General features: G+C 66.3%; 43 protein-coding genes and 1 pseudogene (1 of these 44 running past the window's edge). 23 read left to right on the top strand and 21 right to left on the bottom strand.

Annotated features, from left to right (window positions below):
• The 3 genes in view from NJ1_RS40840 to NJ1_RS18335 are tightly spaced (at most 39 nt apart) and all read right to left on the bottom strand, a layout consistent with a single transcriptional unit that may run on beyond the window.
• On the bottom strand, window positions 1-1,104 hold the 5' portion of the coding sequence (locus tag NJ1_RS40840; protein ID WP_067695665.1) for a WXG100-like domain-containing protein. Its footprint begins 7,314 nt before the window's first position; 1,104 of the gene's 8,418 nt are visible here — the first part of the coding sequence; the start codon lies at window positions 1,102-1,104; the stop codon falls past the left edge of the window.
• Window positions 1,105-1,143: 39 nt separating this feature from the next.
• Window positions 1,144-1,647, bottom strand: a complete 504-nt coding sequence (locus tag NJ1_RS18340; protein ID WP_157574075.1) for a YbaB/EbfC family nucleoid-associated protein — start codon at window positions 1,645-1,647, stop codon at window positions 1,144-1,146.
• 8 nt (window positions 1,648-1,655) lie between these two features.
• Window positions 1,656-1,970, bottom strand: a complete 315-nt coding sequence (locus NJ1_RS18335; protein WP_067695662.1) for a hypothetical protein — start codon at window positions 1,968-1,970, stop codon at window positions 1,656-1,658.
• Window positions 1,971-2,138: 168 nt separating this feature from the next.
• Here NJ1_RS18335 and NJ1_RS39225 point away from each other — a divergent pair, with 168 nt between their 5' ends.
• The 16 genes from NJ1_RS39225 (at window position 2,139) to NJ1_RS18255 (ending at window position 17,601) form a co-directional block, all read left to right on the top strand.
• Window positions 2,139-2,534 (top strand): hypothetical protein, encoded by a 396-nt coding sequence (locus NJ1_RS39225; protein WP_157574074.1) that lies wholly within the window; start codon window positions 2,139-2,141, stop codon window positions 2,532-2,534.
• Between the two features lie 49 nt (window positions 2,535-2,583).
• Window positions 2,584-4,512 carry a hypothetical protein gene (locus NJ1_RS18325; RefSeq protein ID WP_157574073.1) on the top strand — a complete coding sequence of 643 codons (1,929 nt, stop codon included), beginning with the start codon at window positions 2,584-2,586 and terminating at the stop codon, window positions 4,510-4,512.
• Window positions 4,509-5,282, top strand: a complete 774-nt coding sequence (locus NJ1_RS18320; RefSeq protein WP_067695654.1) for an ESX secretion-associated protein EspG — start codon at window positions 4,509-4,511, stop codon at window positions 5,280-5,282. The genes NJ1_RS18325 and NJ1_RS18320 overlap by 4 nt, the downstream gene beginning before the upstream one ends.
• A gap of 124 nt (window positions 5,283-5,406) precedes the next feature.
• Window positions 5,407-5,772 carry a hypothetical protein gene (locus tag NJ1_RS18315; RefSeq protein ID WP_067695652.1) on the top strand — a complete coding sequence of 122 codons (366 nt, stop codon included), beginning with the start codon at window positions 5,407-5,409 and terminating at the stop codon, window positions 5,770-5,772.
• Window positions 5,773-5,795: 23 nt separating this feature from the next.
• The gene (locus NJ1_RS18310; protein ID WP_067696061.1) at window positions 5,796-6,083 is read left to right on the top strand and encodes a YbaB/EbfC family nucleoid-associated protein; all 288 of its coding nucleotides are present in this window, start codon (window positions 5,796-5,798) and stop codon (window positions 6,081-6,083) included.
• Between the two features lie 110 nt (window positions 6,084-6,193).
• Window positions 6,194-6,505, top strand: coding sequence for a type VII secretion target (locus NJ1_RS18305; RefSeq protein ID WP_067695649.1), 312 nt, complete (start codon window positions 6,194-6,196; stop codon window positions 6,503-6,505).
• The gene (locus NJ1_RS18300; protein ID WP_067695646.1) at window positions 6,502-7,887 is read left to right on the top strand and encodes a hypothetical protein; all 1,386 of its coding nucleotides are present in this window, start codon (window positions 6,502-6,504) and stop codon (window positions 7,885-7,887) included. Before NJ1_RS18305 ends, NJ1_RS18300 begins: the two co-directional genes overlap by 4 nt.
• A 41-nt stretch (window positions 7,888-7,928) precedes the next feature.
• The gene (locus tag NJ1_RS18295) at window positions 7,929-8,252 is read left to right on the top strand and encodes a PE family protein (RefSeq protein WP_067695643.1); all 324 of its coding nucleotides are present in this window, start codon (window positions 7,929-7,931) and stop codon (window positions 8,250-8,252) included.
• A 16-nt stretch (window positions 8,253-8,268) separates the two neighbouring features.
• Window positions 8,269-9,300, top strand: coding sequence for a PPE domain-containing protein (locus NJ1_RS18290; RefSeq protein ID WP_067695640.1), 1,032 nt, complete (start codon window positions 8,269-8,271; stop codon window positions 9,298-9,300).
• A complete protein-coding gene (locus tag NJ1_RS18285) occupies window positions 9,297-10,085 on the top strand; it encodes an ESX secretion-associated protein EspG (RefSeq protein WP_067695637.1) in 789 nt (262 codons plus the stop codon). The genes NJ1_RS18290 and NJ1_RS18285 overlap by 4 nt, the downstream gene beginning before the upstream one ends.
• Before the next feature lie 96 nt (window positions 10,086-10,181).
• The gene (locus tag NJ1_RS18280; protein WP_084478470.1) at window positions 10,182-10,472 is read left to right on the top strand and encodes a WXG100 family type VII secretion target; all 291 of its coding nucleotides are present in this window, start codon (window positions 10,182-10,184) and stop codon (window positions 10,470-10,472) included.
• Between the two features lie 47 nt (window positions 10,473-10,519).
• Window positions 10,520-10,822, top strand: coding sequence for a WXG100 family type VII secretion target (locus NJ1_RS18275; RefSeq protein WP_157574071.1), 303 nt, complete (start codon window positions 10,520-10,522; stop codon window positions 10,820-10,822).
• A 108-nt stretch (window positions 10,823-10,930) separates the two neighbouring features.
• Complete coding sequence (gene eccB, locus NJ1_RS18270; RefSeq protein WP_067695629.1) at window positions 10,931-12,439, top strand: type VII secretion protein EccB; 1,509 nt, start codon at window positions 10,931-10,933, stop codon at window positions 12,437-12,439.
• Window positions 12,440-12,561: 122 nt separating this feature from the next.
• Window positions 12,562-13,758, top strand: a complete 1,197-nt coding sequence (locus NJ1_RS18265) for a DUF7373 family lipoprotein (RefSeq protein WP_169813167.1) — start codon at window positions 12,562-12,564, stop codon at window positions 13,756-13,758.
• Between the two features lie 49 nt (window positions 13,759-13,807).
• The gene (locus NJ1_RS18260) at window positions 13,808-15,691 is read left to right on the top strand and encodes a serine/threonine-protein kinase (protein WP_084478469.1); all 1,884 of its coding nucleotides are present in this window, start codon (window positions 13,808-13,810) and stop codon (window positions 15,689-15,691) included.
• A complete protein-coding gene (locus NJ1_RS18255; RefSeq protein ID WP_067695619.1) occupies window positions 15,688-17,601 on the top strand; it encodes a serine/threonine-protein kinase in 1,914 nt (637 codons plus the stop codon). Before NJ1_RS18260 ends, NJ1_RS18255 begins: the two co-directional genes overlap by 4 nt.
• A 49-nt stretch (window positions 17,602-17,650) precedes the next feature.
• Here NJ1_RS18255 and NJ1_RS39730 read toward each other — a convergent pair whose 3' ends face one another.
• Both NJ1_RS39730 and NJ1_RS18250 read right to left on the bottom strand, forming a co-directional pair.
• Window positions 17,651-18,208 (bottom strand): DUF397 domain-containing protein, encoded by a 558-nt coding sequence (locus NJ1_RS39730; RefSeq protein WP_084478468.1) that lies wholly within the window; start codon window positions 18,206-18,208, stop codon window positions 17,651-17,653.
• Window positions 18,205-19,104 (bottom strand): helix-turn-helix domain-containing protein, encoded by a 900-nt coding sequence (locus NJ1_RS18250; protein ID WP_067695616.1) that lies wholly within the window; start codon window positions 19,102-19,104, stop codon window positions 18,205-18,207. Before NJ1_RS18250 ends, NJ1_RS39730 begins: the two co-directional genes overlap by 4 nt.
• 205 nt (window positions 19,105-19,309) lie before the next feature.
• Here NJ1_RS18250 and NJ1_RS18245 point away from each other — a divergent pair, with 205 nt between their 5' ends.
• Window positions 19,310-19,759 (top strand): DUF4254 domain-containing protein, encoded by a 450-nt coding sequence (locus NJ1_RS18245; RefSeq protein ID WP_067695613.1) that lies wholly within the window; start codon window positions 19,310-19,312, stop codon window positions 19,757-19,759.
• A 263-nt stretch (window positions 19,760-20,022) separates the two neighbouring features.
• Here the strand turns inward: NJ1_RS18245 and eccE are convergent, their stop codons facing one another.
• Both eccE and eccA read right to left on the bottom strand, forming a co-directional pair.
• Entirely contained in the window at window positions 20,023-21,879 is a 1,857-nt protein-coding gene (eccE, locus tag NJ1_RS18240) for a type VII secretion protein EccE (protein WP_245717448.1), read from the bottom strand.
• Between the two features lie 14 nt (window positions 21,880-21,893).
• A complete protein-coding gene (gene eccA, locus NJ1_RS18235) occupies window positions 21,894-23,729 on the bottom strand; it encodes a type VII secretion AAA-ATPase EccA (RefSeq protein WP_067695611.1) in 1,836 nt (611 codons plus the stop codon).
• A 155-nt stretch (window positions 23,730-23,884) separates the two neighbouring features.
• Between eccA and eccD the strand changes: the two genes are divergently transcribed.
• Genes eccD through NJ1_RS18215 form a run of 4 tightly spaced genes read left to right on the top strand, consistent with a single transcriptional unit; the run spans window position 23,885 to window position 32,242 of the window.
• On the top strand, window positions 23,885-25,360 hold the full coding sequence (gene eccD, locus NJ1_RS18230; RefSeq protein WP_067695607.1) for a type VII secretion integral membrane protein EccD: 1,476 nt from the start codon (window positions 23,885-23,887) through the stop codon (window positions 25,358-25,360).
• Window positions 25,357-26,781, top strand: a complete 1,425-nt coding sequence (mycP, locus tag NJ1_RS18225; RefSeq protein WP_067695604.1) for a type VII secretion-associated serine protease mycosin — start codon at window positions 25,357-25,359, stop codon at window positions 26,779-26,781. Before eccD ends, mycP begins: the two co-directional genes overlap by 4 nt.
• Window positions 26,782-26,798: 17 nt before the next feature.
• Window positions 26,799-30,815, top strand: a complete 4,017-nt coding sequence (gene eccCa, locus NJ1_RS18220; RefSeq protein ID WP_067695601.1) for a type VII secretion protein EccCa — start codon at window positions 26,799-26,801, stop codon at window positions 30,813-30,815.
• Window positions 30,816-30,817: 2 nt separating this feature from the next.
• Complete coding sequence (locus NJ1_RS18215) at window positions 30,818-32,242, top strand: FtsK/SpoIIIE domain-containing protein (RefSeq protein ID WP_067695598.1); 1,425 nt, start codon at window positions 30,818-30,820, stop codon at window positions 32,240-32,242.
• A 39-nt stretch (window positions 32,243-32,281) separates the two neighbouring features.
• On the opposite strand, the gene NJ1_RS18210 is transcribed toward NJ1_RS18215, so the two are convergent.
• Together NJ1_RS18210 and NJ1_RS18205 are read right to left on the bottom strand one after the other, a co-directional pair.
• The gene (locus NJ1_RS18210) at window positions 32,282-32,710 is read right to left on the bottom strand and encodes a GNAT family N-acetyltransferase (protein ID WP_245717447.1); all 429 of its coding nucleotides are present in this window, start codon (window positions 32,708-32,710) and stop codon (window positions 32,282-32,284) included.
• Window positions 32,711-32,856: 146 nt separating this feature from the next.
• Window positions 32,857-33,696, bottom strand: coding sequence for a GntR family transcriptional regulator (locus NJ1_RS18205; protein WP_067695593.1), 840 nt, complete (start codon window positions 33,694-33,696; stop codon window positions 32,857-32,859).
• A gap of 177 nt (window positions 33,697-33,873) precedes the next feature.
• Between NJ1_RS18205 and NJ1_RS18200 the strand changes: the two genes are divergently transcribed.
• Window positions 33,874-34,383: a DUF4254 domain-containing protein gene (locus tag NJ1_RS18200; RefSeq protein WP_067695589.1), complete on the top strand. Its 510-nt coding sequence runs from the start codon at window positions 33,874-33,876 to the stop codon at window positions 34,381-34,383.
• A gap of 53 nt (window positions 34,384-34,436) precedes the next feature.
• On the opposite strand, the gene NJ1_RS18195 is transcribed toward NJ1_RS18200, so the two are convergent.
• The 10 genes from NJ1_RS18195 to NJ1_RS18150 form a co-directional block, all read right to left on the bottom strand.
• Window positions 34,437-36,341 carry a serine/threonine-protein kinase gene (locus NJ1_RS18195; RefSeq protein ID WP_067695586.1) on the bottom strand — a complete coding sequence of 635 codons (1,905 nt, stop codon included), beginning with the start codon at window positions 36,339-36,341 and terminating at the stop codon, window positions 34,437-34,439.
• Entirely contained in the window at window positions 36,338-38,224 is a 1,887-nt protein-coding gene (locus tag NJ1_RS18190; protein ID WP_067695583.1) for a serine/threonine-protein kinase, read from the bottom strand. The genes NJ1_RS18195 and NJ1_RS18190 overlap by 4 nt, the downstream gene beginning before the upstream one ends.
• Before the next feature lie 43 nt (window positions 38,225-38,267).
• The gene (locus tag NJ1_RS18185) at window positions 38,268-39,452 is read right to left on the bottom strand and encodes a DUF7373 family lipoprotein (RefSeq protein ID WP_067695580.1); all 1,185 of its coding nucleotides are present in this window, start codon (window positions 39,450-39,452) and stop codon (window positions 38,268-38,270) included.
• A gap of 138 nt (window positions 39,453-39,590) precedes the next feature.
• Window positions 39,591-40,955 (bottom strand): flavin monoamine oxidase family protein, encoded by a 1,365-nt coding sequence (locus tag NJ1_RS18180; protein ID WP_067696055.1) that lies wholly within the window; start codon window positions 40,953-40,955, stop codon window positions 39,591-39,593.
• Between the two features lie 173 nt (window positions 40,956-41,128).
• A complete protein-coding gene (locus NJ1_RS18175; RefSeq protein WP_067695576.1) occupies window positions 41,129-42,160 on the bottom strand; it encodes an agmatine deiminase family protein in 1,032 nt (343 codons plus the stop codon).
• Window positions 42,160-43,125, bottom strand: coding sequence for a nitrilase-related carbon-nitrogen hydrolase (locus NJ1_RS18170; RefSeq protein WP_067695573.1), 966 nt, complete (start codon window positions 43,123-43,125; stop codon window positions 42,160-42,162). The genes NJ1_RS18175 and NJ1_RS18170 overlap by 1 nt, the downstream gene beginning before the upstream one ends.
• Window positions 43,126-43,212: 87 nt before the next feature.
• Window positions 43,213-44,778, bottom strand: a complete 1,566-nt coding sequence (locus NJ1_RS18165; protein ID WP_067695570.1) for an APC family permease — start codon at window positions 44,776-44,778, stop codon at window positions 43,213-43,215.
• Between the two features lie 139 nt (window positions 44,779-44,917).
• Window positions 44,918-46,375, bottom strand: coding sequence for an NAD-dependent succinate-semialdehyde dehydrogenase (locus tag NJ1_RS18160; RefSeq protein ID WP_067695568.1), 1,458 nt, complete (start codon window positions 46,373-46,375; stop codon window positions 44,918-44,920).
• A gap of 19 nt (window positions 46,376-46,394) precedes the next feature.
• On the bottom strand, window positions 46,395-47,735 hold the full coding sequence (gabT, locus tag NJ1_RS18155) for a 4-aminobutyrate--2-oxoglutarate transaminase (protein ID WP_067695566.1): 1,341 nt from the start codon (window positions 47,733-47,735) through the stop codon (window positions 46,395-46,397).
• Window positions 47,736-47,781: 46 nt separating this feature from the next.
• Window positions 47,782-49,212 (bottom strand): aminobutyraldehyde dehydrogenase, encoded by a 1,431-nt coding sequence (locus tag NJ1_RS18150; protein WP_067695563.1) that lies wholly within the window; start codon window positions 49,210-49,212, stop codon window positions 47,782-47,784.
• A 161-nt stretch (window positions 49,213-49,373) separates the two neighbouring features.
• Between NJ1_RS18150 and NJ1_RS18145 the strand changes: the two genes are divergently transcribed.
• Complete coding sequence (locus tag NJ1_RS18145) at window positions 49,374-50,894, top strand: PucR family transcriptional regulator (protein ID WP_245717446.1); 1,521 nt, start codon at window positions 49,374-49,376, stop codon at window positions 50,892-50,894.
• A 4-nt stretch (window positions 50,895-50,898) separates the two neighbouring features.
• Here the strand turns inward: NJ1_RS18145 and NJ1_RS18140 are convergent, their stop codons facing one another.
• Complete coding sequence (locus NJ1_RS18140; RefSeq protein WP_245717445.1) at window positions 50,899-54,039, bottom strand: NAD-glutamate dehydrogenase domain-containing protein; 3,141 nt, start codon at window positions 54,037-54,039, stop codon at window positions 50,899-50,901.
• 319 nt (window positions 54,040-54,358) lie between these two features.
• Window positions 54,359-55,309, bottom strand: a pseudogene (locus tag NJ1_RS41180) (MinD/ParA family ATP-binding protein); the annotation flags it as partial.
• Window positions 55,310-57,671: the final 2,362 nt, after the last annotated feature.

The following is a 57,671-nucleotide window of genomic DNA, read 5'->3' as shown; positions in this document are numbered from 1 at the left end:
CGCGGACTCGGAGGGTGAACCGTTGGGCTGGCTGCTCTGTGCGGGATCCGCTGTGTGGCCGGGGTTCTCGGTGGCGCCGGGCGCGTTCTGGGTTGATCCGGGCGTGCCACGGGTCTCAGGCCCGCCGCCCGCGCTCGGGTTCTGCGGCCCACCCGCGAAGTCGCTCGACCCGCGGTAACCGTGGATCGCGCTCGGACCGACTCCGGACAGTGCGCCGCCGGTCAGGGAACGGGGATCGAATTCCCAGCTGTTGTTGATCAGGCCATTGGACAGCCAGGCCGCGCCGGCGCCCGCGGACCCCGCGGTCAAACCGGTCATCGCGCCGCGCGAAAGTCCTTGCAGGCCGCCCATATTGGTGGGTAGCGCTCGGCCCATTCCGAATCCGGTAGCGCCGCCCGCACCGCCGGCGATCGTGGAGATCGCCGCGTTGTTCCAGAGTGCCTTGGAGTCGTAACCGTCTTTGTGGCCGCTGTTGACCTGAATGGCCTGAACCAGCGCTTCTTGTGAGGTTCCCTGCAGCAGCTCCTCGCCGGCCTCCTGCGCGATTTCGCGGACGAGTTTCGGCAGTAGTTCCTTCAGCACCTCACGAGTGACGAGCCTTCTGAGGTTCGACACGATTCGCCTGATGAACTGCTTCGACAGCATGCGGAACAGGGTGCGACCCGACGCGAGAGCCGCCGCTTCCGCTGCGGGGGCAGCGGGTCCGGTGGCCGCGGCCCACGTCAACTCCGCGATGAGCCAGGCGCCGGCGATGTAGAAGTTGAGCTTGGCGGCTTGCAGCTCGTCGCCGAGGTTGTCGGCGGCCTTGGCCAGCGACCGGTAGTTGGTCGCCAGTTCCGAGAGCGAGCCGTTCTTTTCCGGCCCCTCGCCGTCGCGCAGCGGTGTGAGCCAGGCCAGGATCTCTTCCCCGCCGGTGCCGTCCGGGTACGCGTCACGGACGTTGCCCATCAACGTATCGAGCTCGTCGACGACCTTGTCGACATCCTTGGCTACATCTTCGAAGTCGTAGCCCATCTGCCACATGAGGTCTTCGTTGCCGTGTGGCCAGTCAGAGCCGACAACCCATTCCAGCCACTCCAGCCAGGATGGAAACTCCAGTGCCACATCAAACCTCGGGCTTCGCCGACGGAATGCTGTGTCGCATCAGCGGTCAGCGATCCTCGAACCGTGGCGTGAATCCCATTCTTCGTAGTCGACGGCTTCGGTGTATTCGGGTGCCGGCTCGGCTTCCAACTCGCGCCGTTCCCGCGAACCCGGCGCGGCCATCGAGGCCGCCGGCGGTGCGGTCGTTTCGAGGTCCGGCATTCCCTCGAAGAGCTCGGACAACTTCGGCATCTTCCCGCGTTTGTCACTGAGCGGCCGCATCAACTCCTGGGCCTTGCGGGTGACTTCCGCGATGGCCTTCTGCGCCGCTTCGGTTACGGCCTGGGCGATCTCGTCATAGCCCAGGTCGTCGATGTCGTCGGAGAACCGTGTCGCGATCACCGCGCTGTCGGAGTTCACGGTGACGGTTACTCGCCCATCCGCCGCGATGCCCTGACCTGTCAGCAGGGCCCGCTTGCGCGTCGTCTCGGCGATAGCACGCATCTGCCCGGCAAACTCATCGATGATCGAGGCCGCCTCGGCGTCCCCGTGCTCCCTGACCACGCCGAGTCCTACTTGAACTTGGCGGTGTTGGCCTGTTCGATGGCCTCGAGCCGCTGTGCGGTCGTCTCCATACCTGTGGCGAGGTTCGCGAACGATGCGGCAAGGCTGTCGGTGCCCTTGGCCATATTGCTGTAGCCCTTGGCGAAACCCTGTGAGCCGTCCGCGAACTGGCTGCCGAACGAGTCGTCACCCCAAGCGGACTCGCCCGCCGAGCCGGCACGACGACCGGCATTGGCGATCGACGTCAGAAGATCGGCGATATCTGTTGCGCTTTTCGCGGCAGTCCGAACTCCCTCCGGACCCACCTCGACTTTCTTGGTCATGAGAACCCCTCCCGAGTTCGCCTATCAAACCTCCACATGACACACAGTGGGATCGACTGTGCCACAGCTACACACTGATCTCAACATGGGGTTGCCGCGGGTCTCGGGTGAGACTCGGCTCACCGACCGGAGGTGAATTCACGCCCGCGTTGCTGGCAGGATCGAGTGATGTCGGGGGTGGATCCGCGGCGTGATCGAAAATCGATAAGGGAGTACCACACTGTGAAAAGTCCTGCTCTGGCGGTCTTCGGAAGCGTTCTGGCGGTTCTTGCGCTCAGCGGATGCGGATCCTCCACATCGGGCCAGGCTGTATCGAGCTCGGAGAGCGGCAATGCCGGCACCACGGCGGCAACTCCCGGGGGTGGTTCGGGTGGCGTCTCCCGCATGAGCTGCCGCGAGTTCCTCACGAAGGACACCGACAACGATGCAGGGATCGCGATCGTGGTGCAGTTGGTCGATGAGAACCCGGATATCGGCGGTGGCTATCCCCGTCTGATGTTGCTTCGATCCGCTTGCAAGGAGCCGGGGGCCGCGGACAAGACACTCGTGGCAGTGTCCAAATAGACTGCAGCGATTACGCTGCGACCACATCCACTAGGGAGGGGAACCCCGGATGGCGGACAACACTTTCACTGACCTCAAGACCAATGGCGGCGTCAGTTCCAGCGGAGGAGTGGTCTTCGACCCCGCTGCTGCCACCACGATGGCGCAACAGTGCGCAAACATGGCGAGGGCTATGAAGGCGGCGACCGATGCTGTCGGGCAGGCGCTGAATCTGAAGGCACTGAATCAACGAGACTCGGGATTTCAGTTGGCTTCCAAATTCAACGCTGCCGCGAAGAAGGTCCACGAAACAGTCCTGACGAGCCATTCCACCATCCTTGGCGACATGGGTGAGACGTTCATTTCTGCGGGCTCCCTCTTCTCGGAAGTGGATATTTCTGCGGCCGATAAGTTCTCCGCGCTCTGCTCCACCGAAGGGCGGCCCGGTGGGCAGCCCGGACTGGCGATCCCCGGGCAAAGCGGTCAACCAGGCTTGGCCGTACCAGGAAAAGTCAGCGTTCCATCAGGTGACGGTTGGGACCGGTCAAGCTGGAATCCCCATCCAACGCATCTGCCATGGTTGGATCAGCACATCGCCACCAAGGGCTATGACTGGTCCGGGACCGCTATCCAGGACTACGACGACACAATGCCCGAGGCATCGGATCTGACCTCGGCCCAGAGTCGTCTCAAAGGTGATGGGACACAGCTCGACAACACTCCTGTCGGTGAGGACCGGGGAGCCCAGTACGAGTGGGATGACTTCTACAATCATTGGCGCTACGTCCATGACAGCGGTGTTGTGGATGATCTGCAAAATTTCGCTCAGCACTGGTTCGATGCCAAGACGTTTCTGGCAACGGAATCGACGCGGTTCCGTAACGCCACCAACGGACTTCTCTACGGTTATCAGGGGGATACCGCCAAGACCGAGGGTATCTGGGCCTCGGACGGCGCGAAGAAAGCCAAGACGGCCGTCATCAGCTATCTGGACAGCGTGACGAAGCTGATCAACTGCATGGACTTGATGAGCGCTAATCTCGCGACCGCGCACTCCTGGCTCAAGCGGGTTCAGAACTTCATGCCGGACAAGCCGATATCGAGCTATCCCGGCTTGAGTGAAAAAGATGTCAAAGACGCAATGAAGAATTTGCGGCAGGCGTGGGACAACTGGTACGTCGAGGGTGTCAAGGAATCCAGTGCCGGGATCCCGATGATGCCGGACCCGAACGCGGCGGTCGCTGTGAAGCCGGTGGTCACGCAGCCTGCAGACAATAACCAGCCTCGAGGTAACGGAAATCCGTCGAACGGAAGTCCGAATACTCAGTCACCGAGCCTGAATACGGATCCGACCGATCCAGCGAAGGTGGATCAGCCCAAGGTTGACCCGGCCAAGACGGATCCGTCCCAAACCGATCCGTCCAAGACGACCACCACGGATCAGACGCAGCAGACTCTTCAATCCTTGATCACTCAGGCCAGCACCGTTCTTCAGGCAGGCATCACTGCCGCGGAATCGGCTGTGGAGAAGATCTCCACGGCCGTCGAGTCCGCGCTGAAGGACTCCACGACAACGGCCGAGCAGGCACAGGAGCAGGTGAGCCAGGAGTTGCAGCAACTCGGATTGATCCCGAACAGCGGCAGTCCGACCGGTGGTGGCGCTTCGGGTGGCGGTGGCGGTGGCGCCGGAATCAGCGCGGGGCTGGGCGGTAGCGGTGCCGGCACGCAGACGGCGAAATCGCAGCTGTTCCCTCGCGCCGCCACGACGGCGACGGTGACAGAGGAGGTCGCGGCCACCACGACCTCTCGTGCGGGGTTGGCATCGACATCAGCGTCGACCTCGTCGAGCCCGATGATGGGTTCGCCGATGTCTGGTGCATCTCAGGGGCAAGGTCAGGGCAAAGAGTACAAGCGCGCCCAATATCTCACGGACCGCGCGAATCTGGATGAGGTGCTCGGAGATGTGCCGGTCGCGGTCACACCGGTGGCCGAGAAGTGACAACGAGCTGGCAGTTCACCGAAGCCGAGTTCTATGTCCTGTGGATGGATCGGACAGGAGAGGAACCACCTGACCCCTTCATGTTCACGTCGCCGACTCGTACCGGTGAAGATTTCGATACTGAAATGCGCGAAGCGCGCGAAAGCCTGGATCGCAAGTCGGATGGGAATTTCTCGTTCGCTCTCGACGCCATGATCAATCCGGATCTGTTCCTGATCGGGTATGCCTGGAACGAACAGGACCGCTGGGACCTGGGGTCGCTGGTTCGCGTCCTTGCCACCCGCAAGGGCCCGAAAGGCTATGTGATCAAGCAATTGCCCGGTCCAACCTATTGGCGTGGAGGCGGGTACACCGTGGTCGAATGCGACCCTCTCCGGCTTTCCGGCGAAATCGTTCGTGCGCTACCGGCCACCCAGCGTGGAAGTCGTGGTGATATCGCATTGGCGTCGAGTGAACAGGACCTGGACCATAATTTCGGTCGCTCGGTGATCGCCGCGGCGCCGGACACCGCCATATCGCGAACGACGGAATTCCTCAAGTCCCCGGCCACGACCGTGGGCGAGATCTATGTCGTCCAGGGGCGATCGGAGTTCGGGCCTCGTGGTCTCACACGGCATTTGGTGACGTTTCGTGATGTCGAGGAGGATGGTCGCTACGTTGTAACCGAGAATCCGGCGCAGGCTCTCGCTGTGGACGAGGGCAGGTTCGTCTCGGTGCTCAACAGCTACGTCGCCGCCGTGATTCAGATCATCCGGGACGAGCGGGGTTGATCGGACAACGCGCCGATCGTGAGCGTTTCGTGGCGGGTGCCCAGAATCCGGACGGATCCAATCCGCTGGCGTATCGATGCGCTCATGTGATAGTTCTACGCATAGCAATTGGGAGGGAGTTGTCATGACCGAGGCGGGGGCGTCGAGTCCTGATTCCGGCGAGGGTGGGTGGCCCTCGGTGACGTCAGCGAACCCGAGTGGGTCTATTCGGGTGCGGACCACTGAGCAGGGGCTTCCCCTGGCGGTGAAGGTGGAATCGGCCGAGCTGCATCGGGATCCCACGCAGTTGGCTGGGGAGTTGCTGCGGGTTTGTCAGCGGGCTGCTGCTCGGGCGGGGCTGGCCAAGCGTAAGCAACTGGAAGAGGCGGGGATGAGTGCCGCCGGATTGGCGCGGACGGGGTTGCCGACCGAGGCCGACGTGGCTCGGCAGGAGATTGTCGAGGAGCAGGACTACGATACGGAGCCACAGAGCTGGCTTCGGACTGTGTGAAGGGGGAGCACGTGGTCGGGTCGATGGATGAACTCGAGGAGCGGGTTCGGCGGCAGCTGTATCGGTTTCAGGATCTGGCTGATCAGATGAAGGCCGTGCGGGGGCGCGAGACGTCCGAGGACGGTGCCGTCATGGCGGAGGTCGACGGGAACGGGGCGCTGCAGGATCTGCAGTTCAGCCATGCTGTTTCTCGGATGACGCCGGCGGAATTCGAGCGAGTCGTGGTCACCACGGCGGCCGCGGCTGCGCGGAATGCTTTCGAGCGGCGGGCCGAGATAGTCAACCGGTTCAATGAGGAGATGGCCGGCTGAAGTCCGGTTTGTTAACGCAACCTTGAGCTGGCGTTTGTGCTTTGCTATCTGGCACAACCCATTTCGTGCTTGTACTGTTATTCGAGATCTTGTACTTGGGAGGGAACCCGATGTCTAACCTCGTGAAGGCTGATTTTCAGCAGATTGCGGCTTACGGCACCGAACACGCGGGCATCGCGACTCAGATCGCGGGGGCTGCGGCAGCTGACACCGTCAGTGCGCTCGCTCAGGCCGTTCCGGTGTTCGGCCTGATCGGTCAGGACTTCCTGCTCGCGTTCGCTGTTGCACAGGGGAACTACCTGGCCTCCTCGGCTGAGGTCGCGGCGGTGCACGGGCAGACCGCGGTCAGCGCCATGTCGGCTGTCGGTGTGTATGAAGGCACCGATTTGACCTCGGCCGCAAGCTTCCTCAAGAACCTGTGACCGAAGCAGTCGGCGGTGTGACCGCCTCGCCGAACACGACGGTGCTGGATGTCCTGCAGACGACCCCCGTCGGGTCGATGCTGGACACTCCGGTTGCCGACGTGCTCAGCACGCTCAATCTGCCGCAACTGCCTGATATTTCGTCGATATCGCTGCCTGATCTATCGGGTATTCAGATGCCGACGTTGCCGAGCATCGATCTGACTTCGCTGATTCAGCCTGCGATCAGCATGCTTTCCTCGTTCGGCACCGGTGTGTTGAGTACCGGACTCACCTCGCTGATGTCGGCGGTGTCCAGCGCGTTGTCCTCGGGGGCGAGTGCCAGTCAGGCTGCGACTGCGGCGGTGTCGTCCGGCTGGCAGGGGGATGCGGCCGAAGCGGCGAAGACCAAGAGCAACGCGGTCGAGTCCGTCGTTCCGTCGCTGGTCGCCCAGAGCAACGAGCAGAAGGCGATTCTGCTTGCCGCCCAAGCGATTGTCGCGCAGGGATCCGCTGAGGTCTCGGCGGTCATCGCGAAGTTCATCGCCGAGGTCACCGCGAGTGCGGCGCTGCTGGTGACGCCGGCCGGATTACCGTTCCTGATCGCGTCGGCGACGGACACGATCACCGAAGTCGGTGTCATCGCGGCGAAAACTCGTGGAGAGCTGAGCGTTTCCACCGCTCAGATCTCCGCCGCCGGTATCAAGATCCCCGTTCCGGGCGCACCCAGCGTCAGCGACGCGATCTCGTTGGCCAACCAGGTCTCCCAGGCGGTGCAGCCGTTCACGAGCGTCGGCACCCAGGCCGTGGAGAAGGTCGTCGAAAAGGGCAGCAGCGTAGCGTCTTCGGCCGCCACGTCGATCAGTGACGCCGCGAAGTCGGTGTCGAGCAGCCTGACCGGTGGCGGCTCCGCGAACAGCTCGGACAAGTCCGCCGCGACCGCGAAGACCGTGGAGGAGAAGAAGACCGACGAGAGCGCACTCACTCCGGGCGACTCGGCCGGTGGCGGTGGCGGCCTCGATTCCGCTCTCGGCGGTGGTGGCGCTCTGCTCAGCGGCGCAGGCGGCGGCGGTGGTGGTGCAGGAAGCGGCTCACCGTCGAACCCGCTCACCTCGCGATTGAGCGCGGGTGAGGCCACCAGCGGCTCAGGCACTCCCAGCGGTCGCTCGCTGAGCCAGAACCAGAAATCCAACACGACAGTGCCCAGCATGATGTCGCCGGGCTCCGCCGCTGGTGCGGCGCGCGCGGGCGATGCCGGCGAGTCCGCGGTCGACAAGATCGCGAACCTGGTCACCGGCGCACACGGCGACGAGGTCGTCGGACTTATCGAAGGCGTGTCGATCCCGGTGGTCGGTGCGATCGAAGCTGTCGACGAGCCACCGGACAAAGCGCTCACTCTTTGATGCGCTGACTTACTGAACTGCAGGGGTAACAGGAGGATGGCATGAGCACCAACGAATTCGATGGCGTGCGTTTCGATTCCGCGACCGCGCTCGCCGCGGCATCACAGCTGGACGCGCTCGCGGATCGTCTCGAGAACGGGATGACGATCGAGCAGGCGAAGCTCAGCATCGCTCCGGCCGGCTCCGACGAGGTGTCGGCGCGGGCCGCGCAGACGCTGAACACCGTTGCCGCGTCGTTCCAGCAGTCCGGCGGCAGCGGCGTGGACGAGGTGCGCAAGCTGGCGGCGACGCTGCGCGCGCAGTTCGCGACCTACGGCCAGGTCGAGGAGCAGAGCTCGCTCGGCTTCGCGGCACCCGCGGTCTGAGCGAGGATCGCCGCCGATGTTGGAACCGACGACACCTGGCTTCACCGATGTGGTCTGGGATGCCAGGCAGCCGGAGCAGCTGGCCCGTGACCTGGTGACGGGGGCCGGTGCCATACCTGCCGCCGAAGCCGGGGTCGCGTGGGGGCGTCTGAGCGCCGGTTTCGCGGCGGCGGCGATCGAGTACGAACGCATTCTCGAAAACCTCGGCACCGCATGGGAATCGAAGAACAGCTCGGCGTTCATCGAGCGCATCCGGGCGCTGCGGGACTGGTTCACCAGTTCCGCGGCGGCGGCCGCGAGCAACGCCCTGCAGGCCGAATCACATGCCGCCGCATACGAACTCGCTCGGTTGGCGATGCCGGATGCCGGTGACGTGGAGAAGATTCGGGATCTGCAGCGCACGCTGGAGCAGTTGGGCACCGCGCTCGGTGCGCCTATTCTCTCCAAGGCTGCCGGAGTCGATGCCGACGCCGATGCGGCGAAAGCTGTTGCGGCACGGGTGATGCGGACCTATGAGGCGGCGACCGAACCGCTCTCGACGCCGTGGGAGGCCCAGGCGCCGCCGCCGATCACCGAGGGTATGGCGACCTCGGTCGTGGAAACGGCGGCACCCGCAACCGAGGAAGCGGTTCCGGCACCGGGATCTCTCGGTGGCATGTCCGGCTTCCCGATCGGGCCGATCAGCATCGCGCCGATCAAAACCGAGTTCCGGGTCAGTGGCAATCCGCAGGTCACCACGACCACGGAAAAGGTTGTGGCGCAGCCGGTTACAGTTCAGACCAGTGGTTCGGTGCCGATGGCTCCCGCCGCGATGGCGGGTAGCAATCAGTCCGAGGAGGAGCACGTCCCGGCCGCCGGCCTGGCCGGTGCGTCTCCGAGCGACGAGGAACTCGGCCTCAATTCGGGCATGCAGGTCGCTCCCGCTGTGCTCGGCGGCATCGACGCGAGTGCTCAGCGCGCGCCCGTCGATATCGCGTTCAACGCCGGGAGCACCGGGGCGGAAGTCGCGGCTCCCGCGACCGCAACACGAGAGGAGGTCAGCACATGACGACGCTCACGAACGACGGCGTGATCGCGCTGGCCGCACAACTCGGTGTGCAGACAATGCCGCTGGTGCTCTCGATCTCTCCGCAGCAGCAGTCGCACCATGATTGGGCGGCCGCGCAGCAGCAGGCGCGCGCGGACCTGATCTCGCGCCGCATCATGGACGCGCATGGTGATGTCGAACCTGACACCGCCGCAGCGCTTTTCGCGTTGGCGCTGCCGGATCGTGAACTCGCCGCGCGGATCTTCACCGACGAGGGCGCGATGCGCGTGTGTATCGCTCGCCGCGGTGAGGAGCATGTGCTGGCGATCCGCAGGGGGGACCAGCTCGACATTCGTTCCATCTGGGCCGACGGCTCCGGCGAATCACTCGCCCGGCCGATTCTCGAGGCTCTCGGGTCCTGCCCGCCCGCGGAGGTCGCGAACTTCAGCGCACTGTCCGCCGATCTGGGCGAACGATTCGACACCGCAATAACTTCGGAGGATTACACCAGCGCCGTCTACAGTCTCGGAGTCGCAGACAATGATGCGACCGTCTACGGACTGGCGCTGTCCTCCTGCCATACCTACGCCGAAGTGGTGGCTTACGCCTACACCGACGGCGTCACAGACCGATCGCTCGGAGCCGTCGTGGTCTACGACACCGCACGTGGCCGCATCGTGGCAGCTCCAGGGGTCGCCCCGGACCAGCAACTCTGGTCCACATTGACACCGGGCAGTGATCACCGTGTCGCGCAGGCGATCTCGGCATTGATCGACTCGCTGCCTGGGGGGAGGTGGCTGTCTTGATCCGCCGTGAGCTTGCCAGCTGATCCACTCCAACGGGTGATGACGAGCCGCATCATCCGCTAAACCCGCAAATAGGCAGAGACGAAGGTAAATACGATGGTTGCATCCGAACATCAGATTGCTCAAGCGGCGCAGACTCACATGGCTGACGTGGTTGGCAATGTCAAGTCTGTCCTCGCGAAGATCACCGATGCTGTCGACGCTGCGAAGAAGGGCTGGCAGGGCGACGCGAGCGACTCCTTCTCGGTCGCGACCACCAACTGGGACAGTGAGGCTCAGCGGCTGAACAAGATCCTTGATGAGATGGAGAAGCAGGTCGGCGTTGGTACCTCCACCTTCACGAGCATGGACTCCGAGAACCAGTCCGGATTCACCAATCTCGTCTGAGTCGTACAGACCAGCGGCGACACAACAACACTTGATAAGGAACTGACATGCTTTACGACAAAGCGACTATGACGGAACTTGCCAACACCCTGAAGACCCATTACGGGCAGTTGGTTTCCGCGGGCAGCGACATGAACGACGCCTCCACGAAGCTGCAAACTGCCTGGACGAACGAAAACACCGGCGAGTCAAACGGTTCGTGGAATAGCTTCCAGGGTGTGAAGACCCGTTGGGACAACGAATACGGCGACACTCTGGAGACTCTGAGCAAGGTCGCGACCGAGGTTGATAACGCTCTGAACCGCGCGCTCAGCGCCGACCAGAAGATCGGCGACGGCTTCTCCTTCTGAGCGGCATGAACCGTCCGGAGCAGCGCACCCCCTTAGGGAGGGGTGCGCTGCTGTCGGTAGAACACCCGTTACTGTCGTGTCCATAATTTCGCTCCGACGGAGGATTAGTTGCCAGCCCAATTGACCACTCGTGCCCAGGTCAATGGGTACCGATTCCTCTTGCGACGTCTGGACCACGCGTTGATCCGCCGAGATGTGCGCATGCTGCACGACCCGATGCGTGCGCAGTTCCGTTCTCTGGTCTCGGGCGCGATACTGGCGGTGCTGTTCGTAGCCGGTTGCGCGATATTGGCCTTCATTCGTCCGCAAGGGTCGATTGGGAACGCGAACATCGTGATGGGCAAGGATAGCGGCGCGCTTTACGTCGTCGTCAAGGACAAGAACGACGAGAGCAAGATGACCTTGCATCCGGCGTTGAATCTCGCATCGGCGCGATTGATCACGGGCACCAGCGAGACTCCGAAATCGGTGAAGGATTCCAAGCTGAATTCGGTGCCTCGCGGAGTGATGCTGGGTATTCCCGGTGCCCCTGCGGCGCTGCCTGGATCAGGCCAGGGCGATAAGTCGCAGTGGACACTATGCGAAACAGTGCAGTTGTCCGCCTCCGGCGGCTCGGCTTCGTCATCCGGCGCGACGACGACGGTGATCGCGGGCGATCTCACGCTCAACGAGCGGGTCAAGCAGGCGGATCCCAATGCGGCCCTTCTGGTTCGCAGATCGAACAAGGACTACCTGATCTACGACGGCAAGCGCGCCGAGGTCGATCTGCAGAACACTGTCGTGGCTCGGTCGCTGAATATCGGATCGCAGCGTGCTCGTCCGGTCACCACTGGGCTGCTGGGAGCGGCGGTCGAGGTGCCGGCGCTGGTTCCTCCGACCATTCCGCAAGCCGGTGAACCCGGGCCGGGGCGGCTCAGCGGTATCCCCATCGGAGGTGTCATCCGTGTCGCCTCGCCTGGAGCATCGGATCAGTCCGAACTGTACGTTGTTCTCTCCGATGGGACACAACGGATTTCGGCGTTCACCGCGCAGATGATCCGCAATGCCAACTCCCGAGGCATGAGCGAGATCAAGTCGGTTACTCCCGACATGCTCGACGGAATCGAATCGAGGCACACCCTGCCCGTCGATGATTTTCCGAGTGAGGCACCGAGAATTGTTACTGCGGAGGATAATCCGGTCTCTTGCATCAAGTGGACGAGGGCAAGCGGCGCAGGCCGCGCGGATGCCGATGCCGCGGAAGGGCCCGCCGACCGTGCTTCGGTCAGCATGCTTGTCGGTACGCGCTTGCCGATTTCCGAGTCGGCCGTACCTGTTGCACTCGCCTCCGGCGACAAGACCGGTGACCGCATCGACAACGTATACATTCCCCCGACGACCGGCGAATTCGTCCGTGTCACTGGAATCGAGCCGGGTAGCCAGCGGCGCGACAGCTTGTTCTACATCGCGGACAATGGGATTCGCTACGGTGTGCCGGATAGCAAGACTGCGCAGATACTCGGCCTGGGCACGAAGCCCCGGCTGGCTCCGTGGGCGATCGTGGGCCAATTGGTGGGCGGGCCCACATTGAGTGCGAGTGATGCTCTGACAAGCCACGATGTGTTGCCGACCAGCTGACAACGATGTGGTCCGGCCTCTGAGCCGATGTTAGATTGACTTCCGACCGCGCGGTCTATCCCGCCGGTTCGGTGTTTCAGATGTATACAGTCCGCTGCTGGATCGCGGACCTAGGGGGGCAAATGCGGTTCCGGTACAACCGGCTCGCCGCAGTGGCATTGGCTGCTGCGTTGGCGGGTACGACGGCCGCATGCGGCGGAAACGGAAGTTCGGCGCCTGAATCCGCCTCGGCGCAGGATTTCGGGCCCTACTCGGCACAGCGACCCGATGGCAAGTACGACCAGGGCGCCAATCGGGCCCGGGGAATGATCACCGAGTCGCTTCGCTTGGGGGAGCGTGTGGTGTTCGGTAGTGAGATCGCACCCGAGGTGTCGGCGGAGCGCTACGCAGATGTAATCGTCGGTGAGCGCGGCCTCCCTGGAATTCAGCTCCATCAGGCAGCCGCCGCGCAGCCGTTCAATCCGTACGGTGGTTTCACTGCGGAAGCAGCGGACATTCCCTATCTCGGCGAGCATCTGAAGCAGCCGCTGGTGAAGGTCACGCTCATCGCCTTCCCCGATGAACCGTCCGCCGCCGCTGCGGCCGCCGCTATGGAGAGCGCCGATTTCGCGTTGAACGGTTCGAACACGCCGGTGTCTGTGCCGGAGTTCCCTGCGGCACTGAGTCATTGGATTCCCAGCTACGCCGATATCGGCAGCTGGATGGCCTACAAGTCCGTCGTGATCTCGGTCATCGCCGAAACGCGCGAACCAAAACTCGATCAGCTGACGGCGCTGTTGACCAAGACCTATCAACAGCAGGTTCGGAAGTTGGCGGATTACAACCCGGTGGCCCTCGGTGACCTGGAGAGCTTGCCGTTCGACCGCGACAAATTGCTCACCAGGTTGGTCAGCACCGGCGACAATCTGCCCGATGCTCGCAAGTTCGCGGTGTACGGGCCCAGAATGTACGCGGCAATGACGAGCAGCAACCCCGCCGACGTGGCTCGCGAGTACGCGGATCAGGGCGTTGAGGCAGTCGCGGTGTCGGACAACAAGTATCTGTTCAAGCTTCGCGATGCGGATACCGCCAAGAGCTTTACCAGCTACCTGACCGACACCCCCACGGTGTCGAGGTACGTCCGGATGGATGGATTGTCGGGCGCCGGGGAAGTCGCCTGCTTTCGAGCGGCAGCGCCGAATCCGACTGAGCCGCAGGCCCGTCGCTTCCGCTGCCTCGTTCCGCACTCGAGTTTCGTCGCGGAAGTCTTCAGTGATCAGGAAGCCGATGTCCGTCAACTCGCCGCGGCGCAGTACGCCCTCATGAAGGACGGCGAATGAGCACGGCCGAATTGCTGAAAGAACGCGACGGGCATATGGGGGAAATCGTATGAAGGGCTTGGGTTCACACGATCCTCGCCAGCTCGGGCGCCACCGCATGGTGGCCGTCATCGGCCAGGGCGGAATGGGCCGGGTATTGCTCGGACACTCGCCCACCGGACGTCTGGTAGCGGTCAAACAGGTTCACCGTCATCTGGCGAAGGATCCGGAATTTCGCGAGAGGTTCCGCCAAGAGGTCGCGGCGAGTAGCCAGGTGACGGGCGCCTACACCGCGGGAGTTGTCGACAGCGATACCGAGTCCGACAGTCCGTGGCTGGCAACCGAATACATCGCCGGCCCATCGTTGAAGACGGTCATCGAGGAGACCGGTCCGATGTCACTGGGCGGATTGCGGCTGCTTGCAGCGGGATTGGCATCGGCACTTGTCGAGATTCACCGGGCCGGATTGGTTCATCGGGATCTCAAGCCCGCCAATATTCTGCTTTCCGGTGACGGTCCGCGCGTCATCGATTTCGGCATCGCCCGGGCGTTGGAGGGCGGTGCGCAGCTGACCGCGACAGGGTCTGTCATCGGCTCTCCGGCGTTCATGTCACCCGAGCAGGCGGAGGGCCGGCCGCTGACCCCGGCGGCCGACGTGTTTTCGATCGGCGCGATCCTGGCGATGGCTGCGACCGGCGAGAGCCCCTTCGCCGGTACCGCGACTCCCCAAGTGCTCTACAACGTCCTTCACTCTGCGCCGGATACCGCGCGGGTGCCTGGGCCGATGCGCGACATCGTCGAGCGTTGCCTGGCCAAGGATCCCGCCGACCGGCCGACGCCGGAAGAACTGTCGGAGGCCGCTGGTCGGATCGAAGCGGAGCCCGTATGGCCTGGTGCGGTGCGCGATGTGATCGCGGGGCACCGGTCCGATTCTGATTGGTGGGTGGAGACCACCGCGAAACACGCTCGGTACGAGGCCCAGGTCGAGGGACTGAAAAAGCGACGACAACGCAATATGCGGTCGGTCGCAGCGGCTTTCGCGGTGATGGTGTTGTTGGGCGGGGCGGCTTTCGGCGCGCACGAGTGGGCAGTGCAGTCGGGGTACGCAACGCCCGCGACCGACCTCGCGGTGTCTTTGACCGGTGAACAATGGCGAACACTTGATCCCTGTGCGCTGCTGGAGAATTCGTTGACCAAGGACTTCGGAAGTCGGTCCGGTGACTTCTCGGACAGTACCGCTGGAGCTTGTAGCGCGAACTTCACCGACTCCTCGAATGCCAAGCGCTCCTTCGAGGTCACGATCGGCGGCACCGGAGACTCCTTGACCGGAGCCCTCCCTCGACTGTCGGGTGCCGTTGCCGGTTGGATGCCGATGTACGGCCTGTTCAAGGACGGGTCGTCGTGCGACCGCTGGGTTATTACGCAGGGTCGTCCGGCGGTCTCGGTCAAGTTGTCCGCCAAGATGTCTGGTAAAGGCGATGTCTGTCCGGCGGCCGAGCAAGGATTGCGTGCCGTGGTCGATCGGTTGGCGGTCAATCCGCCGCGACTGCCGCTCCCCAAGGACTCGGTCCGTTCACTCGACCCCTGTGCACTGGTGGAGCGAAAGCTGGCCTCTGAGCTGTCAGGGGCATCTATGCATCAGACGATCAGCCCGACGAGTTGCTATTGGTCAGGTGACGACTCGTACTTCAGCCTCACATTGACGGAGAGCTCACGTCCGGATCAGTCGCATCAGGGTGAGCCGACACAAATCGACGGTGCCACCGCTTACGTAGAAGACTCCTACGCCAAGTACCACTCTGCCCAGTGCGAGTTGACGTACATGGTTCGTCCGACTCGTAAGGACAAGGCAGAGGTGGTGAAGATCAGTTTCGGAAGCTGGAGAGATTCGCCGGATTCGTGCGACCGGGGTAAGCGAGTGTTCTCCACTGTGCTGGCGCAGCTTCCGAAATGACCATTCGAGCGCTCACTCCGGACGATCCACCGCAGATCGGCCGGTACCGGATCCTCGGTGAGCTGGGCTCCGGCGGTATGGGACGGGTCCTATTGGGTACCGGACCGGATGGCCGCCTGGTCGCGGTGAAGCAGGTCCATCCACATCTGCTCGACGAGTCCGACTATCGGGCTCGCTTCCATCGGGAAGTTGCCGCCACCACGCGTGTTTCAGGCGCCTTCACCGCACCGGTCATCGATTTCGACATCAACTCGTCGTCACCGTGGCTGGCATCCGTTTTCGTGGTGGGGTTGCCGTTGGACAAGGCGGTGACCGAGTACGGGCCGTTGCCACCGGCTGCGGTGAAGCGTTTGGCCGCAGGTCTGGCCTCCGCGCTGCACGCCATTCACCATGCCGGGCTTATTCACCGAGATCTGAAGCCCGCCAATGTCTTGCTCGCCGTAGATGGCCCTCGTGTAATCGACTTCGGTATCGCGTCCATGACCGAGAATCCGAGTGGGCTCACCGTAACCGGTTCGGTGCTGGGGTCTCCCGCGTACATGTCGCCGGAACAGGCGCTGGCGGAGCGGGTCACCGCAGCGAGTGATGTGTTTTCCCTGGGTTCCGTGCTGATGATGGCGGCGACCGGTTCGGGGCCGTTCACAGCCCCGTCGCTGGCGTACACGCTGTTCAATATTGCGCACACTCAACCGCACCTCGAGGCGTTGCCGCCTGAGCTGCGGGCTTTGATCGAGCCGTGCCTCGACAAAGATCCCGCTGCGCGACCGACGCCTGCACAGATACTCGATTTCCTTGGTGATCCGTTCGAACACGATCTGCCCTGGCCGGGACCCGTGCACCATGAAATCGACCGGCAGCACGCTGAATTGGCGGCTTTGACCGCTGATCCGAATGCGACGTCGGTGCTTCCTGGGGCTCGTCGTTCCGCTCTCGCGGGTGCTCGGTCCAGTGCCGATATCGGCGGGAATCAGCGACCGCGGAGCCGTCGTGTGATCGTATTGAGTGCAACGATCGCGTTTCTGGTGGTCGCTCTGGCGGTATCGGCCGCAGTGGTGTGGGTGCGCGGAAACGGAACTTCCCAGGCTGCTCCTCGAGAGCTGACCCTGAGTCAGGTGCGAAGTGCCGATGCGTGTGCTTGGTTGAAAAAGGCGCTGCAAGAGCCGATTCCGGCAAGTATTGCGCAGGATTTTCCCGCTGACGTCTCCGCATGGCAACTGACGTCCGCGGACTCGTGGAATTGCTATTCGGGGGTTCGTTTGGGTGGCCAGCAATTGACCTTCCGCCCCGGGGCGTATTTGTACGGAACGAATTCTACCGGTGGAAAGATCCCAGAAGGATCCTACGGAGCCGATCAGCCGATTCTTGGTTCTTCTGACAGCTCCACCTGTGACCGTTCGTTCAGGACCGTCGACGACAACCAGTGGGGAGTGTCCGTCTCGGCCGGCGCGAACTTCTGCACTCAGCTGGAGTACATCCTGTCGCGGCTTGCAGCTGTTTCGGAAATCCCTGTCCTGCCCGATGCAGCCACTTCATTGGTCTCTGTCGACCCGTGCTCGCTCGCAGATGGCACCACGCTCCGTCCACTTGTCGGGGCTCTTCCGGCGGTGCCCTCGGAGGTCGCAGCACATTCCTGCAAGTGGCAGGGGTCGGCTTCGGTGGAGATCACCACTCAGCATGGTGTCAGCGGCGTCGACAAATCCGATCCGGTGATCGACTTGGGCAACGCTGAGCAGTTGATCGCATCCACGTCGACGGTGGCTTCGATTTGCGACCGTGAATTCATTCCTAGGAACGGGACTGCGAACGAAGTCCTGACCGTCAGGGTGCAAACCGCCAACGATTCGAACGAAAACATCTGCGCCATAGCGGAATCCGTCGCTCGCACCGCTGTCGACCGGCTCCCGAAGTGAGATTGAACTTCGCCAGAAAGGGCTCGGACCTTCCTCGACGCATGATCTCCTAAACAAGCGTGTGTGCGAACTCTCCCGCACACACGCCTGCGATGAAGGCTGTCCACTCCTTCGATGTGTATCTGAGCGTTGTTCCCTGAGCATCGCGCAGCACGATCTCGTTTGATGTTCGCTCGATGGATGGAACGCCCTCTGCCCCAGGAAACTCGAGAGTATCCGCTGCTCGGCTGAGGAACTCGGGCCACGCTGACAACGGCACCGCGACCGTCGGATGGGCTTTCGGATCGTTGGACGGATCTCGCAAATACTTGCTGTCGCGAAGTAGCGCTGACGTACCGTCGAATCGCACCTCGACGCACGCTGCCCCATGGTCGGAGTGGGTCGATTTGAACCACTCGGAAGTCTTGGGAATGCGGTCGAGGAACTCTGGCCACGCTGCGTTCGGGACTGCGATGGTTGGTTGTTCGGCGGGATCATTTGTCGCGTCGCGCAGGTACTTGCTGTCGCGGATCAGGACTGATTCGCCCTCGAATCGCACTTCGACGCATGCGCCGCCGTTATTGCTTGCGGTGGCTTTGCGCCAGGTCGGGGCGTCGTGGTCGGTCATCGAGGTAGTCCCTCCAGTATCGAGTTGATGAGCTGGATCGAATCGGCGGGGCTGAGGGCACGCTTTCGAAGATCGCGCCACACTAGTTCGTAGGCCGCGAACTCGTCAGGTTTGTTCAAGTACATTGCGCCGGTGAGGGTTTCGACGTATGCGAGAGACGGCTCCAAGGGTGCGCCGTGTGGGCCTGCTGGGAAATCCATCATGATGAACGAACTGGCTGCCATGCCGCCGTGCATACCTGCTGACCAGGGCAGGATTCGGATCGAGATGGTCCTGCGTTGTGCGGCGGTCGATAGTTGGCGGAGTTGGCGGGCGAACATTTCGGGGCTGCCGACCTGCCTGCGGATCACCGCCTCGTTGAGGACGACATCGAGTTTCGGTGGGTTCGGTTTGGACAGTAGAGATTGGCGTTCCATGCGGACTTGGACGCGTCGCGCTATGTCGTCGGAGGCGACATACCCGGCGGGGATGCGCGCGAGGTGCTCGGCGTACTCCGCGGTTTGCAGCAGGCCCGGCACCAGTTCTGATTCGTACTGCCTGATCGCGGTCGCGGAGTCTTCCAGAATGACGTAGAGCGTGAACCATTCGGGCAGAGCGGTATCGGTGTAGTCGTGCCACCAGCCCTTCTTACGACCATTGCGGGTTTCGGCTGTCAGCGCGAGGAGGATGTCGCGCTCTTCGGTGGCCGCGCCGTAGACCTCGAGCATTGCTTTGACGTCGATCTCGCGGAATCGGACTCCATCCGCGCCATCCTCCATGCGAACGATCGTGGAACGACCCTTGTCGAGCGCGGCGGCTGCCTGTTCCTGTGTCAGGCCGGAACGTTCGCGCAGTGCGGTGAGGCGGCGGCCGATATGTCGTCGAACCAAGGCGGTGCCGATCGTATCGAGCGCCATGTCTGGGCCCTCCCGTCGGCGACGATGTGTCATCCAAATTAACACCGCCAACGAGCTTGCGGCCAAGGATCTTTCGAACTGGATCTACTTCACTTCAGCTCAATTGATACAAGCTCATTTGAGCTATTGCCAAGCGGCCTCGCATCGGCGCAAACTGTCAATGTGACTGGAGTCACAGTACGTTCGAGAGTTGGAGGGGGAGACCATGGCGATGCAGCTGCCGTCGAAAGACTTGCTGTTGGAGGCTTGTGCGGGGTGTGTTTCGCTATCCCATCCGGTGCTCGAGGCGGCGTACGAGTTGACCGGGTTGCACGAGGCTCGGCGGGTGGCGGAGGGGCCGGTGCTGGTCGACATCGACTGTGCGCGGGATCAGTTGGTGCGGGACATCGATCGGTGGGTGGCACGGGAGATGCCTCGGCCGTATGCGGCGGCCAGTCTGCACACCGAGACGCTCGGGATGGTGGTCGATCGGATGGCGCGGTTCTCGGTGGACGCGTATGCGGCGCTGTTGACCGCTGAGGCCGAGTGTCGACTGCACACCGCCTGGAAGTGCCTGGCGGAACTCGCACTGGCGTACGCGGATCTCTCGCACGATCTCACCATGCGGACCCGGCGGTTCCCCGACTATCCCGCACCGCGTCCGAGCGATTCCTGACCATCCCGCCGCGCTCGAGCGGTACTGACCACCCCGCGCCCCACCGGTGTCCGGCTACCTGCGTCACGCCCGAGTGATGTCCGATCGCCCGTGCAGTGCCCGGTCGATGCCTCGCTACCTGTGCCGAGTCCGAGGGACGTCGGACACGGCGACTGTCGAGAGCTCGAGCGCGGCGCGGATCGTGTAAACCCCCCGTCGAATGGACTGAGCGCGAAGCTGATTGCTTCGCGCTCGGTCTCGTGCGGCACCGACCGCGCGGGTTGTCAGACCCCCGCGGGCGCGGGTGCGCCGATGTACCGCTGTTCCGCGGGTGTGGTGACCAATTGGGCGGTGGTCTTGGTTGCCGGGGTGTGCACGGTGACGGTGTGGGGGGCGTCGGGGTGCTGCACGATCGTCACGTCGGCATCGGGCTGGTAGTGGCGGGGGAGGGTTTCGTGCAGGGTGATGACGGTGGCGGAGCCGGGAGGGGCCGTGGCGGGGACACCGTCGAAGACGATGATCGTGGCGGCGGGGTGGGGTGCTCGGGCGGTCATGGTGTTGTGGCGGGCGCTCTGGGTGACCGAGGAGGCCAGGGAAAGAGCGTGTGGGGCCGCGACATTCGCGATCATGCCCTGCCAGGCCCAGGGGCGGTTGGTGTGCACGACCGCGCCCGCGCCCAAGGCGATGGCGCGGATGATGACCTGCTGGGCCAGCGGGAGGCCCGCGATGATGTCGATGCGGCGGGAGCCGTCGCCGATCAGGGGGACCGCAACACCGCTGCCGGTGGCGTCGGCGCCGATGAGCTGGCCGCAACCGGCTGTGGGAACCGCGATTTCGGCTAGTGCCGCCATCGGTCCTTTGTAGCCGGACGCCTGCACCTCCTGCGCGCCGAACGAGAGCGTGTCAGTCAGAGCCCAGAGTTGGCGGCCGGGCATCACTTTCAGGCCCGTCACCGGCGGCGTCTCGAACTCGGTCTGCGTGTCGTAGCGGACGCGGGCGTCGACCTGGATGTTGTCGCGCGGCTTGTCGCTCTGGCGAGCATCGTTGTCGGCGAGCCGGATTCGCACGCTGACCGTGGTGGCCAGGCTGCGCACCGCCCAGATCGAGGCCAGGCCGTCCGCGTTGAACGAGTCGGGTTCGATCTGGAAGCTGGTGAGATGGATGCCGTTGTGCTCGAGCGACTTCGGGCTCTCGGCGAATTCGTCCACCGGGATGCCGCGGGTGAGTTCGCGGATGGCGGTGGTCATTTCGGCGGTGGTCAGCACCGAGGCGGTGATGCCGCGCGCGGCCAAGCGGTTGGCCACGCGGCGGGTGGCGACGATCGCGGCGCGCAGTGCGCCTTCCGGACCGCCGCCGCGGTTGTCCACCGCGTTCGCGTTCTCCAGCGGGTTCAGCCGCAGCACCAACCACATGGTGCGGTGCGCGATGGCCGGTAGGGGGCCGAGGATTTCGTCGTACAGACGGCCGAGTTGCGGGATGCTGGCGGCGTAGCCGGACAGCACGGCCTCGGTGCTCGCGGTGCGGGTGCCGGTGCTGATCACATCCGCCGAATCCAGTTCGACATCGTATTGCCGCAGGCACGAGGCGATCTCGGTGAGCGGCAGCACCTGGTCGGTACTGAGCGACCCACGGCGCAGCAGGGTCAGCGTGTCCGGCGGCGGATCGATGCGCAGCATCGTGGTCAACAGCGTTCCGTCCCAGCGCAAACCGTAACTGCCGCCCTCGGGCAGCGGGACGTCGAACAGCGCCGACTCGGTCATGGTGCGGCGGCGCATCTGCCGCCACCGGAACGCGACCCAGTGGCCGAGGCGCAGGCCGATGGGGATGCCCTTGACCGGAGCCAGGCCGATCAGTGCGGGTACGGCGGCGGCGATGGCCACCGCCCACCACGGTGCGGCGACCGCGACCGCGATCAGCGAGGCGAGCACCGCGATCAGCGCGACCGGAATCACCAGGCGCAGGGGGAGATTCCGGAACAACCACATCTCGTCGGACCGCAGTTCGGCGGGCGCCGCGCCCTCCGGTTGCTCGGGCGCGCGTGAGCTCCGTTGCCGCGTCCCGGGTTCCGGTGCGGCCGGTGGTCGCGGAGCGGGACGCGGCGGTGCCTCGACACCGCCGTGCCCGTTCGGGAAGTCGTTCACGGTCCCCCTAAATTTCAGTCGGCGGCGGACGCCAAGCCCAGCGAGGTGAGCATGGTCGTCAGCGCGGCCTTCATATCCGGCGCTTCGATGCGCATGAGCGCCGATTCGTCGATGGCGCTCAGATCGATGGATTCATCGTTGGCGAGCCGGAATTCGCGCTCCTCCTCGGCGGCCTCGATCAGGTTGCGGATGAAACGACCGTTGCCGGCCACGTCGACGCCCTTGCGGGGCTGCCCGCTCTGATCGGTGCTCTCCAGCTCGTACAGCTTCTGGCAGGTCTGCACCAGCTGCTCCAGCGCGCCGTCCGACAGCTCCGAATCCCGCTTCACGGCAATGACCTTGCCGATTTCGCCGAGTTCCGGGGCCGTGTAGGACGGGAATTGGAGACGCTTGGCGAAGCGCGAGGCCAGGCCGTCGTTGGAGGCCAGGAAGCGGTCGATCTCACCGTCGTATCCGGCGATGATCACGACCAGGCGGTCGCGGTCGTTCTCCATGCGGGCCAGCAGCGTGTCGACGGCCTCCTTACCGAAGGCGTCACCGCCCGAAAGTCCCTGCTGGATCAGCGTGTACGCCTCGTCGATGAACAGCACGCCGTCCATCGCGGTATCGATCAGCTTCTCGGTCTTGATCGCGGTGGAGCCCAGATGCTGGCCGACGAAGTCCGAGCGCTTGGTCTCGACGACCTTGTCGGTCTTGAGAATGCCCAGGCCGCAATAGATCTTGGCGACCACGCGCGCGATGGTGGTCTTGCCTGTTCCGGGCGGACCTGTGAACGCGAGGTGCTGACCGCGCGAAGAACTCGAAAGTCCCTTCTCCGCACGGATCTTCGCCATCTGCGCGCTCGACTGCAGCTTGGCGACCTGCGTCTTGACCGCGGTCAGGCCGATCTGCTTGTCGAGTTCGGCGCGCGCCTCGGCCAGCACCTGCCTGGCGCGGTCCTCGTTCTCGGCCTGGCGCTGCTCCTCGAGCGACGCGGCGGTGGACGGATCCCACTTGTCGGTGCGGGCCTCGATCACCTCCTTGGAGGTGATGGTGATGCGGTAGGTCCGATCGCGCATGGCGGCGGTGTTGGCATCGAAGTTCGGCGCCTGGGAGTAGACCTGCTCGAACAGCGACTGCGCTTCGTCGGCCTGGCCGCTCTCGCGCAGGCACAGACCGCGGCAGAACATGGCCGCGGTGCGGGCCGCCGGAATCGGTCCCGCCTCGGCCGCTTCCATGCGCCGGATGGCTTCCGCGAACAGCCCCAGCTGCGCGCAGGCTGTGCCCACCATCACATGTGCGCCGGCGGCCAGATAGGGATCTTCCCACTCGGCCGAACCGGACAACACTGTCATCACATCGGGCCAGCGCTGCGTGTTGTAGTGCAGGATTCCGCGCACGTACGCGATGACGCGGCTGTCGACCTTGAAATCCGGTTCGTCCGTCTTGCCGCGCCGGTGCTGGTCCAGTTCGTCGAGCACGCGCTCGGCTTCGTCGTACTGCTTGTCGGCGATCAGGTGGGCCGCGTAGGCCAGGTGGATCTCGGTGAAACTGGCGAGCGGGTAATCGATGTACAGGCCCGGCAGGAAACGTCCAGCAAACACGCGCGGCTGCAAGCCGAGACGGCGTTGTTCGCGGTACAGGGAGGTCGTGGCGGTCTTGTAGAGGTTGTAGAGAACGTCCTTGGTCACCTCACCGGCAACTGCGCGGCCGAGCCACGCGTCGCACATGGTGGGATCCCACTCGGTGGCGCGCTGAAACGCCAATTTCGCGTATTCGAGGTCGCGATTCGACTCTTGTCCGTCGATGCTCAACCCCAGTGACAGCACCCCCGCATCGAAGGCGCGTTGTGCCTGGCGAGTGTCGATCATCCTTGGCGAACCCCGAATTCGTTGAACCTGGTTAGGCTTTCGTTCACAATCCCCACCCGCGCCGGGCGGATCGCACCGACGGGGACAGTCGGATACATTATGGTTAACCGCCCGGGGGCGGCAACTGTTGATGAAGGTTGGGAGCAGTTCAGCAAGTGACCGCACAGTCGATCGGCGGCCTCGGAGCCGCTGAACCCGAATTGTGCCGCGTGTCCGTCATCGGGGGGAATACCCAGCTCGACGTCGGGCTGCCGGCAAACACGCCTATCGCAGCATTCATAGACGATCTTGTGAGACTCATCGATTCTCGCAATCCGGATCCGCTGGGGAGTGAGGACGGGGGAACACCACTCCAGCCACAGCATTGGACTCTGGCCAAATTGGGCCGCGACATGATCGCGCCCAGCCAAACGCTCAACGACGCCGAGATCTTCGACGGTGAGCTTCTCGTGCTGCGCTCGGTCGCGGCGAAGGAAGCGCCCGCGCTCTTCGACGACGTCATCGACGCGGTGTCGCGGCTCACCGGTGAGGAGTTCCGCGGCTGGTCCGCCGGAGCCGCGCGCTGGACCGGGCTCGTGGCCGCCGTCGGGGCCGTGGTGTTCGCCATGGTCCTGGCCGCGCTGTCCCGAAGTGACGGAGACGCGTTCGTCGCGCCGGTGATGCTGCTCGGCGGCGCGGTCGCGGCGCTGGTCGCGGCCATGATCGCCGCTCGCAGATACGCCGATGAGATCACCGGCACGATACTCACGCTGATTTTCCTGCTGCTCACCTTCGGGGGCGCGGGACTCGCGGTGCCGGGCGAGCTCGGCAGTCCGCACGTGCTGCTCGGCTCGACGGCGGCGCTGCTTGTCGCCGTGGTCGGGCATCGGATCATCGGTGCCGGTGCCGCCGTCGTGTCGACGGTGGTGACGCTGGCGGTCTTCCTGGCCGCCGCCGCTGCCTCGCGGATGATCTGGGATGTCGCGGTGCCGAAACTCGCCGCCGGGATCCTGGTGGCGTCCATCGTGCTGCTGTCGATGGTGCCGCGGCTGGCCGCCATGCTGGCCCGGCTGCCGGTGCCGCCGGTACCGACCGCGGGTGCGGCCATCGACCCGGCCGATCACGAGCCGCGGCCGACCATCGAGGGCATCGGCGCGATCGGTGCGACGGTGCTGCCATCGGCACACGGGCTCGGGCTGCGTGCCCGGGTGGCCAATCAGTTCCAGACCGGCATGGTGATCGGCGCCGCGATCGGGGCCAGCTTCGGTGCGCTGGGGGCAGCGGACGCGCTTGGTGCGGCTCGCTGGCAGGGCACGGCCCTCGCGATCGTGGTCGCGATCATCCTGTGCCTGCGCGGTCGCGCCTTCGCCGATCTCACGCAGGCGTGCGTGCTGATCGCCTCCGGCGCAGTCACTTTGGTGGCGCTGTTCGTTCTGCTTGCTCTGGGGGATTCAGACATGCTGCTGGTCTCGACCGGATTGCTGCTCATCCTCGCGGTGGGAGCTGTCGGTTTCGGGGTCATCGGTCCGCACGTCGAGGTGACCCCGGTGACCAGGCGCTTCAACGAGATCTTCGAATACGGCTTGATCGTGTCGATCGTCCCGCTGGTGCTCTGGCTCATGGATGTCTACTCGATGGCGCGGAACATATGAGACGCGGTTCTTCTCGCTGGACGCGAATTCTTTGTGCCGCAGCCGTTCTCGGTGGCGCCCTGCTCGGGCCGCCGGGGTCGGCGTCGGCGCGGCCCCTGGCCGCGGTGACGCCGCCCGCACCGGATCTGTCGGCGCTGGGGGAGGCCAAAGCCCTCAGCGGCAAGCCCGCGCCGCTGGTCACGACCGAACAGCATCAGATCTGCGCCGAGCCGTCCTTGAACGGGTCCGCTCCGCGCGACGAACCGCTCGGGCAGCGGGTGCTGGACCTACCGGCGGCGTGGCAGTTCAGCAGGGGCGCGGGGCAGAAGGTCGCGGTCATCGACACCGGTGTGAACCGGCATCCGCGATTGCCGTTGCTGCAGACCGGTGGTGACTACGTCTCCGACACCGACGGCACGGTCGACTGTGATGGTCACGGCACGCTGGTGGCGGGGATCATCGCGGCTCGCCCGAGCTCGGATGACGCGTTCGTCGGAGTCGCGCCGGAGGCGGAGATCCTGTCCATTCGCCAGTTCAGCGAGGCGTACAAGGCCAAGGATCAGAACAGCGGCGACGCGTCGGGCAATCTGAGCAAGTCCGGCTACGGCAATATGACCACCCTCGCCGCCGCCGTGGTGCGAGCCGTGGACATGGGCGCGACCGTGATCAATATTTCCGAGGACGCCTGTTCCACCGGATCGTCCGATCCGGTCGACGGCGCTCTGGGCGCGGCGGTGCGCTACGCCTACGAGGCCAATGTCGTCGTGGTGGTCGCCGCCGGAAACGTGGACACGAGCAACGGGTGCGACCAGAACGACGACGCGGGCTGGAGCAAGGTGAAAACCGTTGCGAGCCCGGCATGGTTCAGCAAGTACGTGCTCTCGGTAGCCTCGGTGGATCCCAAGTCCGGCAGTCCGTCGAGCTTCAGCCTGTACGGGCCGTGGGTCGGTGTGGCGGCCGTCGGCAGCGAGACCGTGTCCCTGGACAGCAAGCCCGGTGGCACCGGACTTGTGAACCGGCAGTTGGGTTCCCAGGGCATGCAGACCATCAACGGCACCAGTTTCGCCGCACCGTATGTGGCCGGGCTCGCCGCGTTGGTCCGCGCCAAGTATCCGGAGATGACCGCACAGCAGGTCATGGATCGGATCACGCGCACCGCGCACGCACCCGGCCCCGGTCGGGACGATCGCATCGGTCACGGAATGATCGATCCGCTCGCCGCCCTGACCGCCGAGCTCCCGGCCACACCGGTGAGTGACGGAGCGGACCGCGGCGTCGCCTTCCCCGCGCCCGAAAAGCCGGTCGGCCCAGCCCGTTTGCCCCGGCTCGTCGCCGCCATCGGGTCCATCGTGTGTCTCGCCGCACTGGGAATCGGTCTCGCCGTGTCGATTCCGTTCCGCCGTGCGCGCCGTGACGACGAGCTGCCCGACCTCGATTCGTAAGAACCGGAGAATTCCCCATGGCTACCGAAGGTTTCGTTCGACGGCCCCGGATCGCGCCTCCGCGCGCACCCGGCGGTGAAATGGCGCTGACCCCGCCACCGGAAATCCCGCGGGCGGTCGCGTCCTCGCTCATGAGCAAGCTCATGCCGGTGGTGATGATCGTCGCCATGATCGGCATGGTCGCCATGATGGCCATGATGGGGCGGTCGATCCTGTCCAACCCCATGATGATGATGTTCCCGATGATGATGCTCATGTCCATGGGCGGCATGCTCATGGGCCAGCGCAGCGGCAACAAGAGCGCGGGCGAGCTGAATGAGGAACGCAAGGACTACTTCCGGTATCTCGATCAGACTCGCCGCGAGGTGCGCCGGACCGCGCAGAAGCAGCTGGAAACGCTGGTGTGGAGTCACCCGGAACCGGCGGATCTGCCGTCCGTGGTCGGCACCCGGCGGATGTGGGAGCGCCGGCCCAACGATCCGGACTTCGGGCATGTGCGCGTGGGCATCGGCACGCACCGGCTGGCCGCGAAACTCGCACGGCCGGAGACGGGTCCGCTCGAGGACCTGGAGCCGGTGTCGACCGTGGCGTTGCGGCGATTCGTGCGCACCCACTCCGTGGTGCACCACCTGCCCACGGCGGTGTCGCTGCGGGCCTTCCCCGCCATCAACGTGGAGGGGCCGGAGGACGATTCGCGAATGCTGGTGCGCTCCATGCTGATGGAGCTCACCGCGTTCCACGGGCCCGACCACGTCGCGCTCGCCATCGTGTGCGCTGAGCCTGACTCGCAAGCGTGGGCGTGGGCGAAATGGCTTCCGCACCTGCAACATACGTCGCAACGCGACGGTATGGGCGCGGCGCGCATGATGTACGGCTCGCTCGGTGAGCTGGAGACGGCACTGGCCGACGATCTGCTCGAGCGTGGGCGGTTCATGCGCAATCCGCAGCCGACGGCGGGGCGTCTGCATCTGGTCGTGGTGATCGACGACGGCTATGTGAGCGGAACCGAAAGGCTCATCAGCGAATCCGGGCTCGACGCGGTCACCGTGATCGATCTCAGTTCGGCGGAGAACAGCCTGGCCGCCCGTCGTGGGTTGCAGTTGGTCGCCTCCGGCGGAGATGTGTTCGCCAAGAGCGCCGCCGGAACCGAGAAGTTCGCCACCGCTGATCAGGTGGCCTTCGCCGAGGCGGAGGCGTTCTCGCGAAGCCTCGCGCGGTTCCGTCTGGCCACCGCCGCGCAGATCGTGAGTCTCGGCGACAACACCACCACGACCGATCCGGGTCTGATGGCGCTGCTCAAGATTCCCGATGCCGCGCAGATCGACGCGATCAAGGTGTGGCGTCCCCGGTTCGGCCGGGAGCGGCTGCGAGTGCCGATCGGCACCACGCCCGACGGCACGCCCGTCGAGATCGATATCAAGGAATCGGCCGAGAACGGTATGGGCCCGCACGGCCTGTGCATCGGCGCGACCGGTTCGGGTAAGTCGGAATTCCTTCGCACCCTCGTGCTTTCGATGGTGGCCACGCACTCACCGGATCAGCTGAACCTGGTGCTCGTCGACTTCAAGGGTGGTGCGACCTTCCTGGGTCTGGATCCGCTGCCGCACGTCGCGGCCGTGATCACCAACCTCGAAGAGGAACTCGATCTCGTCGACCGTATGCGGGACGCGCTCGCCGGTGAGATGAACCGCCGCCAGGAATTGCTGCGTACCGCGGGCAATTTCGCGAACGTGACCGATTACGAGAAGGCGCGCGCGGCGGGCGTGCCGCTGGATCCGCTACCGGCGCTGTTCGTGGTCATCGACGAATTCTCCGAATTGCTCTCGCAGAAGCCGGATTTCGCGGATCTGTTCGTCATGATCGGCCGATTGGGCCGGTCGCTGCACGTGCATCTGCTGCTGGCCTCGCAGCGTCTGGAAGAGAACAAGATGCGCGGCCTGGACGCGCATCTGTCGTATCGGATCGGTCTGCGCACCTTCTCCGCGAACGAGTCTCGTGCTGTTCTCGGTATCACCGACGCCTATCACCTGCCCGGTGTGCCGGGCTCCGGCTATCTCAAGAGCGATGCGTCGGATCCGTTGCGGTTCAACGCGACCTACGTCTCGGGCGCCTATGTCGCGCCCCGGGCCACCCGGCAGGTCGGCGGGCGGACCATCGCCGAAGCGCCGCCGCGCGAGTTCACCGCCGGGATGGTGGAGTTGCTGGCGCAGCCGGAGAGCCCGCTCGATCCGCTGGATCTGCTGCCCCCGCCGCCGCCCGCGGACGAGGGTATTCCGGACAGTCTGCTGCAGGTGGTCGTGAAGCGGCTGACCGGACACGGCCGGCCCGCGCACGAGGTGTGGCTGCCGCCGCTGGAAGAGTCGCCGACCGTGGACATGCTGCTGCCCGATCCGGACTGGCGGTCGCCGGTCAACCGGCACGGTCAGCTCTGGATGCCGATCGGCATCATCGACAAGCCGTACGAGCAGCGTCGTGACGTGCTCACCATCAATCTCGCGGGCGCACAGGGCAATGTGGCGGTCGTGGGTGGTCTGCAGTCGGGTAAGTCCACCGCACTGCGCACCATCATCATGTCCGCCGCGGCCACCCATACGCCCGAGCAGGTTCAGTTCTACATCCTCGATTTCGGTGGCGGCAGCATGGCGGGCCTCTCGGGTCTGCCGCATGTCGGTTCGGTCGCCCCGAAGATGGACGTGGACCGGGTGCGGCGCACCATCGCCGAACTGACCGCGCTGCTGCATCAGCGCGAGGAGCGGTTCGCGCAGCTCGGCATCGAATCCATGGCGGAGTTCCGGCGGCGCAAGCACGCCGCGCTCGCGCAGGGCGCCACCGATGATCCGATCCTGGACGACAAGTTCGGCGACGTGTTCCTCGTCATCGACAACTGGATCATCATCCGCGAGGAGTTCGACACACTGGAGCCGATGGTCGGCGCGCTTGCCGCACAGGGTCTTTCGTACGGCATCCACGTCGTGCTCGGCGCGAACCGCTGGGCCGAGATCCGCCCGGCCATGAAGGACATGCTCGGTACGCGCATCGAACTGCGACTCGGTGACCCGTCGGACTCGGAGATGGGCCGCCGCGTGGCGGTGAACGTGCCGATGAACCGGCCGGGTCGCGGTATCACCTCGGACCAGCTGCACATGCTGATCGGGTTGCCGCGCTTGGACTCCGAGACCGATCCGCAGACGCTGCCCGAGGGCGTCATCGCGGCGCGCACCCAGATGGAAGCGCTGTACGCCGGTCGGCGGGCGCCGCAGGTCCGGATGCTGCCGCTGGACATCCCCCGGGATCAGGTGGTGGAGATCGCGCGTCAGCACGGGATCGTGCAGAGCGCCACCAAGGTGGTCATCGGTCTCGGCGAAACCGAACTGCAGCCGCTGGTACTGGATTTCGGCGCGGACCCGCACCTGATGGCGTTCGCCGACGTGGAGTGCGGCAAGACCACGTTGCTGCGCAACATCATTCGCGGCATCGCGGACAACTCCACCGCCGATCAGGCTCGCGTCATTCTGATCGACTACCGCCGCAGCCTGCTCGGAACGCTGGAGGGTGATCAGCTGGCCGGGTATTCGACGTCATCGCAGACCTCGGGCGGCATGATCATGGAGGTCGTCAACTACCTCTCCAAGCGCATTCCGGGCTCCGACATCACGCCCCAGCAGCTGCGTGAGCGCAGCTGGTGGACCGGGCCGGAGATCTATGTCGTCATCGACGACTACGACATGGTCGCGACCGGCGGGCTCCAGAATCCCTTGGCTCCCTTGGTCGAATACCTCCCGCAGGCCCGTGACATCGGCCTGCACGTGATCGTCACCCGGCGCATGGGTGGCGTCACCCGAGCCCTCTACGACGGTGTCCTCGGCGCCATGAAGAACATGTCCGTCGATGCCCTGCTCATGAGCGGCCCTCGCGACGAGGGCAAGATCCTGGGCGATGTCCGCGCCTCCAAGCTGCCCCCGGGCCGAGGCATCCTGGTCTCGCGCTCGCGCGGTCAGGAAATGATCCAGATCGCCAACCTCGCACCGGAGTAGGCGTGAGACACGACGTGCTGATCATCGATATCGATGGCGCACCGGGGCATGCGGCAGTGGTGGGCGGGTCGCGCAGCGGCAAGTCCACCACCCTGCGGACGATGATCATGTCGGCCGCGATCAGGTACACGCCGGAGCAGATCCAGTTCTACTGCATCGATTTCGGTGGTGGCCTGCTGCGGGATGTCGCGGGGCTGCCGCATGTGGGATCGGTGGCCTGCACGCACGATGACGAAATGATTCGCCGCAGTGTCGGCGAACTCCTCACCCTGCTGCGCGAGCGTGAGGAGCGGTTCGCTCGGCTGAGAATCGGTTCCATGGTGGAGTTCCGATCGCGCAAGCGCGCCGCACTCGCCGGGATCACGCCGGATGATCCGATCCTGCGGGACCGGTTCGGGGATGTCTTTCTCGTCATCGACGGGTGGGATGGGCTCACCGGGGATCACGAACAGTCCGCGCGCAGGGTCGATGAGCTGGTGGCACTGGGGCTTTCGTACGGGATTCACGTCGTGCTCAGCTCCGTCAGGCCGTCGAGCATCCGGCCGTCGGTGCGGGACCTGATGGACACGCAGATCGAGTTGTCCTGGCACACGGACTTTCTCGAGGCCAAAGCCCAGCTGAAGGCTCGATACCACGATCGCGCAGCTCCCGCGCCGCGAACACTGCCATCGACGATCTCGCGGGACGTCGTGCTCGAACAAGCCCGCGAACGGGGAGTGCGGCAGGGGGCGACCCGTGTGGTTGTCGGCCTTGTCGAGCCCGAACTATGGCCACTGGTGGTGGATTTCGGTGTAGACACGCATTTGCTGATTCTCGGTGATGGCGAATGTGGGAAGACGACGACGCTGCGCACCGTCATTCGCGGCATCATCGAGAACTCGACCGGTTCTCAGGCCAAGATCATCATCATCGATCATCGCCGTGCGTTGCTCGGCGTCGTGGACGGCGAGCACATGGCCGGATACTCGACGCACGGGCAGACGACGTGCGCCATGATCACCGATCTCGTGAACTATCTCGCCGGGCGGCTTCCCGGACCGGACGTCACACCGGAGCGGCTTCGGGCGCGGGACTGGTGGTCCGGTCCCGAAATCTATCTGGTCATAGACGATTTCGTCCTGGTGGAGACCCCGGATGTGGCTGACGCGCTGGCTCGGCTGACCGAGCTGCTTCCCCGGGCTCGCGACATCGGGTTGCACGTGATACTCACCCGCCCCGTGCGGGGCATCAGCCGAGCGTTCACCTCCGGCTTGCTCGAAGCGCTCGAACGGAGCGCCCCGGCGGCCCTCATCATGAGCGGTCCTCGTGAGGAGGGCGCGATCCTCTCCGGCGTGCGAGCGTCGAGTCTGCCGGCAGGCAGGGCCATCTCCGTCACCCGTGGCCGAGTGCCGGAGCTGGCCCAAATCGCCGAGCCCGCAGGGACATGATCGCAACAGGCGCGCCTTCGGGCGGCCAGCGGTGGGATGTCAAGCGTGCAGTTTCGGTTTCAGTCCCGGGGGCTCGGCGGTGGCGGCGGTGGGAACCCAGCTGGCGGTGGGCCTTTCGAAGAGGGCTCGGGACGGGCCGGTGGCTTCGGGGCCGGCTATGCGGGCGAGGGTGAAACCGGCTCGGCGGTAGTACTCGTGGAGGGCGTGGTTGGTGGTCCAGGCGTCGAGGCGGACCCAGGAGCGATGGCGGGCGCGGGCGAGGTCGGCGGCGTGGGAGAGCAGGGCGGTGCCTATGTTGTGGCCGGCGAAACGCAGGTCGACGATCATGTAGTGGATGACGACGGCGTCGGCCAGTTCGCCGGGGGACCAGAGGCCCTCGTCGGCGCGTTCGTTGACGGTGATGGTGCCGACGGAGATGCCGTCGATCTCGGCGATCCAGGTTTCGTCGTTGCGGACCGAGCGGGACACGGATCGGATGAAAGTCTCTATGGGGAGCCCTCTACCGGCCCGTGTCCACTGGTCACTGCCGCGCGCCGCCAGCCAATGTGTGCGTTGCAGCCGGAGCCTGGAGATCGTTCCGAGGTCGGCTGGACGGGCCTGGCGGATGCGCGTGGTCATGGCGAACTAGGTAGCAGGGAATTCTCGAAGGAATGAGAGTTGGCCGGTGGTAGCGGCGTGCCCAAAGTCTTGCGAATGATATCGGTGCCCGGATCGTCGCCGAGTTCGTAGGCGAGCCGGTTGCGTGCCGCGGTGGAACGGTGCCGAGTCACACGGGTGATGCGTTCGTGGGTGGCCCCGATGCGCAAGTGGTCCAGCAGCAGGGTGCCGGTGGCCACGCCGAGGACGGCCGCCTCCTCCGCGGTGGCGGGCCGGGCCACGACGGTGTCGCGGTAGGCCGTCTCCGCGAAACCGCGATCGGCGAGTCTGCGGGTGGTGCCCTCCGGAATGTCGTGCGGGCAATCGATTCCGGTGGCCTCGGCGAGGTCTCGCGGGTAGAAGCTGACCTCCCACGACCACGGTTCGTTGTCCAGATACTGCATGACGGTGCGGGATACGACCCACGAGTCCTTGTCCACGCCCAGCCAGTGCGCGACTTCCGAACTGGCCGGTTCCATCCTTGCGCTGAACTGCTTGGATGGCTCGCGGCCAGCCGCCCGGGCGATCTCGACGAAGATGTCGTGCGAGGACGGCGGGCGGTCCGGCCGGATGTGGTTGGTGACAACCGATTCCAGCACCTCGTGACTGCGCACGATGGTTCCGCGCGAAGTTGCTGTGTAGACGATGTTTTCGGCGACCAGGACCTGAATGGCGTTGCGAGCGGTGGTGATAGACACCTGCATCTGGTCCGCCAACTCGTTGTGGCTGGGTAGTCGATCGCCCGGTTTCCACTTGCCGGCGCGGATCTCCTCGCGGAGGAGGTCTGCGATCCGTTGGTACCTCGGACCGTCCGCCATCTCGCTCCTCGGTTGTTGCTTCAAGGCTCAGAAGTCTACTCCGGCGCGCGACCCGCCGTGTGAGGCTTGACAAGGACATTCGGAGGTTTATTGTAATGAACGTCCTGAATGCGTGGGGTTGTTCGTCGATGAACGCGAGGCAACGTGGCAGGTTCGGAGACATCGAATACGGTCGTCGTGGCGCTGCCCGACGTCTCCGCACAGTATGCGGAGATGCTCGAGTCCCAGCCCCTCGCAACCGGTCTATTACCCACCTCTGACCTACTCATGCGCGCGTGCCGTGGGCATCGGGTCATCGGCGGACCTCTGCTGTGGTTCGCCCATGACCTCGCGGTCCTGCATGAGCGTCGGCTGGTGGGGCGTGGCGGTATCGGTCCGGAGGTCGAACCGGCCGCCATCATCGAAAACAAGCGCCGCCGAACCGAATTGGTCATGGCGATCGACGACTGGATCGTGCGCTCGGTACCCCAGCATCGGCTGGGTGCGACCTTGCATACCGAAACGGTCGGATCGGTCATCGATCGACTGGCTGAGGCTTCGGTGCGGGCGCATCACGCGTTGATGACCCTTGACGCGAATGATGAGATGCTGCACGGTGCTTGGCACCATTTGGCTGAATTGTCTGATGCCTATGACGATCTCGTGCGCGATGTGCTCGCGGGACGGCGGCGGCTTCCGGCTTGGTAACGGGGCCGGTCGGTCCGGGTGGAGGGTGACCCGGACCGTCGGTTCTCTTCGCGTCAGTGGGGCGGAAGTTTGCCGATCATGGAGGCGAGGACGGATTCCGCGATGGCGCAACGCTCTTCGAACGGCACGCTGTAGCTACCCACGGCGATCCCGAGCCGTTCTCCGCCGTCCTCGACCGGACGATAGTCATAGGTGCGGACGCACTCATTCCGGGCATCGGTTGTGGGAGCGAGGATCTGCACGCCGTTCCCGAGGTCGATCGTGCGCTGTTGCGATGGGTCTTTCGGACCTTCCGTCGCCGCGCTCACCCGAATGGTCGAGGAGCCTTCCCATTCGCAGGAGTGGGCGCTGATCGTTGACGGGGAGGCGGGCAGCGGGCCGATGCGGCTGTTCAGCAGATCCCGGTCGAGCAATGCGCACGGATCGACCCGGTCCAGCGAAATATTCGCGCTCGACATCGGCGGGGATTCGGGGCGAGTGACCAATCGGCTGAGCATGTACTCGGCCAACGGACAATCGGTCGTGTCGTACGAGCTGACAGATGGACCCCACTGTTGTTCCGTACCAGAGGATGCGATTCCCCGCTCACAGGAGGAGCTGTCTTTGCCTGCGAGCATCCGGATCTCGCCCACGTTGCGATCGATCGGAACGAAGTCCTTCAGGGAGGCGCCCGGTTCGAACGTGATCCGATGTTCTCCGGCGCGGATGTAGCACCCCCACGTGGAGGTCATTGTTCGGCTCCACTCCGATGTATCGGTGGGCCAGCTGCCGGCTATCTCCGCCGGAACAGTGGAACCGAGTGCTTCGTGGATCCACGCGCACGCGTCGGCCTTGCGCAATTCCGCGATCGTAGGTCCGGATGCCGCCGACGGCACCTGATCCTCGGTGCTCGCCACGATGCTCAGCGCCGCGAGAGTAGCCACGACCAGCGTTGCCACGCAGGCGAAAAAGATTCGTATCCGCTTGGCGCGGGACGCGCGACCGAGTCGCGCGGACACGGCTCGGGGGCTTCCGGTGGGCGGGTTCGCGCCGGGGCGCATTCTCTTCGTGCTCGACTCCGAAGTCGGTGTCACCGTGGCGCTCAGGCGCTGGGACAGTGCGTCGATGTCCTCGCGGATCGGATCCGGCCATGCGGTCGCGGGTTCCGGCGGCCGACTCAGATAGTCCAGGAGTTGGGCGGTGGTCGGCCGAGCCTGTGGATCCTTGTGCAGGCAGGCGACGATGAGCTCGCGCAACTCCGCTGGGACCGAGTCCATTTCGGGCTCGGCGTGTGCGATCTTGAACAGGGTGTACGCCAGGGACGGTGCGGTGAACGGGCCGGTTCCCGTGGCCGCCATCATCAGCAAAGAGCCCAGCGAGAAGATGTCGCTGGCGGAGGAAATTTCCTTTGCCAGCGCCTGTTCCGGTGACATGTACGCGGGAGAACCGAGCACCGAGCCGACTTCGGTGAGCCCGACGGTGCTATCGGTGGCCTGCGCGATGCCGAAGTCGATCACCCGGGGGCCATCGGCGGCGAGCAAGACATTGCTGGGCTTGAGATCTCGGTGGATCACGCCGCCGTCGTGGATGGCCCGCAGGGCGGACGCGAGGCCGACGGCGAGCATGCGCACCGCCGGCGCGGGCAGCGGGCCGTGCCGCTCCACGGCCACGTCGAGGGGCACTCCGGCGATGTAGAGCGAGGCCAGCCAGGGCTCCGGTCCATCGACGTCGAAATCGACGACCGGTGCGGTGAAGGCGCCCGAAACCCGGGTCGCCGCAGTGACTTCCCGGCGGAAGCGCATCCGGTAGTCCGCCTCGCCCAGCAGGTGCGGATGGACCTGTTTGACGGCGACGAGGCGGCCGTCGGGGCCCGCCCCGAGCAGTACCCGTCCCATGCCGCCGGCGCCCAGCACACCGAGGATCCGGTAGCGACCCACGTGTACGGGGTCGTTCGCCGTGAGCGGGTCGATGGTCGTCACTTCGGCAACTCGGAAACGGCGGCCGCGAATGCCTGTTCTGCGCGAAGACACGTGCCGTCGGCATAATCGAGCCCGGCAACGTTGATGGACATGATTTCGGCTTTGCTCCCGGCGGTCGGGCGACTCAGATAGCTGATTGTGCATGTCTGAAAAATGCGTACTGATTCGTTGGCGTCGACATAGGCGTCGACGCCTCCGATACGAACCTTCTTCGAATGGTTGACGCCGTTGTCCGGTCGCAGCCCCTCGCCGAGGAACACCGTCAGGTCGTAGTCGGCTCCCTCGAAGACGCAGGTGTGCGGAGTTTTCAAGGTTCGGATAGCGGGATCGCCGACCGCGGAGAGGGCGGCCTTCCGGTTCACCAGTGCACAGGGATCCACCTGGAGAATCGATTCTGAAGAAGTCTGCAGCAGAGGTGGATTGACCGCGAGCCGACGCACTACGGTGGTGAGTCCCTGCTCGACCCCAGGACAGGCGTTGCCGTCGGGTACCTCGGAGGAGAGCTCGATGGCGAGTGGCTCGACCCCCTGTGTGATGACGGCCCGTTCACAACTCGAGGTCTCCTTGCGATTCCCCAGCACCGGCATCCAGTCGATCAGATCGCCTGTGGTCTGCTTCCGCATCTTCGCCTCTGAGATCGAGCGTCCTATCTCGAGTTTGAACGTCAGCTCCTTCCCCGACGCGTCGGTGAGGTTGGCCTGACAGCTTTGGGGGCCGTCATACGGATCCGGCTCGGAGACTGTCTTTCCGAGTCCTTTGACGACCGTGTTCTTCATCAGCTCGCAGGCATCGACCAATCGAAGTTCCGCAGCTGTCAAGGACACCGTGGGGGTGGTCATGGCTGTGGCGTGACCGGACGTTCCAGCCCATTGATTCGCCACCACCGCTGAGCCGACCAGGAACAGGACTGCTGCGGCCGCAGCAGCGATTCTCTTGATCGTCCGTCGCTGCTGTTGCCGAGCAGCGTCGAGTTGAGCTCGATTGCGGGTGTCTCTCGCGGCCGATTCGATCCACCACTCGGCGTCCGCGCGATGCGTGACGACCAGTTCCGATATCTCCGCGGACCACACCGGCTCGGCGGAGATCGCACCGGCCGCGTCGAGAAGTTCGGCAGCGGTGGGGCGTCGCGCCGGGTCTTTGTCGAGGCACGCGTCGATGAGTTCACGCACGCCCGCTGGCGCACCGGTGGTGTCCGGCGTGGAATGCATGACGTTGTAGAGGATCTGCGGTGTCGAGTCACCGGCGAACGGGCTGGCACCCGTGGCGGCCATGGCGAGCATCGCGCCGACCGAGAACACGTCGGCCGCCGCGGTGGGTGGATGCCCCTCGGCCTGTTCCGGGGACATGAACGCGGGGGAGCCGATCATCGAACCGGTGAGGGTCAGCTTCGAATCGCCCTCGAGGGCGCGGGCGATGCCGAAATCGATCACCCGTGGGCCGTCGGGTGCGAGCAGAACATTCGCGGGCTTGAGATCTCGGTGCACCAGACCGGCTCGATCCAGCTCGAGCAGTGCCGACGCCAAACCGGTTGCCAGTAGGCGGAGCCCGCCCAGGTCCATGGGGCCGCATTCTCGCAGGACGGTATCCAGAGACGGGCCGGGAATGTATTCGGTGGCAAGCCAAGGGGTTTCGGACTCGGGATCGCTGTCCACGACGGCGGCGGTGTATGCCCCGGTCACCTGGCGGCAGAGGGCTACCTCCCGTTGGAAGCGAGCGCGGAACTCGGGGCTGCCCGCTATGTGCCGATGAATCTGCTTGACCGCCACCAGTCTTCCGGTCGGCGCCTGACCGAGGAGGACCCTTCCCATTCCGCCTTGGCCGACCGCCGCGACGAGGCGATAGCGTCCGAGCTGTCGTGGATCCTGGGAGCTCAGTGCCTTCACGCGATGTCCCCTGCTCGGTGGTCGGCGTTCTTCTCGGCCGTCCTCATGCGGCACTTGCTAACAGCGCGTATTGGGCAGCGGCCAATCGCCGCGCGTCGAGATCCTGATCGCTGTACACCTCCACGACGAACTCGCCGTGGGTGATGACACAGCGGAAGTGGCGTGCCGCAAGATTTCTCGTCGCGGTCTTGGTGGCTTGGTAGCAGCTCACGGACGTGTTCCCGGGTATGCCGGTCATCGATTGATAGTCGAAATCTGTTGTCCCAGAAGCGAGGTACTGTACGAATTGCTCGGACTTGCTGGCGTCGGCGAGTCGGAACAGATACTTGTTGTAGGACACGGCGATCGAGGTAACTCCGAGCGCCTGCAGGGCCTGCTCGTCCGCCATGGGGTTCCGGATGCCGATGCTGTACGCGTGCAACCTGTAGACGGCGAAGTTCCAGGCATCGGGGGAGTAGTCGCCGGTCTTGACGATCCGTGTCAGTAGTTTGTCGCTGTCCAGCTTGGCAGCGGGCAGGTCGGCGACCGGAGTCGGGACGAAGCCGTCCAGATTCGCGACTTGCTGCCGCAGGGTTCTGGTCACGATATCCACGAGTCGCCCCAGATCGGGATCCTTGGTCGTCGCGAGTACCCGGATCACCATAGATTTCGAGGCCATCCAGGTCCCCAGCGAGGATACTCCGGGCCGCCAGTGGCTCAGTGCCGTCGGATATGCGGTTACTGCCACCGGGGCATTGGCTTCGTTGACGGTGAAGTCGGCGCGCTCCATGTCGGCTGCTGCCGCCGCTGCCGTCTGCTCATCCGGCAGTTCGATCAGTGCCACCGACAGAAACCCCTCGGGGTTGTTGTCTTGTGCGTATGGCCGGTCCGCGGCGAGTGCGCTGTATCCGGCGATGACGTTGTACTTGTCGAGCGCGGATCGTTGTGCCCCCGACAGCGTGTCCGTCACGCCGCGATGATCGACGATCACCCCGCCGCCCCGGCCTGCCGTCAGTGTCGGCTCGATCGCTCCGCCGTACACGATCCGCTCACCCAGCCGGATCGACTCCGCCAGAATCCCGCGCGCCCGGCTGGGCGTCTCGTCGTAATCCCCATCGATCCGCTGGGTCGGATAATCCCCGAAAACCTGTTCCGCCCCACCGCTTTCGTCCCCACCGCACCCGGCGGGCACCAAGGCCGCCATCGCGATGAGCGCGACAACGACGACCCGGTGCAACCGGAAACGCATGTGCCCCCTCGTTCTCCCACGCCGGGGGTGAACGATGAAATATGACCCCCACCAGCCGCACAGCGGCCTCGGGGTCAACCTAGCATCAGAACGACATGCGTTCCATTTGGTTGACCCGAGGCCGGTGGGATGCGGGGCTCAGACCAGGCTGCGCTCGGCGATGATGGCGGCCGCTACGCGCCGGCCCATGCGAACCGCGCCGTCCACGTGTTGGAAGCCGTGGCCCGCCAGGTCGGAGCAGGAGAAGTGCATGGGGCCCACCGGGTCTCGGTGGTCGCGGCCGTAGCGGGTCATGCCGCCGAGGTCGAAGCTGACGCCGTAGGCGCCGCGGGTCCATTCCTCGGCGCCCCAGTCGGATTCGTAGTAGACGTCCGGGGTGGCGGCTTCGGGGCCGAGGTAGCGCACGAAGCAGTCGATGATGGCCGCTTTGCGCTCGGCGGGGGTCATCTCGAAGAGGGCGTCGGCTTGCTCGTGGGCGATGAAGCCGACGATGGCGCCGTTGTCCACGCCGTGGTTGGTGTTGTCGTAGACCTCCGACACGTAGTCGGTATCGCTGAAACCGGTTCCCGACAGGCCCTTTTCGCGCCAGAAGGGGGTGGGGTAGACGGCGTGCGCCTTGACCACGAAGCCGAAGGACATGTGCTGGTACATCTGGTGACGGCGGCGCGGCAGCGGCGGATCGAAACTGATGCAGGAGTACAGGTTCGGCGGAACGGCCAGGATCACGCGGGAGGCGTGGACCTCGAGGCCGCCGTCGGCGAAAACGGTGACCTCGTTGTCGGACCACTGGATTCGGCGGACCGGGGAGCTGAGGTGGACGTCGTCGCCGAGAGTGGCCGCCAGGCGCTGGGAGACCTGCTGCATGCCGCCGACCACGCGCTTGTCGAGCATGAAGGAGTCGGTGGCCAGCGCGGTGTAGGAACCCTGGGCGGCGGCCATGTGCAGGGCCTGGAGGGTGGAGAAGGTGTGCGCGGGCTTGGTCAGCATGGCGCCGGAGACGAAGAACGTCACCGTTTCGCGGGCGTACTCGTTGTCGGACTGCTGCTTCATCCATTCGCTGAACGACACCGAATCCAGTTCGGCGGCAAGGGGATGCGCCCAGGGCTGTTCCGCGCCGACCTCGGCGGCGAGACCGTCGAGCAAGGCGATCAGGCGATCGATCTCGGCGGCGGTGTCGGCGGGGGCGGGGAAGACGTCGCCCGTGAACTGCTGACGGGTGCCGTCGGCGGCCAGGTAGACCGATTCGCCGTCGCGGTAACGGGAGAACGTCTGCAGGCCGAGGTCGGCGACGAGTTCGAGGGCGGCGGTGTGGTGCGGGGACAGCCACTGGCCGCCGATCTCGATCATCGCGCCATCGATGTCGCCGGTCCAGGTGCGGCCGCCGACCCGGTCCCGGGCTTCCAGCACGGCCACGGTCAGGCCGGATTTCCGCAGTTCGGTGGCGGCGGTCAGACCTGACGGGCCGGCGCCGACGATCACGACGTCACGGGTGATGACAGTCACGAGAGCTCCTTGCTGAAGGCCGGGCTCCTGGTGATAACCCGGGGATTGCTGATTCCAGTATGTGTGTGCGAACACGAAGCCGCGCCCGCCGCCGTGGCCATTCGAACGGCCCCTCATTCGACAGTCCGGCGGGTGGGACGCCGTGCCGGTCGAATGGACCACGGTGAGCGCGATCAGGTGGTCGGGGTGGGCATGGGCTCGTTCTGGGTGATGCAGTGAATGCCGCCGCCGCGCGCGAAGATCTCGCGCGCGTCGACCGTCACGATGGTGCGTCCCGGATAGACCTCGGCCAGGACGGCCGCGGCCTCGGCGTCGTTGCGGTCGGCGAAGCCGCACAGGATCACCGCGCCGTTGCACACGTAGTGATTGATGTAGCTGTAGTCGACGAAGCCCTCCTCATCGCGCAGGGTGCGTGGGGCGGGAACCGGAATGACCTCGAAAGGCTTTCCAGCAGAATCTGTTTCGTCGGCAAGCTGACGCATGACCGCCTGGCTGACCGCATGATCGGGATGTGCGGGATCGCGCTGATCGTGCACCAGCGCCACGCCCGGCGACGGCAGCGCCGCGACGATGTCCGAGTGTCCCCGGGTGCCGAAGCGCTGCGAATCCCGCCACAGCCCGCGCGGCAGCCAGATCACCGTGTCCACGCCGATGGTGCGCCGCAGTTCGGCCTGCACCTCGGCCTTGCTCATACCGGGATTGCGGTACGGGTCCAGCTGGACGGTCTCGGTCACGATGACCGTGCCCGCTCCGTCCACCTGGATGCCGCCGCCCTCGTTCACGAGTTCAGAGTTCACGATCGGTACTCCGGCCGCGGCGGCGACCGCCCGGCCGATGTGCCGATCGTTGTCCCAGCGGGCCCAATCCTGTTGTCCCCAACCGTTGAACACCCAGTCCACGGCCGAGACCGAGCCGTCGTCGGCATGGACGAAGGTCGGTCCGATATCGCGCATCCAGGCGTCGTCGAGCGGGGCTTCGAGGATCTCGATCGCGCCGGACAGGGTGGCGCGGGCGACTTGCGCGTCGGCGGGATCCACGACCATGGTGACCGGTTCGAACTCGGCCACGGCGTGGGCCACCGCGGTCCATGCGGCGCGGGCCTCGGCCACCGATTCCGCGGTCTCGGTGATGGTGGACCCGGCGGGCGGGAACGCCATCCAGGTGCGGCGGTGCGCTTCGCCCTCCGCCCGCATCTGCCAGGTCATCACGCCCGCCCGTACGGGTGTTCGTGATCCACCGGTGCGGTGAGCCGGGCGTAGGTGTCGGGGCGGCGGGTGTCCAGGAACGGGAACAGTGCCAGCCAGTCACGGCGCTGATCGAGATCCAGATCGGCTACCAGCACGGCGGATTCGTCGCGCGGGGCCTGCACCAGGACGCGGCCGTACGGATCGGAGATGAAGGACGAGCCGTAGAAGGTGATCTCGCCCTCGTCGCCGTAGCGGTTGGGCACCACCATGAAGGTGCCGCTGGTGATGCCGTTGCCGACGATCACGTGCTGCCACAGCGGCTGGGTGTCGAAGGCCGGGAAGGACGGTTCGGAGCCGATGGCGGTCGGGTAGACGATCAGGTCGGCGCCGGCCAGCGAGTACATTCGGGCGACCTCCGGGAACCACTCGTCCCAGCAGGTCGGCATGCCGATCTTCACGTCACCGAGGTCGGCGTGGCCGTGCGGGCGGTAGGCCTCGTCGGTGGCCGGGCCGGCACGGAAGTAGGTGTCCTCGTAGTAACCGGCGCTGATCGGAATGTGCAGCTTGCGGGTGCGCCCGACGAGTTCTCCAGTGGGAGACACCAGGATCGCGGTGTTGAAGCCAAGGCCGTCGCCCTCGTCGGCGCGCTCGTACAGCGAGGCGTGCACGAACACGCCGTGCTCGACGGCGGCCTCGGCGGCGAAGGTGAAGGTGGGGCCCGAGGTCAGATCCTCCGCGTCGGCGCTCGGATTGTCGCCGCCGCGGACGAACGCCGGGTACTTGCTCAGCGTGATCTCGGGCAGGAACACCGCCTTCGCACCCAGTTCGGCCGCCTTGGCGATGCCCTCGGTCAATTCGGCGCGCACGGCCGCCGCGTCGTCCTGCCAGCGGTGCTGCACCAGGGCCACCCGCAGGGACGGGCGGACCGGGGCGTCGAGACGGGCGTGCGATACGGGCGGTTCGAAACAGGTGACGATATTCATGATTGCTCCTGACTTGCGTCGGGTTGGTGAGGAATCACGGATGGCCGCGTGGAAAGCGCTGCCGCGCACCGTGATTCGGAACCTGCGCTATGAATGTGAGGCCAGATGAGCGGCCGTTTCCGGCATCGGATCGCCCGATACCGCACGGGGCAGGGTCCTGCCCGTGAAGAACTCCGGATCCCGCCGGCGCTGGATCATCATGAGCACCGCACCCAGCACCAGAATGCCGAACCCCAAGTAGAACACCAGGCCGACGCCGAAGATCTCGGCGCCACTGCCCGTATCCGGATCGAGGCTCTCCGATACCGAGATCGTGAAGACGATCAGCAGCATCGCGCCGCCCAGCAGCGGGAACAGCAGCTTGAACAGGAAGTCGCGGGCCGAATCGAACCAGTGGCGACGGAAGTACCAGACCGCGGCGAACGCGGTGATCCCGTAGTACCAGCAGATCATGATGCCCAGCGCGGCGATCGTGTCGCGCAGCACGTGCTCGGACAGCAGCGCGGTCAGGGCGTAGAACGCACCCGCCACCACCGCGGCGACGGCGGTCGCGAAGCGCGGCACCCGATAGGTCGGGCTCACGGTGGAGAAGCGTTCCGGCAGCGCCCCGTAGGTGCCCATGGCGAGCATGGCGCGCGCCGCCGGAAGGAAGGTGGCCTGCAGGCTCGCGATGGTGGAGACCAGCACCGCCAGATACAGCAGCAACTGCCCGTTGCCGCCGAGGACTGGCTCGGACAGGGCGCCGAACACATTGTCGGCGTTCTCCGGATTGCCAAGTCCCACACCGGTATCGCCGACTCCGGCGTACCACATCAGCGAGACGGCCAGCAGCAGGTAGGTGCCCAGCACGGTCAGGATCGACAGCACTCCGGCGCGGCCCGGGGTGCGCTTGGGATCCTTGCACTCCTCACCGAGAGTCAGGGCGGTGTCCCAGCCCCAGTACAGGAATACCGAGCCGACCAGGCCCATGGCGAAGGCGCCCATGGTGATTCCGGTGAACGGGTCGAACCAGTCGATGTCGAAGCTCAGGCCGGAGGGGGCGTCACCGGCGAACACATGGGACAGCGCGACACCGGCGAACAGCAGCAGGACCGTGAGCTGGAAGCCGACCAGCACGTACTGCACCCATTCGCTCGAGGTGATGCCACGACTGGCGGCCCAGCCCGCGGCGGCCACGAAGGCCAGCGTCGTCACGATATTGATCAGCTTGTTCTCGCCCAGTCCGACGATGTACTCGGAGTTCACCAGCTTGCCGACGAACAGATAGAGGAACTCCGCCCCGACGGCGGCGATGTTCGCGAGCACGATCACCACCGCGATCACCGAACCCCAGCCGGCCATCCAGCCGACGTACGGACCGAGCGAGCGGGCCGACCACGTGAAAGAGGCGCCGCAGTCCGGGGTTTCGTGGCTGAACTCGCGATAGGCGTAGGCCGCCAGGAACATCGGGATGAATCCGGCGATCAGCAGCGCCGGCATCTTGAGGCCGACCGCGGCGACGATCAGACCCAGGCTGGCGGTCGTCGTATAGGCCGGGGCGATGGAGGCGATACTGAGAACGGCACCGGCCAGGACTCCGATCTTGTCGGCCGCCAGGCCTTTTCCGGACGGAGCAGACGGATCGGTCGTCCCCGGAGAATTCTGCACGAGCATCGTCGCTCCTCTTGCGTGGGTTCGGCGAGGGCGGGAGCGAACAGGGGCTCCCACCGTCGCCGCGCCGCGGTGGAGATACCGGCGGAGCCGGCTGGCACGAGATCCGGCGCAGGGGCCGGGGTGCCGGGGGTACATCGCCTCAGCGGGTGAGCGCGACGTATTTGGTGTCGAGGTACTCGTGAATTCCTTCCGAGCCACCCTCGCTGCCCAGACCCGACTGCTTGATGCCGCCGAACGGGGCCGCGGGATCGGAGACGACCCCGCGATTGACGCCGACCATGCCGGCCTCGAGGGCCTCGCTCACACGCAGGGCGCGATCGAGGTCTCGGGTGAAAAAGTATGCGGCCAAACCGAATTCGGTGTCATTGGCGGCGGCCACGACATCCTCCTCGGTATCGAAGCCGTAGATGGCCGCGACCGGGCCGAAGATCTCCTCGCGGTGCATACGGGCGGTGCGTGGCACCTCGTCGAGCACCGTCGGCTGGAAGAAGAAGCCCGGGCCCTCGATCGGCTTGCCACCGGTGCGGACGACCGCGCCGGCCGCGACCGCGTCGTCCACCAGGGCGGTGACGGTGGCGCGCTGGCGCTCGTTGATCAGCGGACCCAGATCCACCTCCGGGGCGTAGCCGGGTCCGACGCGCAGGGTGGCCAGCTTCTCGGCGAATCGGGCGGCGAACTCCTCGCGGATCGAATTGTGCACGTAGATACGGTTCGCCGCGGTGCACGCCTCGCCGCCGTTGCGCATCTTCGCGGCCAGCGCGCCGGTCAGCGCCAGGTCCAGATCGGCGTCCTCGAAGACGATGAACGGGGCGTTGCCGCCCAGCTCCATGGAGGTGCGCAGCACGTTCTCGGCGGCCTGGCGCAGCAGCAGCTTGCCCACCCGGGTGGAACCGGTGAAGGTCACCTTGCGCAGACGCGGATCGGCCAGCAGCGGTTCGGTGATGGCGGCGGCGTCGCTACCGGGGACAACGGACAGCACGCCGTCGGGCAGTCCGGCCTCGGCGAAGATCGCGGCCAGCATCAGCATGGTCAGCGGGGTGTCCTCGGCGGGCTTGACGATCACGGTGCATCCGGCGGCCAGCGCCGGGCCGATCTTGCGAGTTCCCATGGCCAGCGGGAAGTTCCACGGCGTGATGGCCAGCACCGGCCCGACCGGCTGCTGGGTGACCAGGATGCGGCCGGCGCCCCCGGGTGCGGTGGCGTTCCGCCCGCCGATGCGCACTGCCTCCTCGCTGAACCAGCGCAGGAACTCGCCGCCGTAGGCGACCTCGCCGCGGCTCTCGGCCACCGTCTTGCCCATTTCCAGGGTCATGAGCAGGGCGAGTTCCTCGGTGCGCTCGATCAGGATCTCCCAGGCGCGGCGCAGGATCGCCGCCCGCTCGCGCGCAGAGGTTGCGGCCCACGCGGATTGGACCCGGCAGGCCGAATCCAGGGCGCGCAGGGCATCGGCGCTGCCGCCGTCGGCCACCTCGGTGAGTACCTGACCGGTGGCCGGATCGGACACGGCGAAGGTGGCGCCGCCGCACGCGGGCGCGGCGGCTCCGTCGATCCACACACCGGTGGGGACGAGATCGCGGATGAAGTCGTATTCGGACACGTGAATTCCCTCGGATCGATCAGCCGGCGAGGTCGCCGATAGCGGTGCACAACACGGTCAGGGCCTCGTCGAGCAGGTCCTCGCCGATCACCAGCGGCGGCAGCAGACGGATCACATTGCCGAAGGTGCCGCAGGTGAGGGTGATGACGCCCTGTGCCAGGCAGCGGGCGGCGACGGCGGAGGTGAGGGCCGCGTCGGGCTCGCTCGTGCCCGGCTTCACGAACTCCAGCGCGAGCATCGCGCCGCGGCCGCGAATATCGCCGATGGCCGGAATCCGCTGTGCCAGTTCGCGGAAGCGGGCCGTGGCCAGCTCTTCGATGCGCCGGGCGCGGGCATTGAGATCGAGCTCGTCGATCGCGTCGATGGCGGCGAGCGCGGCGGCGCAGGCGACCGGATTGCCACCGTAGGTGCCGCCCAGGCCACCGGCGTGCACGGCATCCATGAGGTCCGCGCGGCCGGTGATGGCCGAGAGCGGCATACCGCCCGCGATGCCCTTGGCCATGGTGACGATGTCCGGGACCACGCCCTCGTGGTCGCAGGCGAACCACGCACCGGTGCGGGCGAAACCGGTCTGCACCTCGTCGGCTATGAACACCACGCCATTGGAGCGGGCCCAATCGGCAAGGGCCGGAAGGAATCCCGGTGCGGGGACGATGAAGCCGCCCTCACCCTGGATGGGCTCGATGATGATCGCCGCCACGGAGGTCGCGCCGATCTGCTTCTCGATCCGAGAGATCGCCTCGCGGGCCGCGGCCGCGCCGTCCCGGTCGCCGTCCCGGAACGGGTACGACATCGGCATGCGGTAGACCTCGGGGGCGAACGGGCCGAAATTCGCCTTGTAGGGCATGGCCTTCGCGGTCAGCGCCATGGTCAGGTTGGTGCGGCCGTGGTACGCGTGATCGAAGGCCACGACGGCCGGGCGGCCGGTGGCCAGGCGCGCCACCTTGATCGCGTTCTCGACCGCTTCCGCGCCGGAATTGAAAAGGACGCTGCGCTTCTCGTGATCGCCGGGGGTCACCGCGGCCAGCCGCTCGCAGACCTCCACATAACCCTCGTAGGGGGTGACCATGAAGCAGGTGTGTGTGAAGCGCTCGGCCTGATCACGGATCGCCGCGACTACTTTCGGGTGCGAAGCGCCGACGTTCGTGACCGCGATACCGGCCGCCAGATCGATGAGCGAATTGCCGTCCACGTCCACGATGACCCCGCCATCGGCGTCGGCGGCGTACACCGGAGCGGTGGAGCCGACGCCGGCCGCGACCGCGGCCTTGCGCCGGGCGGCCAGCTCCTGTGAACGCGGGCCCGGAAGTTCGGTCTGAAGCACCCGCTGCTGCGGAAGCCGATAGCTGATCTCGGTCATGAAAAAGTCCTCTGCGGAAGGGATTTCGAGTGAAGTGCGGCGACGCTCAGTCGTGCGCGCTCATCACGTGCTTGATGCGGGTGTAGTCCTCGACGCCGTAGGCGGACAGGTCCTTGCCGTAGCCCGACCGCTTGAAACCGCCGTGCGGCATCTCCGCGACCAGCGGGATGTGGCAGTTGACCCAGACCGCGCCGAAATCGAGCGCGGCCGAAACTCGCTGCACCACACCGTGATCACGGGTCCATACGCTGGAGGCAAGGCCGTAGTCCACATCGTTGGCCAGGCGGATCGCCTCGGCCTCGTCACGGAAGGGCTGCACGGTCAGGACCGGGCCGAAGGTCTCCTCCCGCACGATCGGATCGTCCTGGCGGACTCCGGTGATGAGGGTGGGTGCGAGCAGGAAACCCTTGTCGCCGAGACGATTACCGCCCGTGCGGATGGTGGCGTGCGGGGGCAGGGCGGCCAGCTTGCCCGTCACCGACTCGAAGTGGCGGATGTTGTTTAGCGGGCCGTAGGCGGCCTCGGTGTCGTCGGGCAGGCCCGGCTTCACCGTCCGGGCCTTCGCGAGCAGGGCCTCGACCAGGTCGTCGTGCACCGACTCGTGAACCAGGACACGGGTGGCGGCGGTGCAGTCCTGACCGGCGTTGAAGAAGGCGGCGTCGCCGATGCGGTCGGCGGCCAGGGCCAGGTCGGCATCGGCGAAGACCAGCAGCGGTGCGTTGCCGCCCAGCTCCAGGTGGGCGCGCTTGACCTGATGCGCGGCCGCGGTGGCCACCTCGATGCCCGCTCGCACCGAACCGGTGATGGCGACCATGTCCAGCGTCGGATGCGCCACCAGGGCGGCGCCGGTGCTCGCGGTGCCCAGCACCACGTTCAGCACGCCGTCGGGGAGGATGCCCCGGGTCAGCTCGGCCAGTTTCAGGGTGCTGCCGGGGGTGGTGTCGCTCGGCTTGAGCACCACGGTGTTTCCGGTCGCCAGGGCCGGGCCGATCTTCCAGATCGCCATCATCAGCGGGTAGTTCCAGGGTGTCACCTGGCCGATCACGCCGACCGGCTCGCGGCGCACATACGAGGTGAAACCCTCCATGTACTCACCGGCCGACTTGCCCTCGAGCAGGCGGGCGGCGCCGGCGAAGAAGCGCAGATGATCGGCGCCGGTGGCGACCTCCTCGGAGGCGACCAGGTGCTTGGGCTGGCCGGTCTCGCGGCACTGGGCCTCGACCAGAGCGTCGGAGTTCGCCTCGATGGCGTCGGCGATCTTCAGCAGGGCGGCCTGGCGCACGCTCGGAGTGGCGGCCTTCCACGCGGGGAAGGCGCGGGCGGCTGCGGCCACGGCGGCATCGACATCGGACTGGCCGGAGATGGGGCTGTGCCCGGTCACCGACTCGTCCACGGGGCTGATCAGCTCGAACGACTCCGCGGCGGTGGCCTCGACGAAATGGCCGTCGATGTAGTTGCGAAGCATCTGCGTCGTCATGTCTGCCCGTTCTCGTTCGGTGTGGTGGCGCTGACTTGCCAGCGGTGAAGGTCCTGACTCGAATGTCAGTGTGCTGCGGGACACATCTGTGCGCACCTGCCGGATCGGAGTGGCGATAGGGTGTGGATTCACCGATTCGTCCAATTAGCTGGTGAGGTGCCGTGAGCGCGGGAATTCCGGTCCGATGGGTGCTGTCCCAACCCGAACTCGGGTTGGTGCTGAAGGGCGGTGGTACCGGGCTGAGTCGCGAGATCACGCTCGCGCTCACCTCCGATCTCACCGAACCACAGCAGTGGCTCTCCGGCGGGGAACTGCTGCTCACCACCGGCATGGGGTTGCCGCTCAGTCGCCCCGACCGTGCGAGATACCTCGAAGACCTCGACGCGGTCGGCGTGGCGGCGGTCGGGTTCGGGATCGGGCTCTCACACGAGAGCATTCCCGAGGACCTGATCGAGGCGGCCGACCGGCTCGGGCTGCCGCTGTTCGAGGTGCCGCTGCCGACGCCGTTCGCGGTGATCGCCAAGAAGGTGATGCAGCGGGTCGCGGAACAGGAGTACGAGAAGGTGCTGCGGGCTTCGCGGTCGCAGCCGCGGATGACCCGGGCGGCCATCCAGGGGGTGCGGGCGGTCATCAAGGAGCTGTCGGCGGCCCTGTCGGCGACGGTGATCGTGGTCGGGCCGGACGGGGAGATGACCGAAACGCATCCCGGACGGGTGCCGTCCGAGGTGGCCGAGCGGATCGCGGAATTCCAAGGCCGGGGCGAGGCGCTCAGCGGTGGCATTCACACCGCGTCCGGTGCATCCATCGCGGTGCAGGCGATCACGGCCGGGCACACGGTCTACGGGCAGCTCGCGGTGGTGACCGCGACGGCACTCGGGCCGGTCGATCAGGTGCTGCTCGGGCACGCCAGTTCATTGCTCGCGCTCGACTTCGAGAAGCCCGCGCGCCTGCGAATCGCACAGAACCGCCTGAACACTCAGGCGCTGGCCATGCTGATGGGGGAGGCGCTCGATCCGGATGCGGTGTGGCAGCACCTGACTCCCGCCGCCGATCGGTCCGGGCGGGTGCGCGCGCTGGCATTGCGTTGCCCGTCACCGGATGTCGCGGAGCAGGTGGTAGAGGCCGTCGACGAGCAGTTGCGGACTCGGGATCGGCAGTTGTACGCGCATGTGGTGGGTGCGCACGCGGTGGTGCTGCTGGCCGGGGGCGACGACGAGGATGCGGCCGAACAGCTGCTCAGGTCGGTACCCGAGGAGGTGCGTGCCGGGCTGCGGGTCGGGCTCAGCGCGCCACATGCGTTGCGGCGCTTCACCTCCGCGATCGAACATGCCGAGCTGGCGGCGTCCGCCGCACTGCCGGGGGCGGGGCCGCTGGAACTCTCGGCCCTCGCCGGACACGCACTGCTGACCTTTCCCGAAGCGCGGCGAGTGCTGAGCGCGGTGTCGGACGCCATGCTGCAACCGCTCGCCGATTACGACGAGCGGCACGGCACCGACCTGATCGCTTCGCTGCGGGCCTATCTCGAGGCGAACGGGCAGTGGGAAGCCGCGGCGACGGCGCTGGGTGTGCACCGTCATACGCTGCGCACCCGGGTCGCCAAGATCGAGACGGTGCTGGGGTGCCGGCTGGATACCGCACGGGTGCGGGCCGAGCTGCTGCTGGCGGTCATCGCCCGCCGGTAGGCCGTTATCGGCGGGCGGTGACGCGGCCCGCCTCGGAGAGCTCGGCGTTCACCACGCAGACCCGGGCGATGTCCACCGAGGCTGAACGGCGCAGGCGGGCAACCGATTCCAGGAGTCGAGTGGCGGCGGGGGTGGTGCTCCAGGCGGTCACCAGCTCACGTGCGGAGTCCTCGGGGCCCGCGTCGGTGAGGACCGCCGCGGTCAGGGTGTGCCAGCGGGAGTGGAGTTCGTCGGCGAGGACCGCCGCGGCCATGGTCTCCCAGTGGTCGGAGGTGGTGATCTCGGTGAAAGCGGTTGCGAGCCAGTCGAGTCCGATCAGCTCGCCGAGTTCTCGGTAGGTCTGGGCGACGAGCGGGACGGGCAGGCCGGTGGTGCGGGCGGTATCGCTCAGCGGGAGGGTCTGGGCGAGCAGGCGCAGGTTGGCACGGTCTCGGCTCGAATGGCCGCCGGGGCGGGGGAGGGCCGCGAGGAGTTCGGCGGCGGCGGGGGCGTAGCGGTCGATCTCACTCGACCAGGAATCGCCGCCGTGGTGGGTGAGCAGCCAGGCGGTGGCCTGTTCGACGGCGTCCTGAATGCCGTTGAGCACGCCCATGCGGACCTGCGGGGTGACGCCGGGAAGAGTGAGGGCCTCGCGCCAGGTGCGGTCGATATCGAGCACCGTGTGCACGACGGCGCAGGCAGGCACGATCTGCGGGGTGCCCGCGCCGAGCCGTTCCTCCAGGCGGTGGATCATGCCGGGGCCGACCCGATTGATCACCTGATTCGCGGCGGCCACGGCGACGATTTCGCGGCTCACCGGGTGGGCGCGGAGCGGGTCGTCACCCAGGGCCGCGCGGATCCGGTCGGGGAAGTAGCCGAACAGGGCTCCGGACAGCACCTCATCGTCGATGGCGTTCGAGGCGAGCAGCTCGTCTCGGACCAGGTTCTTGGACATGGCGAGCAGGACCGCGATCTCGGGCCGGGTCAGACCCTTTCCGGCTCGGCGGCGGGCGGTGAGTTCCGCTGCGGTGGGCAGGAATTCGGTGCCGCGGTCGATTCCCGCGTGCTGTTCCAGATTCTCGATCAGGCGGCCGTGGCGGTCGATCAGGAACGGGGCGTGCGCCTCTGCGAGGCTGATGGCCAGGGCCTGGCGGTCGCAGTCGGCCAGGACGGCGGCGACCACGTCGCCGGTACAGTCCGCGAGCAGGAGATCACGCTCGGAGGTGGGGAGGGAACCGGCGGCCAGCGCGATCTTGAGATTCACCTCTCGATCCGAAATGGCAACTCCCGCAGCATTATCGATGAAGTCGGCGTTGACTCGGCCGCCCGCGACCGCGAATTCGATGCGGGCGCGCTGGGTGAGGCCGAGATTGCCGCCCTCGCCGATGACGCGGCAGCGCAGGCGGTCGGCGGGGATGCGCACCTCGTCGTTCGCCGGATCCGCCACCTGGGTGTCCGGCTCGTGCGCGCCGCGCACATAGGTGCCGATGCCGCCGTTGAACAGCAGGTCCACCTCGATGCTCAGAATCGCTCGAACGAGCTCGGGCGCGGGCAATTTCGTGGCGGTGATGCCCAGTCGGCGTCGCACCTGCGGCGACAGGGGAACCGACTTGGCGGTGCGCGGCCATACGCCGCCGCCCTCGGAGATCAGCTCGCGGTCGTAGTCCGCCCAGCTGCTGCGATCCAGATCGGCCAGGCGCTGTCGTTCCTTGTGCGACAGCACGGGATCCGGATCGGGATCCAGGAAGATGTGCCGGTGATCGAAGGCTGCCACCAGCAGGATGCGATCGGTTTCGAGCATGCCGTTGCCGAATACGTCGCCGGACATGTCGCCTATGCCCGCCACGGTGAATTGTTGTGTGTCGGAGTCGATTCCCAGCTCGGCCAGATGCTGACGGATCGAGCACCAGGCGCCGCGTGCGGTGATGCCGAGGGCCTTGTGGTCGTAGCCGGTCGAGCCGCCCGAGGCGAAGGCGTCACCCAGCCAGAAGCCGCGGGCCACCGCGATGCCGTTCGCGCGATCGGAGAATCGGGCGGTGCCCTTGTCGGCGGCGACCACCAGGTAGGGGTCGCTCTCGTCGTGCACCACGGTGTACGGGGGTGGGACGATCACGCCGTCGACGAGGTTGTCGGTGACATCCAGCAGGCCGCCGACGAAGGCCGCGTAGGCGTGTTCCACTGCGGCCGGATCGGAGCCGGAGCGCGAAACGAACGCACCCTTCGCCCCGGTCGGCACGATCACGGCGTTCTTGACCGTCTGGGTCTTCATGAGTCCGAGGACCTCGGTGCGGAAATCGTCCACCCGGTCGGACCAGCGCAGCCCGCCGCGAGCGATGGCTCCGCCGCGGACATGGCTGCCTTCCACATGTGCCGCGTGAACGAAGATTTCGCGATGCGGGGTGACCGGAGCGGTGACGGACAGCCGGGACGGGTCCACCTTGAACGCGGCGACCGTACGGCCCGGCTGGTACCAGTTGGTGCGCAGCACCGCCGTGCAGAACGTGTGCAGGCCGCGCAGCAGTTGATCCTCGGGCAGCGTTGCCGCGGCCTCCAGCCGGCTCAGCAGCTCCGCGTCGGCGGCGGAGATCACCTCGACGCGCGACTCGCTGAGCGCTGCGTGTTCGGGACCGCTGGAGTCGAATTCGGTGTGGTCGTCGAGAGCGGGATCGAACCGGGCGTGGAACAGCCGGACGAACGCGCGCACGAATGACGGATGGGCGGTGAGGATCTCGGTGACCGTGGTCTCGCTGAGCCGGAGTCCGACCTGGCGTAGATAGCGGCTCGCCGCACGAACCAGCACGGTGTCCTGCCACGACAGCTCGGCGGCGCCGATCAGGCCGATGAAGCCGTCGACCTCGACCTCACCGGACACGGCGGCCAGGAACGCCGCCGAGATCAGGTCCCCGGTCGCCTCCCGCATCGGGAAAGCCGTGGGGCGGAACGCGAACCGGTGTTCGGCCTCGTCGCCCCGCGAGCTCACCTCGTGCGTGGTGACATGCAACCCCAGTGCGGAGAACACCTGGATCAGCTCGGTCAACTGCGGCGGCGTTCCCCGCCACACCAGCCGGGCGCTCGGCGGTTCTTCCGCAACCCCATCGAACTCGAGTCGTGGGACGGCGTGAACCGGCTGCTCGTCCAGCATGCCGGTGCCTGCTCCGCGGTGCATCAGCTCAACTCCCTGCGCGTGATCGGTCTGTCCGCAGCAAATCTGCCGCACGGAGACCCACGCCACACTGGCCGAACCGGCGTGCCTCGTACGCCCGAACCCGCCGTCCTGTCCATTGCCGCATCACCGCCCTCGGCCCGACGCCGGCGCAGGACCGGCGCGGTGTGGGAGGGCTCATGTGCGCCGAATACGAAAACCCCTGCTCGGACCGGTCCAAAGCCGGTCCGAGCAGGGGACTCCGATCGTACTTGCGCGGCCGCCCCCACAGAGTCGATTGGCCGGTTCGGCCGCGTGGCGGGCGCGGCCGAGGCCTCGGGTCTCAGCCGCGGTGGCGGCGGTGGTCGGTGGCGAAGTCGTCGGCGACGGTGGCGGCGAGTTCCACATAGGCGCGTTTGGTGGCCTTGTTGAGGCCGTGCAGGTCGATTTCCGCGCCTTCGCCGAGGTGTTCGTCGTACGGGATGATGTGGACCGCGCGGCAGCGGGACAGGAAGTAGTCGCGCAGCTGGTTGATGCCCACGTGGGGGGAGCCGGGGCGAGGGAGGTTGATCACGACTACGGCGTTGCGGACCAGGTGGTCGTGGCCGTGCAGGGACAACCAGTCCAGGGTGGCGGCGGCGCTGCGGGCGCCGTCGATCGCCGAGGACGAGATGAGGACCAGGGAGTGGGCCAGGTCCAGGACCCCGGCCATGGCCGAATGCATCAGGCCCGTACCGCAGTCGGTGAGGATGATGTTGTAGAAGCGCTGCAGGATGCGGGCGACGGCGCGGTACTCGTCCTCGCTGAACGCTTCCGACATGGCCGGGTCGCGTTCGCTCGCAAGCACTTCCAGGCGGCTGCTGCCCTGGGAGGTGTGCCGGCGGACGTCGGAGTAGCGCTGGATCTCGCTGTCCAGCAGCAGGTCTCGCACGGTGGAGCGGGTCTGCAGCGGGACGCGCTGGGACAGCGTGCCGAAGTCCGGGTTGGCGTCGACCGCGACCACGCGGTCGCCGCGGATGGAGGAGAAGGTCGATCCCAGACCCATGGTGGTGGTGGTCTTGCCGACGCCGCCCTTGAGGGACAGCACCGCGATTCGGTAGTCGCCGCGAACGGGCTGCCGGATCCTGGCGACCAGCTCCTGCAGTCGGCGTTCCTCGGCGGACATGCCCGGGTTGATCGCGCCGCCCGATATGTGGTGAACGGCCTTGCGCCACCCGGAACCGGCCGGTTTGGAGGCGCGGCGGTGGAGCGGGACGTCATCCAGCGACGGCATCGGGTTTCCGGGGGCGGCCGGACCGCCCGGGTATCCGCCCTGCGGTCCCTGAGGGCCCCAGTTGCCTTGTCCGCCTTGCTGTCCCGCGTAATTTTGCGGTGCCTGGTTCGCCCAGTTTCCGCCCTGCTGGTCTGCGTGGCCCGGCGCGGCTCGGTTGCCCCATCCGGCCTGCTGAGCCCACGCGGCCTGTTCCGCGCCGGCCTGATGTTCCGGGCCGCCGTCGACCATCGGTGAGTTGTTCGGACCGGACTGGGCCGGACCGTCACCATTCGGTTGCCCCGAAAGCTCACTGCCCGGTTGGCCGGACCGGTCACCCGGGACCTGGCCGTCGCCACCGACCTGCCCCGGGCCACCGATCGGTTGCCGCGTCCCGCCGCCGAGAGGCCTGCCCGCACCGAGGGGCTGTGCGGGTCCGCTGCCGAGAGGCTGTGCGCCGGTGCCCATGACCTGGCCGGGTGCCCCGACTGCCGGGCCCGGCCGATGGGGCGGGTTGTCGAAGGACCGCGTCGGCGTGCCCTCGCCCGAGGGCCCCGGGGCCGGGAAGTGGCCGTGCATCGACTGCGGGGAATGCGGCCCGGGTCGCTTCGAATCCGTCTGCGGCGCGGTGGATCCGGAGTCGGACTCGGGTCGAGGTGCGAACGGACCCGGCGTCGAACCGGACTGCGAGGAGAACGGCTCCGTCGCGGGATTCGGGTGCGCGGCGGAGGGGCCGGTTGTCGGATTCGGCTGTTGCGCAGGGGAAGCGGTGCCCAGGCTGCGGTCCGTCGTTGCCGAGGGGTCCGTGGTCGCCGACGCCGATGCCGGGACGACCGGCGCACCCGGTTGTGGGCGTCCGGAAGTCGAAACCGGGGGCGTGGTCGGGGACTGTGGCGGGGCGAAAGGACCGGCGGCCGGGGGCTGATGCGGCGCGAACCGGCCCGATTGCGAGTTCTGTTGCGGTGCCGAGGATCCCGAGGGGAACTCCGCGTTCGGTGCGAACGAGGGTGGTTGCGAACCCTGCTGCGGTGCGAAGGGGGGCGCTTGCTGCGGCGCGAAGGGACCCGACTGGGGTGCCTGCGGCGGGGCGAAGGGGCCCGACTGGGGGGCCTGCTGTGGTGGGACCGGTCCGTTGGGCGGGGCCGGCCGGCGCGGGGCGTTCGGGATCGGGGGGAGGGCGCCGTGGGTCGCCGGGGGCTGGGCAGGTGGGGCCGTCCAGCGATTCTCGGCGGCGGGGGCCTGCGGTGTGGGGGAGTTCTGGGCCGGGGGTGGGGTGCTGCGCGGACCGTACGGGCTCGACCATGAATTGGTCTGCGGCGAAACGGGTCCCGGTGTTTGCGCCGGATAGCGCGGCTGCATGGGCAGCGGCACGTCCAGGGCGCGGTGGCGACCGGTGTCGATGGGCTGACCCGCATTGTCCGGTCCGCCCTCCGCGGCGGGCCGGACCGCGTCGGCATCCGTCGAGTCTTCGCGGCCGGGGCCGACCCGCTGACCCTCGTCGACGGAGTCGGCGGGCGTGTTCGTTCGGGGAGAGTCGGCCGGGCGGTCCTGGGTGGCTGACTTCCGGTCGGCGGCTGGGCTGTTCGTCGCAGCCGTGGCCGGGGCTGCCAGTGTGGGCGTTGCCGGGACCGCGGGCGTGGCCGGGACCGCGGGCGTGGCCGGGACCGCCGGGAAAGAGTCGGTTCCCGGTACGGGGAGGACCGCGCCGAGGGGGTCGTTTCCGGCTGCGCCGAGCAGCGGGTCGAGAGTGTCGCCGGGGGTGGGATCGTACGGGCGGCGGACCGGAGGGCCCTGGGGAATCGGGCCGGACGCTCCGATCGGCTCGTCGAGGTACTGCGTGGACGGGCCCTGATCGATCGGTGCCGAAGTCTGGTCGCTGTCCGCGGATGACTTCGATTCCGTTGCGGAGGAACCGCTTTCGATCGGCTCTGCCGTGTCGGGTGTTGTCGCGCCCGGTGCGGGTGAGAGGGGGATGCGCGTCGTCTGCTCGAACGCGGGGTCCGCCGCGGGCTGCGACTCCGCGCTCGCCGGAGTGGGTTCGGTGCTCGGCGGCGTGCCGTGCTGCTCGGTCCCCGGGATCGGTGACAGGCGCGGAAGTGGTTGCTGCGCAACAGAGTGCGGAGAGTCGGGAATCGAGCGTCCCTGCTGCGGCGCGGCGCTCTCGGGCGCCTGCGGCAGATCGGGGCGAGTGTTCGGCTTCGGTGCGGGCGGCAGGTCGGGATTGCCCGACGACTTCGGTGCGGGCGGCAGATCGGGCCGCGCGGAATTCTGCGGCGACGGCGGCAGATCGGGTCGCGGCGGCGCGGGAGGCAGATCCGGCCGTGCCGTGGACCGCGGTGAGGGCGGCAGGTCCGGGCGCGAAGCCGACGGCGGCACGGATGGCAGGTCCGGGCGCGAGGCCGACGGC

This window comes from Nocardia jejuensis NBRC 103114, from assembly GCF_001613145.1.
In the GTDB taxonomy this organism is placed as follows: domain Bacteria; phylum Actinomycetota; class Actinomycetes; order Mycobacteriales; family Mycobacteriaceae; genus Nocardia; species Nocardia jejuensis.
Note: the sequence above shows the minus strand (reverse complement) of the source record. Positions and strands in the feature narration are given on the sequence as shown.

Excerpts from the sequence above, each read along its gene's own strand:
- NJ1_RS18335 (WP_067695662.1), bottom strand. The coding sequence starts at position 1,970 with ATGACCAAGAAAGTCGAGGTGGGTCCGGAGGGAGTTCGGACTGCCGCG.
- NJ1_RS39225 (WP_157574074.1), top strand. The coding sequence starts at position 2,139 with ATGTCGGGGGTGGATCCGCGGCGTGATCGAAAATCGATAAGGGAGTAC.
- NJ1_RS18325 (WP_157574073.1), top strand. The coding sequence starts at position 2,584 with ATGGCGGACAACACTTTCACTGACCTCAAGACCAATGGCGGCGTCAGT.
- NJ1_RS18315 (WP_067695652.1), top strand. The coding sequence starts at position 5,407 with ATGACCGAGGCGGGGGCGTCGAGTCCTGATTCCGGCGAGGGTGGGTGG.
- NJ1_RS18310 (WP_067696061.1), top strand. The coding sequence starts at position 5,796 with ATGGATGAACTCGAGGAGCGGGTTCGGCGGCAGCTGTATCGGTTTCAG.
- NJ1_RS18305 (WP_067695649.1), top strand. The coding sequence starts at position 6,194 with ATGTCTAACCTCGTGAAGGCTGATTTTCAGCAGATTGCGGCTTACGGC.
- NJ1_RS18295 (WP_067695643.1), top strand. The coding sequence starts at position 7,929 with ATGAGCACCAACGAATTCGATGGCGTGCGTTTCGATTCCGCGACCGCG.
- NJ1_RS18290 (WP_067695640.1), top strand. The coding sequence starts at position 8,269 with ATGTTGGAACCGACGACACCTGGCTTCACCGATGTGGTCTGGGATGCC.
- NJ1_RS18285 (WP_067695637.1), top strand. The coding sequence starts at position 9,297 with ATGACGACGCTCACGAACGACGGCGTGATCGCGCTGGCCGCACAACTC.
- NJ1_RS18280 (WP_084478470.1), top strand. The coding sequence starts at position 10,182 with ATGGTTGCATCCGAACATCAGATTGCTCAAGCGGCGCAGACTCACATG.
- NJ1_RS18275 (WP_157574071.1), top strand. The coding sequence starts at position 10,520 with ATGCTTTACGACAAAGCGACTATGACGGAACTTGCCAACACCCTGAAG.
- NJ1_RS18265 (WP_169813167.1), top strand. The coding sequence starts at position 12,562 with ATGCGGTTCCGGTACAACCGGCTCGCCGCAGTGGCATTGGCTGCTGCG.
- NJ1_RS18260 (WP_084478469.1), top strand. The coding sequence starts at position 13,808 with ATGAAGGGCTTGGGTTCACACGATCCTCGCCAGCTCGGGCGCCACCGC.
- NJ1_RS18255 (WP_067695619.1), top strand. The coding sequence starts at position 15,688 with ATGACCATTCGAGCGCTCACTCCGGACGATCCACCGCAGATCGGCCGG.
- NJ1_RS39730 (WP_084478468.1), bottom strand. The coding sequence starts at position 18,208 with ATGACCGACCACGACGCCCCGACCTGGCGCAAAGCCACCGCAAGCAAT.
- NJ1_RS18250 (WP_067695616.1), bottom strand. The coding sequence starts at position 19,104 with ATGGCGCTCGATACGATCGGCACCGCCTTGGTTCGACGACATATCGGC.
- NJ1_RS18245 (WP_067695613.1), top strand. The coding sequence starts at position 19,310 with ATGGCGATGCAGCTGCCGTCGAAAGACTTGCTGTTGGAGGCTTGTGCG.
- eccA (WP_067695611.1), bottom strand. The coding sequence starts at position 23,729 with ATGATCGACACTCGCCAGGCACAACGCGCCTTCGATGCGGGGGTGCTG.
- mycP (WP_067695604.1), top strand. The coding sequence starts at position 25,357 with ATGAGACGCGGTTCTTCTCGCTGGACGCGAATTCTTTGTGCCGCAGCC.
- eccCa (WP_067695601.1), top strand. The coding sequence starts at position 26,799 with ATGGCTACCGAAGGTTTCGTTCGACGGCCCCGGATCGCGCCTCCGCGC.
- NJ1_RS18205 (WP_067695593.1), bottom strand. The coding sequence starts at position 33,696 with ATGGCGGACGGTCCGAGGTACCAACGGATCGCAGACCTCCTCCGCGAG.
- NJ1_RS18185 (WP_067695580.1), bottom strand. The coding sequence starts at position 39,452 with ATGCGTTTCCGGTTGCACCGGGTCGTCGTTGTCGCGCTCATCGCGATG.
- NJ1_RS18175 (WP_067695576.1), bottom strand. The coding sequence starts at position 42,160 with ATGACCTGGCAGATGCGGGCGGAGGGCGAAGCGCACCGCCGCACCTGG.
- NJ1_RS18170 (WP_067695573.1), bottom strand. The coding sequence starts at position 43,125 with ATGAATATCGTCACCTGTTTCGAACCGCCCGTATCGCACGCCCGTCTC.
- NJ1_RS18165 (WP_067695570.1), bottom strand. The coding sequence starts at position 44,778 with ATGCTCGTGCAGAATTCTCCGGGGACGACCGATCCGTCTGCTCCGTCC.
- gabT (WP_067695566.1), bottom strand. The coding sequence starts at position 47,735 with ATGACCGAGATCAGCTATCGGCTTCCGCAGCAGCGGGTGCTTCAGACC.
- NJ1_RS18150 (WP_067695563.1), bottom strand. The coding sequence starts at position 49,212 with ATGACGACGCAGATGCTTCGCAACTACATCGACGGCCATTTCGTCGAG.
- NJ1_RS18140 (WP_245717445.1), bottom strand. The coding sequence starts at position 54,039 with ATGCACCGCGGAGCAGGCACCGGCATGCTGGACGAGCAGCCGGTTCAC.